This window comes from Candidatus Neomarinimicrobiota bacterium (assembly GCA_018651745.1).
Classification (GTDB): domain Bacteria; phylum Fidelibacterota; class Marinisomatia; order Marinisomatales; family TCS55; genus JAAZYX01.
Genome location: JABIDL010000019.1, coordinates 1 through 49,631, shown reverse-complemented (window position 1 = coordinate 49,631; position 49,631 = coordinate 1). Strand labels below are relative to the sequence as shown.

Below are 49,631 nucleotides of genomic sequence, written 5' to 3'. Positions count from 1 at the left end.
CAACGGCATCACTGCCATGAGATCCTGTAATACCACCAATAATGTGATTAAAAATTGTGATGTTGCAGTACACACCTGGCATATGTCTTCCCCCAATCTGGGTCATGGTCCCTACAGACTCAGACCCTGGCTTGATGTTTCCTACGATTTATTGGGTTACAACTCTATTTACGGTAACGAGGTTAATTTTCATAATCAGGGAAGTACCATCTACGCCATAGGAAATAACTGGTCTTTACAATCCTGTTCTTTTACCGGTCCGTTTGGTTTTGATGAAGCATCTGTTGAGAATGTGTTGTGGGAACCGGTTTTAGCAGAACTGGTTCCTTCCCCTGAGATTGCCAATATAGAAGAGCTGTATCACAAGGCATCTAAACTGGAAGCAGCAGGCGATTTTGAAGCTGCACTGGATCTTTATGCTCAGGTTGTAACGGCAGTCCCCAATGAAAAACCTGGCGAACTTTCCCTGTACGGATTGGCACGCTGTTACAAGGCACTGAATCAAGAAGAAGCTATGATACTGGCACTTGTATCTATTTCAGAGCAATTTGAAGGAACCGGTGTACATAAACACGCTCATTCACTCTTGTCTTCTCACAAGATTAAAGACGGGGAACTAGCAATGCTTTTAGAAGCAGAAGGTCACATTCATACTATCCGCACTGAATACCCGAATAATGAGATGGAACCCAAACTTTTGTACGAAGAATTTCTAATTGCCAAGAAACGAGGCGATGGTCCTTTAGGCAGAACCACTGCAGGCAGCCATGTACACTTAAGTACAAAAGAGGTGTACCGAAAACTAAAAGAAAACTATCCCGACTCCCCGTTTACGTTTCTGGCTGGTTTAGAGTCAGCAAACAGTAAAAAGATAAAAACCACCCCAGCAGTTCCAACATCATTTACCCTGTATCCCGCCTATCCCAATCCCTTTAATCCAACAACCACCATTCGGTTTGATATAGAAACTTCCGCCAACATAAACCTGACGGTATATGATATCTACGGCAGGGAAGTAACTCAACTGGTTCAGGAAGTAAAAACCTCCGGCAGGCACAAGGTTATCTGGGACGGCAGGGATAAAACCGGAAGAGAAGTTGCCACTGGTATGTACATCTGTAAACTGACATCCAAGTCTTTAAAGACCGGCAGAATGTTTACACAATCTAATAAAATGATTTTGTTGAAATAGTATGAATTTTATCAAACAATGCCAGTTTTGAAACCATGATTGAGTTCTCTCATCCCTGGATTCTCATATTCCTGGCGCTTATTCCAATACTGTGGATTTGGATGCTGAAGGCAGGCCAAAAACTGGAGGGCACAGTTTTGGTTTCATCCCATCGCATTTTTCCGGAAAGCATCAAGAAAAAAGGAATTCTGAAATCCCGTCTTCTTAAAATCCTTCGGCTTTCTGTTTTGTCTCTTATTATTGTCGGTCTCGCCGGTCCGCGCAGAATTGACACCCTTCAGGAAACGAATGTGGATGTGGTGGATATCGTGCTCGTCATTGATATTTCGAGCAGTATGCTGGCGACTGATTTTGAGCCGAACCGCCTCGAAGCGGTAAAAAAGACGGCCGATATGTTTATTCAGGAACGGGAAGGCGACAGAATGGGATTGCTTGTTTTTGCCGGCGAAACGTTTATTCAATGTCCGCTGACGGTAGATCAGGATGTGGTGAGGCGACTACTGGCGGATGTCCGCGTGGCAGAGCAAGCGTATGACGGAACCGCCATCGGCATGGCAATTGCCAACGCAACCAACCGGCTCAGGAACAGCAAAGCAAAAAGTAAGGTCATGATTTTACTTTCGGACGGAAGCAACAATGCCGGCGAACTTGATCCGTTGACGGCGGCCGATCTCGCAAGTCAATTTGGAATAAAAATTTATACTATCGGCGCAGGAACCGACCGATCGGTTTCCTTCGTGCCGGGGCGGGGAAATATGAGAAATGTTATTGATGAAAAAACATTGAAAAGTATTGCCGATAAAACAGGAGGCCGGTATTTCCGGGCAAAGGACAGATTCGGATTAGAAGAGGTGTATGCTGAAATCAATGCTCTCGAACGGACCGAAATCAAAGTGAAGGAATATACTCGGTACGAGGAATTATTTGCGTGGTTCCTGCTGCCGGCATTGGTGGCCGGATTGGGCACAGAATCCTTTGAGCGGCACGTATTAAGGAAGCGAACATGATAGCTTTTCGCCATCCCATATTTTTACTAATACTGATTCCAATTGCAGGCTTGATGCTTGTGTGGCTGGCTCAAAATAGGAAGCGTACGCCGTGGCTGAAGGGAAGTTCAGCCTCAGTGCAAAAAGCACTGCTTTCCGGTTTGGATGAAAACCGAAAGAAACGAAAAGGATGGTTTTTTGCGTTTAGCTTAATGCTTCTCATTTTCGCAGTATCCGGTCCGCAAATCGGAATTCGGCTTAGTCCTGTGGAACGCAAAGGTATAGACCTCGTTTTTGCCATTGATGTATCCAACAGCATGAATGCGGAAGATGTAAAACCCAGCCGTCTTGAAAAAGCAAAATATGAAATTTCTCAAGTCATTCGAAGATTGAAAGGTGACAGAGTTGCTATGATTGTATATGCTGGCGTCAGCCATTTCTATCTTCCGCTGACAACGGATTACGAAGCGGCGCAGCTCTTTTTGGAAAATATCGATACGGGAATGATTCCAACGCAAGGCACTTCACTGAGTTCTGCTCTCAATACGGCAATTTCAGGATTTCAAGAAGAGAGCCAAAAACATAAAGTGGTCATTCTTGTATCTGATGGTGAAGATCATGAAGGCGAAGCGGTTGCTATTGCTGAAAAGGCGACAAAAAATGGAATGACCATTCATACGGTAGGTGTAGGTACCCTTAAAGGATCGCTGATTCCTGTCCCTCACCAAAGGGAAAACAATATGCAATATAAACGAGACCGAAGCGGGAAATTGGTTACAACCATGTTAAATGAGGGAATCCTGAAAGATCTTGCGGAGGCGGGAAATGGTATTTATACTCGGTTTGATAATCGGCAAGGTGGATTTAACGCGTTGCTAAATGCCGTCGATGATATGGAAAAGAAAACATTTAAAACATTTGTATATTCGGAATTCGAAGATCGATACCAAATATTTACGGCCTTATCCATGCTGTTTTGGATTGCAGGATTTGTCTATCCAACTTCAAGAAAACGAAACCATGATCAAGATTAATTTCATTTTCATCATTATAGCATTGTCTTTCGCAAATGCGGAGGACGATAAAGGGCTTTCTCATTTCAAAAAGGGTGAATTTGACAAAGCCATTCAATATTACGAATCCACCTTGGGCCAAGGCGGTTCGGAGGATAAAGCGCATTTTGGCATCGGAACTTCTGCTTTAAGTCAAGGCAATGTAGAAATGGCGATGGATGCCTTTGAACGAGCGTTGAATACGGAAGACGATGCGTTGAAAGCAAAAGCGTATTACAATATGGGAAACGCGCTATTCAATGCCAAGCGGAATGAAGAAAGTCTAGCATTTTTTAGAAAAGCGCTTGAGTTGAACCCTGACGATACAGATGCCAAATATAATTATGAAATGATTCGATATCAGGCACAAGAAAATCAGGAACAACAGCAAAACCAAGATTCTAATTCAGAACAAAGCGAAGATCAGGATAAACAAGATCAGCAGAAACAGGAATCCGAAAATAAGGAAGAGGGTGATCAGAAAGAAAATCAGCAAAAGAGTGAAGATGATCAAAAGCAAGACGAAGGAGAACAGAAAGAATCAGAATCACAAAATGGCCAAAATGATCAAGATGAAAATTCCGAAGAACAGTCTCCTGCAAAACAGGACGAAACTTCTGCCGAAGAAATGGAAGATTTACGGAATGCTGAGCGTATTTTAGATGCATTAAAAGAAGATGAAAAAATACTTCAGAAACGACAGATGGCACGTGTAAAATCCCGCAAACTTGAGAAGGACTGGTGAAGAGAATCTTCAAATATTTGTTTCCTACGATAGTTGGAATAATAACGCACCTGGGAGCGGTAAGTGTATCTGCTTCCGTGGACGCTAATATCATCAGCCGGAGTGACGTATTTTCCTATAAGGTGGTAGCGAAAGATGCCGATCAAACACCGAATGTGGATATTTCCCCGCTACTTAAAAACTTCAATATCGTGAGCGGTCCGGCGCAGCAAACGAATGTTCAATGGGTGAATGGGAAAATGACAAGTTCTCGAAGTTTAACGTGGACACTCACAGCAACCAAAAATGGGAAAATTTTAATACCGTCTTTAAGTATTACGCTTGGGGGGATGCGATATAAAACAAATCCTATCAACATGGTGGTGAAATCCGATGGGAATACCGACGCAACCAACGCAGATATTTTCATCATTGCCTCTGCGGATAAAGAAACCGCTTTTGTTGGTGAACAGGTTACTGTTTCGTACAAATTGTTCACCAAAGTGAATTTGTCTTTGTCTAATGTGGAATATCCAAAAGGAACCGGATTTTGGGTTGAAGATCTTCGAAAGCCGGCATCGCCGAGGCATCGAGACACTCAGGTGAATGGTGTTCGATACCGTTCTTATACTTTGTACGAAGCTGCCTTTTTTCCGACGAAAACAGGCGATCTTTTTGTGGATCCAATGAAAGTGAACTGTGCAGTTTCTGTCAACCAAAAACGGAAAAAAGACCCATTTTTTGATTCACCATTTTTTGATTCATTTTTCACCCAAACGGTGCAAAAAGTAATTCAATCAAAGAAGGTAAAATTGAATGTTATACCATACCCAAGCGGTAAACCTTCAGATTTTACTGGAGCGGTTGGCACATTTACATTGGATTCAAAATTGGATGCCCAAAAATTGAAAGTTAATGAGGCAGTAACTTTTAAAATTAACCTAAGAGGCACAGGAAATTTTAATCTGTTTAGTCTTCCTGAAATTACTTTTCAAAGCGATATTCAAGTCCATTCGCCAACATCTGTTTTTCAAAAAGAAACGCTTAGAGATCAACTTACCGGCGAGCTAACCATTGAGTATATTTTGATTCCGAGAGAAGCAGGCCGAGTGTACATCCCAAAAGTTGAGCTTGTATATTTTAATCCTGAAACAAAATCATGGGATCGTGCCAAAACGCCCGGACATAGTTTGATTGTAGAGGAAGGGGATCAAACTGCTGTTGCGCCCGGTCTTTCAAGAAGCGAAGTGGAATTACTAAAAGAGGACATTCATTATATCAAAACAGACGTGCCTTCGTGGCATAAAAAGGGGGCGAGCCCTATTTCAATTGTTGCATGGCTGATGTATGGATTTTCTGCGTTATTATTTCTGTCGCCGTATCCATTGGAAACTGCACGCAAGAAAGCCATCGCATCTGCTCCGGAACGACGTTCGAAAGCTGCTTTAAGAAAGGCGTTGAAAACGCTATCTAAAGTATCAGAAAATCCGGATTCTGAAATTCCCGGAACGATTTATCATTATTTATCTGAAAAATGCGGACTAGATGTCCGAGCAATGGATCCCATGGGCGCTCAAGACATTTTACAAAACAAAATATCGGAAGCATTACAATTTGAAATTATCAGGATTCTATCCGCCTGCGATGCAATTCGATATGCTCCCGGCCAAGAACTTGAAGCAGCAGAATTAATTGAAGAAGCACAATCTGTTCTTACGAAAATTGATGAACAATTATCATGAAAGATTATCTAATTAAACGAGTAATTTTTTGTTTTATTTCTGGAATGCTTTCAGGTCAAGAATCTGCTGATGATTTATACAACAAAGGGAATGCATACTATTCGTCTGATCAATTTCAAGAAGCATCTCAATTGTATGAATCATTAATTCATTCTGTTGAGCATGAAGATCTTTATTATAATTTGGGCAATGCATACTTCAGGCAAGGGGAAATTGGCAATGCTATTTGGGCGTACGAAAAAGGTCTTCAGTTTAATCCGCGGGACAAGGATTTACAGCACAACAATGCGTTGGTAAGGGCGCATGTAAGAGACAGGATTGATTTCCCAAAAGGAATGATTCTCGTTGATTATTATCGGTCGCTGAAGCAAAAAGTGACTTTAGGCGATGTTTTTATTCTTGGCGGAATTTTTCTTCTGATATCGGCTGTAAGTTGGGTTGGAAAATTATTTGGTTTCATTCGTGGGCGTGCATATCGCAGGATTATTCTTCCATCGGTCATAGGTGTACTTGCAATTCACGGATTTATGTTGGATTTGTATTGGGATATTACCGGATCGCAGCAGGCAGTAGTTATTACGCCCGTAGTAGAAGCACTTTCATCACCGGCCGGTTCAGATGATAAGATTCTGTTTCGTATCCATGAAGGCACCGTTGTACAAATAACTCAAGATTATCCGGAATGGGTGGAAATTGTTTTGCTTGATGGGAAGAAAGGGTGGATTCCCGATAAAACACTGCGAGCCTTATGAATTTCGTTATCCCAATCCTGTTCATCGTGATTGCTTCCGGGCAAGATTCTCTGAAAAATGAATCATTCGATGCTTCGATATTAAAAACCCCTCAACCCAATTGGCCGGCCGTATTGGATCCGCTTATAAAAAATACAAGCGATCTTGATAAAGCGCTTGGATTGGATTCAACCCAACTTATTCTAGAAGGATTTCGGGTGCAGGTTTTTGCGTCAGATCAAAAAGAAAAAGCTGATAGTATGAAGATAGTTTTAGAAAATATTATCCAGGAACCGGTTTTTGTTACATTTGAAGTACCTCATTACAAAGTTCGTTTGGGGAACTGTATAAACAGGGTAGATGCCGAACGGCTTCAGAAGAGGTTAAATGAAATTGGCTACCGCAATGCGTGGATTATCCGAACACGAATTGAAACTCAAAAACCGTTTAAATATTAAAAATTCAGGCTTTTGCCAAATGCCGCAAAAGTTTTCTGCCTCTCGATTTCATGGCAGGGGAACCGTTTTCAGTTAAGTCTTTAATAATAGGGAATACTTCCTGAATTATTTCTTTATCATTTCCGGCTAAATCAGTCAATGCTTGCATTGTAAAGGTGACCACAATTCTGCTTTTGTCTGTTAGAAATCGTTGAAATAATTTGATCAAATCTTTCCGTTCCCTTTTACTTAGTGGTATGCGTGGAACGATTTGACATAAATGCCACCGGACTTCCTGCTGATCGGCTTGAGAAATCAATTCAATTAATCGGTTTTTATGAGGATTCAACCATTCAGGATAGTTAGTAGTTAGTTTTTCAATTGCATCTGCTGACCGCATGGCAATCAATTCGTTGTTGCTGGAAATTCCATTAATTAAAATTGAAAATAAGGAAGGATCCTTTTTAACTAATACAACAACATCTTCAACACCTTTCACCATGCGCTTGTCGCCATAGGATAGTGATTTTAAAAGTGGATGCATGTTTCAGCTAGATTTTCTCGTCGAATAATGAATCAACGCAAAGACGCAGAGGTACCGAGAAATTAGAAAGTTTTTCATGCCAAGCCCTTTTCTAGTTTAGATGCGAGTTGCCCGCATGCGGCATCAATATCTTTGCCACGGCTTCGCCGAATATTGACCTCAATTCCGCTGCGTTCCAAAATTGCTTGAAATTGACGGGTTGCTTCCGGATTTGATTTCTGATAGGGGACACCCTTCACTGGATTATATTCAATAATGTTTACTTTTACATCCATACTTGAACAAAAATCTGCGAGACTTTTGGCATCCTTCTGAGTATCATTAAACTGGTCGAACAAAATATATTCAAGTGTAACCATTTTTTCGGTGGATTTACAGAAGTAGAGTAGGGCAGTTTTTAGAGATTCTAAATTATTGCTTTCGTTGATTTCCATGATTTTTTTTCGCTTTTCGTCAATGGCGGAATGGAGTGAAAGCGCAAGATTGAATTTCACCTTATCGTTTGCCAGTTTCTGGATCATTTTTGAAATTCCGGCGGTGGATATGGTAATGCGCCGCGGTGAAATTCCGAGTCCGATTATGGATGTAATTTTTTCTATGGAATCCAAAACATTTCCGTAATTCAAAAGTGGTTCGCCCATTCCCATATACACAATATTTGTGAGAGGTCGGTCAAATCTTTTATTGGCCCAGTCTCGAATAAGTCTGACTTGATCATACATTTCAGACGCGCTGATATTTCGAAAAGTTTGCATGGATCCGGTCGCGCAAAAAGCACAGGATAAACTGCAGCCGACTTGGGAAGAAATGCAGGCAGTCATGCGGCTTGAAGTTGGAATCAAAACGCCTTCGCAAAAAAGTCCGTCTTGCAGTAGAAATGAAAATTTAGTAGTTCTGTCCTTACTTACCTGCGATTCTGCAATCGTGACTGGATTGATCATGAAATGATTTTTCAAGAGTTCGCGAATATCTTTCGAAAGATTGGTCATATCATCAAAATCTTCGGCGGAATTTTTCCACAGCCATTCATAAACCTGCTTGGCGCGGAAGGGTTTTTCGTTGCGATCTTCAAAAAATGCAGTGATTTCTGACAAGTTAAAGGAACGGATATCTTGTTTCTTCATAGAATTCATTTTTTCTTCACAGATTCGTAATGTTTGATGTATTCATTTACAGAAAAATTTCGAATGAGTTCTAGAATAGTTTTGAGGGGAATTTTTTCTAGTTTCGTAAAGCGAATACAGGATTTTCCCATGTTGGGTTTAACGCCCATATCGGAAAAGGCTTTTTTTAGTTTTTTGCGTTGAGACGGAACCATGTAGCAACCCATCATGTAAATAGCGATGTGGTTTTTTTGCGAAGCGATGGACGCAATGCCGAGCGGCTGTTTATTGTAAGTGTGCGGATAAGTCTCTAGAGGAATCTCATAACAAAGCATACCCCAATTCATAGATTCGACATATCCGTCCGGTAGATTATCCAAGATTTTTTCTCGAATTGTAGAAACGATTTCCCGTCTATCTTCGGGAAGTTCTTGTAAATACGCTTCGGCAGTTTGGGATTTACTTTGGACCATTTATTTTTGAATTTGGATTTGGATTGAGGTATTCTGATCGTTCCTTCAATTTACCATGATGGATTTCCTGAAACAAAATAATGGTAAATAAAAAATGACTATAAGAAATGAGTCATTCCGAACGCAGAGAGAAATCTTCTTCTTTTAACCTCGGTGTTTCGCAAATGAAGATTCCTCTCCGGCAACCGGCGGATCGGAATGACAATTGTGGATTATTTCAGTAGCACCATCTTCCGAGTTTGCCTGAATCCATCTGTTTCAATAGAATACAAAAACATTCCTGCAGAAATAAATCAATTAGATTATTAAACAATTTTTTGGGAAGACTAAAAATAATAGTAGTTTTCAACAGGTCAACTATAGAATTAATACTGCAAAATGTCCCTTAAATCAAAACTGAAGCAAATCCCGACCAAACCGGGAGTGTACCGATTCAAAGACGGAAAGGGCACAATTTTGTATATCGGAAAGGCAAAAAACCTTCGAAACCGTGTTCGTTCTTACTTCCAGAAATCCAAGCATCAGCTGGCGAAGAATATTTCCATGGTCAAACGCATTGCAGATCTGGACTGGATCGTGGTCGGTTCGGAAGTAGAAGCATTGCTCACAGAAGCAAATTTGATCAAAGAACATCGCCCTAAGTACAACATTGATCTCAAAGATGATAAATCGTATCCTTATGTTCAAATCACGAAAGAACCTTATCCACAAGTGCTGCTGACGCGTGAAATCGTTAAAGACGGTTCGAAATATTTTGGTCCTTTTACTGATGTGTTTCTTCTGAGAAAGTCGCTAAAGGCATTGCACAAGATTTTCCCCGTTCGGTCATGCAGTTATTTTTTGGACGAAGATTTGATTGCGCAGAAAAAAGTGAAGCTCTGTCTTGACTATCACATTAAGAAATGTGAGGGACCGTGCGAAGGATTGGTCAGTGAAAAACAGTATAATAAAATGATTACCCGCGTGATTGACTTTCTGCATGGGCGTACCAAAGAAACAGAGGAATTCATACAAAAGGAAATGGTTGGCGCATCCAAAGGAAAACGGTACGAAGATGCGGCGATGTATCGGGACCAGCTGAAAGCGATAGAAAGTTTTAAGGCACGTCAGCGTAAGGTAGCTGCGGATTTCGAAGATAGGGATGTATTTGCGGTCGCTCGTGAAGATGACTTTGGAATTGCGACTATCATCAGAATCAGAAGTGGGCGGATTTTGAGCCGGGAAAAAATATCACTTCGCAGTTTAGATGAGGATGAGGCGGTTCTTATGAATTCGCTAATTACTCGGTTTTATTTAGAGGCTGATTTTATTCCCAAAGAAATAACTGTGCCTGTCATGCCGGGCGAAATAAACATCTTGACGGAATGGCTTAAAGGAAAACGTAAGGGTGCCATAAAAATTCATCAACCACAGCGTGGAGAAAAAGCGAGGGAAGTACGGCTCGCATTTCAGAATGCAAAACTGCTTTTGGGTGAGTGGCATTTGGAAAGGAAAAAAAGAAGAGAGCTCATCCCAAAAATGATCACCACGCTTCAAGACGACTTAATTTTGAAAGCACCTCCGCGACGGATAGAAGCATTTGACATTTCGCATTTGGGCGGAACCAACCCGGTGGCTTCGATGGTTTGTTTTGTGGATGGAAAAGCAAAGAAATCTCAGTACCGGAAGTACAATGTAAAAACTGTGAAAGGGATTGATGATTTCGCCTCTATGAGGGAAATCGTTTTAAGACGGTACAAGCGAGTCAAAAAAGAGAAGGGAAGCTTGCCGGATTTGATTTTGGTTGACGGTGGAAAAGGACAACTAAGCATGGCAGTTTCTGCATTGCGAGAGCTTGGATTGGATTACCTTCCGATTGTGGGATTGGCAAAACGGCTGGAGGAAGTATTTGTGCCTGGACAGTCAGATCCGCAATCAATTCATAAACTTTCGCCGGGACTCATTTTGCTAAGACGAATTCGTGATGAAGCGCATCGGTTTGCGATTACGTTCCAAAAACAAAAAAGAACCGCCGCAATTACCGAATCGGTTTTTGATTCCATCAAAGGAATGGGGCCCAAGCGCATTCAAAATCTATTTGCACATTTTGATTCGGCTAAGGAAATCGCAAAAGAGAATCCTGAAATTATTTCGAAAACCATCAAAATTCCCATGCCAATGGCGAAGGAAATTGTGATAAAAGCGAAATCCATCACCAAAAAATAATATCCATTTGATTAAAACTGTGATTTAAATCATCTTTAAATATTAACATTTATTGTAACTTTATTAGATGAAATCCTTACAAACAGCATGGGTATTGTTTCTTTTTCCGCTTTGTTTACAGTCGGCCGAATTTGATCCTAACGTTATTCTAGTTCAGCTTCACAAAAATGTCGGGCGATCTGTATTTGCATCAACCTTAAATCCGCAGAAATATGAAATAGAGAAGGTGGTCGTAAAGCGATTGGGGATTTACCGTATCCGTCTTGCCGATCAAAATATGCAGTCTGCGCCGGATGCTGTAAATGAATTAAGGGCAAATCCATGGGTTCAGGCAGCGCAGCTGGATCATAAAGTCACTCCGCGCGAAACCATTCCGGACGATCCTGAATTTTCCGATCAATGGTCCCTCAAAAATACTGGTCAAGGCGGTGGCACGCCAGACGCAGACATTGATGCGCCGGAGGCTTGGGATATTACTACATCTGGTGTGACTCTGCTTGGCGACACCATTGTAGTTGCCGTTGTAGATGGCGGAATGATGCTTAGCCATTCTGATCTTGAAGACAATCTGTGGGTCAATCGTGGAGAAATTCCAGGGAATAATATTGACGATGATGGAAACGGATACGTAGATGATGTGAACGGTTGGGATGCGTACAGTTCTGATGGTTCAATACCGAGTGATGGGCACGGAACACATGTCGGCGGTATTGTGAGTGCCCGTGGAAATAACGGCCTGCATGTTTCCGGCGTGAATTGGGAAGTGAAATTGATGGCAATTGCAGGATCGTCGTCAAATACCTCAACTGTGTTAGAAGCATATGGTTATGCATTGGATCAACGCATTGTTTATGATTCAAGTAACGGTGGACAAGGTGCATTTGTAGTTGCGACCAATTCCAGTTTTGGCGTTGACTTTGCCGATTGCTCTTCAGGTGATTATGTTTTGTGGGACAACATGTACACTGCATTGGGTGAAGCAGGAATTTTGAGCGCTGCAGCAACAATTAATAGCAATGCGAATGTAGATACTGACGGTGATGTACCGACCGGATGTGAAAGTGAATATCTTGTGACTGTTACCAATACCACCAGAAACGATGCGAAAAATAGTGGCGCAGCTTACGGTGCGACGACCATTGATTTGGGCGCTCCGGGTTCGAATATATTATCAACCTATTCAAATGGATCAACATCCAGTCTTACGGGAACATCCATGGCAACTCCGCATGTCGCCGGTGCGATTGGGTTTTTACACGCGGCTGCCAGCAACGGGTTTGCACAATATTATAAAAATTCACCTGCCGATGCCGCATTAGATTTAAAAGAAATCCTTTTAGCGGGTGTTGACACACTTGGAAGCTTAGAAGGAATTACCGTCAGTGGAGGAAGGCTAAATCTTTATAACTCTGCCTTGCTTGTAAATGGAATGGCATCAGCAGATTCCTTGGATCCCAACCCGGTGAGCGAACTTTCTGCAGCGATTCCGATGGATAATAAAGTGGTTCTAACATGGGTGGACCCAACACATTTAGCCGGTGGATATCCGATTTCTTCATTTTTTATCAAAGTGGTTAGGGATGATCAATTTATTGTGAATGTGAATTCAGGAACGGAGACGTTTACACAAGAATCCCTGCCGGGGAATATTCAATATTCATTCTCACTTATTACGACTCTTACTTCTAATGATTCCACCAGTATTCCTGCTATCGTGAGAGTTACTCCAACGGGAGAGGGATGCATGCGAGGAGATGCAACGCTTGATGGGCGAATTAGTATCGCCGATCCTTATCGAGTACTACAATTTATATTGGGCTACCGAGAAGAAACAGATTTAGAAATATGCACATCTGATGTTGATTTTGACGGCACACTGACCATTTTTGATTTTTTACTGATAGTGGACATCATGAATAATCAACCTTAGTTATTATCGTTATTCTGTTTTTCTGAAACGAGTTCTCTAATCACCTCAATCATCCGATTGAATTCATTCTCTTCAAATAAGCGCGTCAAGAAAACAATTTTTCCATTTTGATCGATTACGATATTTCGTGTAACGCCGGCTTTTTTATTGGCAAATAATCCGAATATTCCCGCACCCGGATCAAGCGCCATCGGATAGGTAACTTTCATTTCTTTGGTAAATTTTTTAACCACGTCCAGCGGTTCATCCCGATCCACACCGATCAAAATAAAATCTTTATCTTTGAAGCGCTGCCAGACTTCCTTCTCCAAATGGGGCATTTCTTTTCGGCAGACAGAACACCAGCTGGCGGTGAATTGCAGAACTGCCACTTTTCCTTTTAGATCTGATAATGAGATGGATTCCCCATGAATTAATTCGAGGGAAAAATCGGGACATATATCGCCAATTTTCACTATATAGCCACGGTCATCCGGTTCTATCCCAAAAATGAAATGTGAAATCAAAAATAAAATGGTGAATTCTCTAGTTATCATCTTTATCCAATTTTCCATATTCCTAACCTTAATCCTAATCCATCAGCCATTAAACCCTTGTTTTTCCATCCATGAATCAGAAACAAATTTACTCAGATAGTTGCGAATACTGTCCGGAAGGATGACAAGGCATTTTTGGTTTTCTGTTAATGTTTTAGCTTCCTGTAGCGCAGCCCAAACCGCAGTGCCGCTTGATCCACCGCATAAAAGACCTTCTTCTTTGATTAGTCGGCGCGCAATGTTAAAACTATTTTCATCATTCACCTTGATGTATCGGTCAATCAAATTGTTTTCGAGCACATCGGGGAAAAAATCGTAGCCGATTCCTTCGACTAGATAAGATTCTACGACGTCACCGCCGCCAAGAATGGATCCGAAAGGATCTGCACCAATGATGGTAACATTCGGTATGGCTTCTTTAAGTCTTTTGGCAACTCCGGTGATGGTTCCGCCGGTCCCCACGCCCATCACAACCATATCAAGGTCGGTTCCGAATTCGGTCAGGATTTCTTCGGCAGTCCCATAATAATGTGCATCAGGGTTATCAGGATTTTCATATTGATCCAGGATGTGGGAATTCTGTATTTCTTTGTTCATTTTATTGGCAATGCTCAGGTGACTTTCAGGATCGTCCCAAGCGGCTTCTGTTGGCGTCCGGACAATTTCAGCGCCGAGTGCTTCTAGAACAACCTGCTTTTCCATACTCATTTTTTCGGGCATGACAATGATCATTTTGTAGCCTTTTACCGCAGCGGCAAGCGCCATCCCGATTCCCGTATTCCCGGAAGTGGGTTCAATAAGCGTATCGCCGGGTTTTATGCGTCCGGATTTTTCCGCTTCTTCAATCATGCGGACACCAATTCTGTCTTTAACCGATCCACCCGGATTAAAAAATTCACATTTCCCGAATAATTGACAATCCAGAGGGGAACCTATTTTTTCGAGTTTTACAACCGGCGTATTTCCGGTTGCCTCTAAAATGGAATTAAACGCCATCGAGAATCCTTTCAATGATTACCATGTTTATCTAATTTCATCCTTCAAATTACAACCAATAAACTATGAGCTCTGAAAAATATATTTTAAAAGAAAAGGTGGCTGTCATCACCGGTGGCGCAAAGGGAATTGGGAAAGCTGTGGCCCAACTTTTTTCTGATGAAGGTGCAATGGTTGCCATCGCAGATTTTGATGCAGATGCAGGAGAAGCTACCACAATGGAAATTGGTGATTCAGCTGCATATTTCCAGGTTGACGTGCAGGATGGAGCAAGTGTAACAGCATTATTTAAAGGCGTCCAACAACACTTTGGACGTGTGGACATCCTAATTAATAATGCGGGAATTTTAATGGATAGCACTCTAAAGAAATTAGATGAGGAAAAGTTCGACCGTGTGATCAATGTGAATTTGAAAGGTGTATATTTATGCACAAAAGCAGCAGCCGACATTATGCGAGAACAAGGGGGAGGTGTTATTGTAAATGCGTCTTCTATCGTCGGGAAATCCGGAAATTTTGGACAGACGAATTATGTGGCGTCTAAAGCAGGTGTGATTGGAATGACCAAGGTGTGGGCAAGAGAATTGGCTCGAGATGGAATTCGAGTGAACGCTATTGCGCCGGGATTTATTAAGACTGATATGACAGCGGGAATACCGGAAAATGTAATAGAGATGCTATCTGAAAATATTCCGCTCGGAAGATGGGGCGAACCCAAAGAAGTGGCACAATTATATTGCTTTCTCGCTAGCGATCTGTCTTCCTATATTAATGGCGAAACCATCAACGTGGACGGCGGTGCTCAAATAAGTTAATAGTTTTTATTTCATACATATCTTGATAATAAAAAAGGGCTCATTTTTGAGCCCTTTTTCTTTGGTCCGGCAATATGCAAATTACGAGATTTTGATTTCTCTACCCTTTAGTTGAACGACTTCAGCCTTTGGAAGTGAAACCATCAACTGGCCATTTTTAAATTTGGCGGTTATTTTATCTTCCATTACATCTTCTGGCAAGTGGAAAGATCGTTCGAATGAACCGAATTGACGTTCACGTCTGTGATAATTTTCATTAGAATTATCCGTTTCTTCCTGCCGTTCACCTGTCAGAATCAGTAGATCATCTTTAATCTGGATCTTGACTTCCTTCTTAGACAATCCGGGCAAATCCGCAGTAAGAAGATATGCGTTGTCTGTTTCCGAAACATCCAATGCAGGTGTCCACGCTGATCGATTTACATTTTGCTGCGGAAGGTTCCATCCATCACCAAAAACATCATTTAACATTCTGTCGAAATTGCCAAATGTTGATTGCTGAGGAGTCCATTTTATGAGTTTCATGTTTATTTCCTTTCGTTTATGTGTTTTTGAAACTTTTCACTTCTGAATTGGACAAAATGTGTACCAAACTAATTCTTCATTCGGTTTTGGCAGAAGGTTTGAATAATTGGCAGACGTAGATTTATTTCTTTGCCACACTTCTGCAGTTTTGGCAAATCTGATTTTCTTCAACTCATTTAAATTGATTTCGAGCCGTTGAAAATAGTTTTCTCGAAACGATTTACTTTATGCATCAATTTGCGTTAAAAAAGAGAAAATATTTAGGTGAGATTGAATTGAATTCATGTAATTTTGATAGAATTAATAAGGTGGTATATGAGTGATTTAGCATTATTCGGCGGTAACCCTATCCGCACCGAGCCGTTTCCTGATTGGCCGAGATCAACGAAAGAACTGCGTGAAAGTTTGATGAAGACTTTTGATTCTGAAGGTTGGGGTGTTGGCAGTGCAATTATTACGGAATTTGAATCCGGATTTGCAGAATTTCAGGATGCCAAATATTGTATAAGCACAAGTTCCGGCACAACAGCACTTTGGGTTTCGCTTAAAGCGGCCGGTGTTAAAGCAGGCGACGAGGTCATTATTCCGCCTTACACTTTCATTGCAACTGCGTCAGCAGTGCTCATGGCAAATGCTGTGCCTGTTTTCGCTGACATAGATCCCAAAACATTCAATATGGATCCGGATAAAGTTGAGGAAGCAATTACGGATAAAACCAAAGCGATTATGCCGGTCCATATTGCAGGAAATCCTGCTGATATGGATTCGATTCTTGCTATTGGGAAAAAACATGGAATTCCAATTATCGAAGACGCAGCACAAGCGCATGGTGCAGAATGGAATAGAAAAAAAGTAGGTGCTTTGGGTTTGGGAGGAATTTTTAGTTTTCAGACCTCAAAAAATATGACTTCCGGCGAAGGTGGCGCTATCATTTCTAATGACGATCAATTTATGGATGCGTGTTTTTCCTACCATAATTGCGGTCGGGTCAAAGGTGGTGAATGGTACGAACATTCTCATCTTGGCGGAAATTTCCGACTGAATGCAATGGCGGCAAGTATGCTTTTTCCGCAGCTTAAATCCATTCATAATGATATGGAAATCCGAGACCGAAATAAGACTAAGCTAGATGAAGCTTTGAAACAAATAGATGGCATTACTCCTGTGGAATCGTATTCTGGGACAACTCGCCAAGCGCACCATCTTTATATTACCAAATACGATACATCTGCTTTTAATAACATTTCGAGAGAGACTTTTTTCAAAGCAATGCAGGCAGAAGGCGTCTATACCTATATGGGATATTCACCGTTGTATCGAGAAAAATTATTTATTACAAATTCTGATGAATATCCTTGGCTTAAAGATAAAGATTACAAATCGTTAACGATGCCTGTTACCGAAATGATTGCAGATGAGCAAGCGGTTTGGCTAAAGCAGCATCATCTATTAGGGTCAGAAAAAGATACCCAAGATATTATAGATGCATTTGTGAAAGTGACATATGCCTTAAAGAACAACCCAAAATTATTTAATTAATGAGAAAGCGGAAAAATGACTAGAAAAGAAATTGATTTAAACCAATTATTAAACGAGGTCCAAGTTTCGGCTGATTGGATCGGACTACGTGAGGTTTACGAAAAAGTAACTCCACGAATGATCCGTGATGGCGTTCCTGTTGCAAATGGATCGTATGCAACACATGGCGTAATGGTTGAAGTTTTGATTGAGGGACAATTCGGTTATTATGGAACTTCAGATATTACCGCCGAAGGCATTTCAGACGCTGCTAAAAATGCTTACACACAAGCAAAATTGGCATCGAAATTCGGTTTGGTTTCTTTTACAGAAGAAGTTCGTCCGGCATATCAAGGAAAATATCAATCGCCGTTCGCAAAAAATAGCGATGCTATATCGCCTGGGCAACTAAATGAAATGCTTCTCAATATGAATTCAGCTTTAAAAGTATCGGATAAAATTGTTAGTGCAAGTTCGCTGGTTCAGGTGATAGAAACACATTTCAAATTTGTAAGCACAAATGGGAGTGATATTACGCAAAATTTCCTTTTGCTTGAGACCGATATGTCAGCCACAGCTTCAGAGGGAACCAATCAGCAAACACGAACTTTTGGTGGGATGCGTGGAAATTGTAAACAAATTGGGTTTGAATATTTTGATTCCCTTGATTTAGTCAGTCGGGCGGTTCAAATCGGCGAAGAAGCCATCGAATTATTGGATGCAGTAGAATGTCCAACAGGTGAGATGGATATTATTTTGGCACCCGACCAAATGATGTTACAAATTCATGAAAGTGTTGGGCACGCGCTCGAAATTGATCGAATTCTTGGAGATGAACGGAATTTCGCAGGATGGAGCTTTGTGAAGTTAGAAGATTTCGGAAACTTGCAATATGGGTCAAATCTCATGAATATAACCTTTGATCCTACCGTATCTGGCGAGTTTGCATCGTATGGGTTTGACGATGGCGGATTGAAGGCGGAACGTGAGTTTATCATTAAAGATGGAACATTATTGCGTGGGTTAGGTGGCATGGAAAGTCAAATTCGCTCGGGTATAAAAGGGGTCGCTAATTTTAGAGCCAGCAATTGGAATCGTTCCCCCATTGATCGAATGGCAAATTTGAATCTAGAACCTGGCGATGCCACTCGAGATGAAATTATCGCTTCTGTTGAAAAAGGTGTTTACATGGAAAGTAATCGATCTTGGTCTATTGATGATTATAGAAACAAATTTCAATTTGGATGTGAATATGGCAAATTGATTGAGAACGGGAAATTGACAAAAACGATTAAAAACCCAAATTACCGTGGTATCAGCAATCCTTTTTGGAATAGTTTAAAAATGGTAGGAAATAAGGACACATTTGGCATTTATGGGACGCCGAATTGTGGCAAAGGGGAGCCGAGTCAAATCATTCGGGTGGGGCATGCCTCACCTTTATGTTTATTTGAGAATATTCAAGTTTTTGGAGGTGCTTAATCATGAAGCAATTATTTAAATCGATTTCAAGTACGTTATTTGATTCCCTGAAAGAAGGCGAAATTTTGTCCGTTTCTTTGAGTGGAGAGAACAGTCAGTTCATTCGACTCAGCAAAGCAAAAATTCGCCAAACTGGTCTTGTTCATGATTTTGATTTAGGGCTGAAAATGATTCATAATGGGCGAACCGTTTCAGGAGGAATCACTTTGTCTGGCCACTCAGAATTTGACGAAGCCCAATCTTTGGAAATATTAGGTAATTTGAGGGAGGAAATCGTCCAACTGCCCGAAGATCCTTTTATCGTAATTCCGAAAGGGTCGCCTTCGAGTGATGAAATTCAAACTGCGAATGGATTGCACATCGACGATGCAGTTGGTGCTTTAATACCTGCAATGGCCGATGCTGATCTAGTTGGTATTTGGGCGAGTGGAAAAATTTATCGCGGTAATGCCAATTCGCTTGGACAATTTCATTGGTTTGAAACGGATTCATTTTCCTTAGATTATTCGTTAGTTACCCCAAATCACCAAATGGTCAAAGGAACTTTTTCAGGACAGGATTGGAACCAAGATGAGTACGAAAAAAATATAGCGAATAGTGTACGCAAACTCACATTAATGGATCGGAAACCGGTTAAAGTAACCCCCGGGGATTATAGAACCTGGTTTGAACCGGAAGCCGTTTCTGATTTTTTGGGGATGTTTTCTTGGTACGGAATCAGCGAAGGTGCAATTCAACGTCGGTCGAGCAGTTTTGGAAAAATGCGTTATGATGGTGTTAAACTTTCACCACATTTTTCATTGGACGAAGATTTTACTTCTGGACTTGTACCAAAATTCAATAATCTTGGAGAAATTGCTAACCCCAATTTGCCTCTGATTAAAAATGGGGAATTAATCAATGGGTTGGTGAGTTCACGAACGGCTTCTGAATTTGGTGTAGTATCAAATTTTGCTGAATCAGGTGAATATCTGCGAGCTCCTAAAATGAATACCGGGGATTTAAATTCAGATTCGGTGGTTGATGCCATCGGGGACGGCTTATTTTTATCAAATATCCATTATTTAAATTGGAGCGATAATGCCGGCGGACGTGTAACCGGATTGACGCGTTATGCGTGTTTTAAAGTAGAAAATGGTGAATTGGTTGCACCCATAGAGACTATGCGTTTTGACGACACAATTTATCGGTATTTTGGGACGGAATTGGAAGCAGTTGGGGATGAAGTAAAAATAATTCCAGAAATTGAAACATATAACGGAAGAGAAATTGGTGGAACCATTTGCCCAGGGATTTTAGTGAATGCTTTTTCGTTGACGCTTTAGATTCCAAAACTTTATACTTAAAACTCATATATTTTCCATGGCGTCGTCGTATTTGGGCGCCATGCTTTCCCAATCAAAAGGTTTTGCGATTTTGTGAAAATAGGTAGATCTGACCTGTTTGATATTTTGAATCGCATCTATTATTTTCTCACATAAATCATTTTCATTCTCATATAAATGTCCATGATGCAGATCAGGTGGAAGTAATTCCGGATACGTCAGTCTATTGGGTAAAATTGGCCACGTATTGCAATACATAGCCTCCATCACGCTTCCCCCAAAAAATTCTTGATTGGATGTAACGGGGATAATATCTGCCTTCCAGAGCCATTGAGCATAATCGGGAAAGGAAGCAGAATAACCCCATTGTACAATGTGTTGTTGAAACGTTTTTTCTGCTTCAGAAAAAGTTTCAGGAAATTGACTAAAATTCTCGCCTAAAACAGCCAGTTTAAAATCAATTCCGCTTTTGTTCACTTTTTTTAAAACCGAGAAAAAAGTGTCCGGGTTTTTATCATATTCCCAGCGGTGATTCCAAAGGATAATCGGAGTTTTCTCGTGATTTATTTTTTGTGCATCAAATTTTTGTAAATCCAACCCTAAGTAGAGCAATTGGCTTTTATCGCGAATAAAATCTACTGATTCCAATTCTTGATGATCAGGGAATTGGCGAAGGAAAGGTGGAAGTGCTTTGAGGAAAGAATCCATGTGGAATTCAGAATTAAAAAAAACAGTATCCGCAGCGAGTGCAGAAGTATAATTGATAAATCCATAATGGGTATCACGCTTATTTAGAATATCCCGATCTGTAGATGACCACGGATACGAAATTTGGTTTTCATGGAAATACATAGCTGTGCGAATTCCATGAGAATTATTTTTTGTGAGGGAAAGGAATGTGGTCAAATCCAACATATCTGTCGCAAGAATTATATCCGGACGCCAATTCATGTTGTTGAATTCTCGTGCTAAAGTGACAGCACCTCCGTGCATTCGCCATTTCCAAAATTGTCCTTTTAAACAAATTATCCGGACATCATGCCGACTATTTTTTGCGTATCCTTCAGCCCATTGTTTATGTGAACCGGTAAAATAGGATTCTAGTAATAGAATATTCATTTTATTAAAAAGTGCCCGAGACTGGACTCGAACCAGCATGCCTGTTAGAGCACACGGACCTGAACCGTGCGTGTCTACCAATTTCACCACCCGGGCAAATTTTACATTGCGGATTTTAGTTGTAACGCTCCACAGATTTCAAGGAATAAACTTGTACCGACCTTTAGTTTAAGGCTAATTTTTCGATCATTATTTTTGATTATGGAAACAAACATTGTTGTTACAAATAGGAAAGCACGTCACGAATATCATATTCTTGAAACATTTGATGCCGGAGTCGAATTACTTGGTACCGAAGTGAAAAGCTTGAGAGAAGGACGTGCAAACCTTCAGGAATCGTACATTCACATTCGTAGGGGTGAGGTCTTTCTTGTGGGTGCGCATTTCAGTCCGTATTCCCATCAAGGGTATGTTTCTCATGATCCTATTCGAAGTCGAAAACTTTTATTACATGCTAAGGAAATTAATAGCATTCAAAAACAATTGGATATCAAAGGCAGGACTGCCGTTCCACTGAAAATGTATTTTAATTCTCGGGGATGGGCAAAAGTGCAAATTGGGTTAGCAAAAGGAAAAAAACATTACGACAAAAAGGCAGCAAAAAAAGAATTAGATATCCGTCGTGAAACTGATAAAGAAATCAAGGAACAATACAAATGACATTTTTACCAATTAAAGAACAGTTAGCAATCATTCAACACGGAGTTGAAGACATTATTCCCGAAAAGGAATTGGTTTCTAAACTTAAAGAAAATCGTCCATTAATAATAAAACTCGGATGCGATCCAAGTCGACCGGATTTACATATTGGTCATGGAGTAGTATTACGAAAACTTAGACATTTTCAAGATCTTGGGCATGACGCAATTCTAGTAATTGGCGATTTTACCGCCATGATCGGCGATCCTTCCGGTAGGAATAAAACTCGTCCACAGCTCACATTGCAAGAAGCAAAATCCAACGCAAAATCATTTGTTGATCAAGCTAAGGTTATACTTGATATAACCAAGATTAACATTGTATATAATTCAGAATGGCTTAATGCAATGAATTTTAGTGATGTGATTGATGTTGCTAGTAAATACACTGTCGCGCGGATGCTTGAGCGTGATGATTTCACGAAACGATTTGACTCAAAAACACCCATTTCAATCCATGAATTTTTGTATCCGCTGGCGCAAGGAATGGATTCGGTTCATTTGGAAGCAGATGTAGAACTCGGTGGAACTGATCAGACATTTAACTTGTTGGTTGGGCGAGACCTCCAAGAAAGGCACGGACAAAAAGCGCAAGTTATTATTACGACTCCATTGCTCGAAGGAACAGATGGAGTAGAAAAAATGTCAAAATCTTATGGGAATCACATTGCATTAACCGATTCGGCTGAAAATATGTACGGAAAAACGATGTCAATTCCTGATAATTTAATTGAAAAATATTTCATACTTGCCGCCGATGCGTCCATCGAAGTGGTAAGTGACGTAAAAGAAAAATTAAACGATATTTCCCAAAATCCTCGAGACATAAAGCGAGATTTAGCCCGACGAATTGTAGCATTATATTACTCTGAAGAAGCTGCTGAAAAAGCTGAACAGCATTTTGACAAAGTTGTTGTCAGAAAAGTTGCACCGGACAATATTGATGAATACAAATTGAAAAAGGAAGAAAAAGTCGTTGAAATTATTTTTAATGCCGAATTGGTTACGAGCAAAGGAGAAGCGCGCCGAATGATTAATCAAAATGCAGTTAAAATAGACGGCATCCCCATTGCGGATATCCAAGACAGTTTGAAACCCGAGAAATCAGTGGTTATTAAAGTGGGGAAAAGAAGATTTTTAAGGATTATAGTATGATATTTAGAAAATGGCTTCCGATGGCGGCCATTGTTTTTACTGTAGGAGTTGCAAATCCAAATCCTCGTCTAGTGGTGTATATTGCGATTGATCAATTTCCATATCATATTTTGGAAAGGCTCAATCCATATTTTACCGGGGGATTTCGCTGGTTGCTGGATCATGGACATTTATATTCAAATACGCACCATGATCACGCATACACGGTAACAGGTACCGGCTATTTCACTCTCGGATCAGGAATGCATCCGGGAACGGGTGGAATTATCGGGAATCGCTGGTACGATCGAATTCGGGAAAAACGGGTGAACTGTGTTGAAGATCTTGAAGCAAAACCAATCGCTTATGAAGGGAAACCAAGATCTTATAGATTGGTAAACGCAACTGCACTCGGTGATTGGATGAAAGATGCCAATCCTAAAACAAAGGTATTTTCTATTGGAGGAAAGGATAGAGCTGCCATTTTTCTAGGTGGGAAAAACCCCGATTTAGCAACATGGTACAACAGCAAAGGTCAATTTATAACAACATCCTACTATGCGAATCGAATTCCAACTTGGCTTCGGAAATTTAATAGAAAACTTCATTTGGAAACGTATAAAGATTCTGTCTGGATTCGCGAATTGGAACCGTCTGTGTATTTAGATATTGCACGCCTGGATTTTTTTGAAGGGGAATTGGATTCGTATCATTCCGAGCCTTATTCTCCAGTGTTTCCAATAGGGTTTGATGATGATATTTCAACAGAAAAATTATTTATTGATATGCCGGGACGCCCCTGGTTTGGGAGAACAACTTTAGATTTAGCACTGACGATTTTTGAACATGAGGATTTAGGTCAGGATTCGGTAGTGGATTTGTTGGCTATTGGACTCTCATCTCCAGATTATATGGGTCATGATTATGGGCCTTATTCTCAAGAAATAGCAGATGTGTTTCTTAAACTTGATAAATATCTTGGCCGTTTTATATCGGTTTTAGATATGAAAGTTGGATTAGAAAATATCTTATTTGTGTTGACTTCTGACCACGGTGCTGCAACCATTCCTGAATATGCTTCTTTAAGCGGAATTGAAGCTGGACGCATCAACAGATCTACGATTCTTGCTGGTATTGACAATGCAAAGGAAGAGATTCGGAAAAAATACGGTCCATTTGATTTTTTACATATTTATGGGCAGACAGTGTATTTTTTTCAGAACGATCTGGATAATCTTGGCATAGATAGAAACATTGTTGTTGAAATCTTCAGAAACGCATTTAAGGATATTGAAGGTATCCGTGGTGTTGTTGATTTACGTGCGCTTGAATCCAGCGGACTCTCAGAATCAGAGCAAAGGATGTTTCGGAATATGATTCATCCTGAATTAAGTCCTGATTTGATGATTCTGGAAAAAGAGCACTATCTTCTCTGGAAAGAAATCGGAACAACGCACGGAACGCCGTATGAATATGATACGCACGTGCCTTTGGTATTTTCATCGCAATCTTTTCAGTCAGAAGAATATGATAAACGACAAATTTCCGTCAACATTGCGCCAACTATTGCACGAATTCTAAACATCCCATTTCCTGAAAAAGTAGATGGAAAACCTATTCGGAACGAAATTGAATGATTAAAATACAAAACATCCATAAACAATACGACAAAGTAACAGCTGTGGATCATGTCAGTTTTTCCGTTGAGACTGGCGATATTTTTGGTTTGCTTGGTCCGAACGGTGCTGGGAAGACAACCATTATCCGAATGTTAATGAGCATTATTGAGCCAGACTCAGGTACCATTCATTTAGATGGAACGCCCATGTTAGAAGTTTCCAGAAAATTATTGGGCTATCTCCCTGAGGAGCGAGGCTTGTATCCAAACCAAAAACTTTTAGAAACACTCATGTATTTAGGAAGCTTAAAAGGTGTTCCGAAAGACCAATTAAAACAAGATACCATGGCGTGGCTGAAACGGTTTGATTTAGCTCAAAATACACATCGAAAAATTCAGGAATTATCAAAAGGGAATCAGCAGAAAGTCCAATTTATAATGGCATTAATTCAGAAGCCAAAATTTGTAATTTTAGATGAACCGTTTACAGGATTGGATCCTTTAAACCAGTTACTACTTAAGGATATTATTGAAGAACAGAAACAGGAAGGTGTAACATTTATTTTTTCAACACATCAAATGGAACAGGTGGAACGGTTATGTACTAATATTTGTCTAATCAATCGAGGGAAAGTGTTAATTAATGGATCGCTCGAGGATGTACGAACAAAACATTCGAAAGATGCCGTAGAAGTTCAATTTAGAGGTGATTTGAACGGGGCTGGATTATCTGACTTTATGGATGATCCAAAAGTGATTGGTGCCTCGCTTAAAGGTGTTTTAAAAAAACCTCCACGGGAATTCTTAAAATGGCTAAATCCAAAGGTAGATATTGAATCATTTCAAATAGACAAACCTAGTTTAGAACAAATTTTCATAGAAGAAGTCAGAGCTTCCTCATGAATAAAGTTTTTCAAATAATAGCTTGGGAATACATGATAAGGGTACGGTCGAAGATCTTTATTTTAACAACGATTTTATTCCCGATTCTCATGGTAGGATCTGGGTTTTTAAGCGGCTATCTTGCAGACAAGGAAGGCACGGAATCCTATCATATCGGCATTGTCGATTATTCAGGCATCGGCGGTGATTATCTGGATCGGCTTGAAACAGAAATAAAATTGGAAGACGGATCATCCATGTTTAATCCGACTCAGTTTCAACAAGAAACGGATGCATTAGCTGCTTTGCTGGATGAAGAAATTTCTGCTTTTATAGTGATCCCTGAGGGAATTATGCTTGACGAAGTGCCGACCTTTTATGCCCGAAACCTGAGCAATATGAAAATCCAATCCGGTATTCGTGGAACCCTCAGCAGAACGGTTGTAACCCAACGGATGATTGATGAAAATATCAATCCCAGTTTAGTAAATGAATTGAGTCGGAGGGTTCATCTAGATCTTTTTGAAGTTGATGAAGATGGAGGCATAGAAAAAGGGGATAAAATAACAGGATTTCTCATACCATTCTTTTTTATGTTTTTACTCACCATGGTTATTTTTATAAATGGTCAATTATTGCTTCGTAGTGTCATTGAAGAACGCACAAGTAGAATGATGGAAATCCTATTGTCCACTGTTACACCGCGGCAATTGATGGCAGGAAAAATTTTGGGACTTTGTTTATTAGCAGTGACGCAAGTCACATTTTATATTGCAGTTGGCGCGGGGATGGGAACTTATTTTGAACTTCCAAATCTTCCGTATGATACTCTGCCAATTATTATCGCATTTTTTCTTGCGGGATTTTTCTTTTACGCCGCAATTTATGCAACGATGGGAACTTTGTTCGATTCCGAGCAGGAAGCGCAGCAGTCTATGGGATTAATATCCATTGTGGCGATGGTTCCTATGATAGGCGCAATTTATTTCATTAATAATCCCGGAGCGCCGATTACCAAGATATTATCCTTCATTCCGCCAATAACACCCTTTATGATGATTCTGAGAGTAACAACAGGCGAAGCAACAACCTTTGAAATTATATCTACCTTAAGTCTTCTGATTGTATGTATTTATCTGACGATCCGGCTTGCTGGAAAAATCTTCCATACAACCGTTTTAATGTACGGAAAAAAAATATCATTAAAAGAAATTTGGCGGTGGGCAAGAGCTTAAAATTTTGTCCATATAGACAAAATTGAATTTTGATGTTTTACAGTGTTTAGATTTCATGTAAACTCGATTCCTTATTTTTAACTCAAATTGGAGAAAGAACTATGGCAGACAATGTTGCTGAATTAAAAAAAGATAATTTTGATGTAGAAGTAGTACAATCAGAGGTTCCTGTATTGGTTGATTTCTGGGCAGAATGGTGCGGTCCTTGTAAGGCAATTGCACCGGTTGTTGAAGAAATTGCCACTGAATATGAAGGTAAAGTCAAAGTTGGAAAAGTAAACGTTGACGAAAATCAGGAATTATCACTGCAGTTCGGGGTGAGAAGTATCCCAACACTGCTCATTTTCAAAGATGGAAAAGTTGCCAACCAGGTCATTGGAGCTGTTCCAAAAACTAATATCACACAACTGTTAGATCAGTCTATCTGATTTAACATAAGCAATGAATCGGGAAGTTATTATCATTGGTTCAGGACCTGCGGGGCTTACAGCAGCTATTTATGCCGCGCGGGCAAATCTGAATCCTCTTGTATTTGAGGGAAACCAGCCGGGTGGTCAGTTAACCATCACCACTGATGTGGAAAATTATCCGGGGTTCCCGGATGGCATAATGGGGCCGGATCTTATGGATTTATTCCGTGATCAAGCCAAACGATTTGGATCTGAATGTTATTTTAAATCGGTAACTAAAGTGGACTTTTCATCCCACCCATTTAAAGTATGGGTTGGAGAAGAAGAATACGCATCCAATTCTGTTATTATTGCCACAGGAGCCTCTGCGAAATTGCTGGGACTTGAATCGGAAACAAAACTCATGGGGCATGGGGTATCTGCCTGTGCAACCTGTGATGGCTTCTTTTATAAAGATAAAAAAGTATACATGGTTGGAGGAGGAGACTCTGCTATGGAAGAAGCTATATTTTTAACCAAATTTGCGTCCGAAGTCATTATTGTTCATCGAAGGGATGAACTCCGTGCCTCGAAAATTATGCAGGAGCGGGCTCTCAATAATCCCAAGATTAAGGTTGCATGGAATTCAACCATTAAGGAAATCCATGGTACTGAAGAAACCGGTGTAACAGGTCTGACGCTTGAAGACACAAATACGAGCGACACTAGAGAAGAATCTTGTGATGGAATTTTTATGGCAATTGGGCATAATCCAAATTCCGGTGTATTCAAAGGACAGGTCGATTTAGACGATGTTGGATACATTGTGACCCAGAATGGGTCCACTGCTACATCGGTAAAAGGTGTTTTCGCTTGCGGTGACGTAACAGATCATGTTTACCGGCAGGCAATTACAGCAGCCGGATTAGGTTGTATGGCTGCCATTGACACAGAAAAGTACCTAGAAGCACAAAATTAACTTTATCCCGGTTCTGAGCTTTACAATCTGAATGGAGTAAAGTATGAACCAAAGAGCATCGCTTATTTTACAGGCAGAAGGTTTGTCTTTAGAACGCGGAGGAAGAAAAATCCTCAATATAAAAAAGCTGGAATTTCATAAAGGGATTATTTATGGACTTGCAGGACCTGCCGGTAGTGGCAAATCATCCTTCCTGAATGTAATATCCGGAATAGAGAAACCTTCAGCCGGAACCGTATTGTACGATAATAAACCGTTTCAATCCAATTGGTTGGGGAAACCGATTCAAAACCCTGATATTAAAATCGTCGGGGGGAACCGTCTGAATGGAAATGGTACCGGAGAATCTATCGTCCGAAATACATTCCCAGAAAAGGTAAATGAAATTCACAAAAAGCATTTCTTAAAAAGTAGATTTGGGCAACTTTGGACAACTAGATTGGGAAACATGACCCACGGCGAGCGGGCAGTTTTGGCCTCCATATTGGCGGTTGAAAGCGATCCAAGAGTGCTAATTATGGATGACTATGGTATTTATATGACAACGGAACAGGAATCTGATTATAGGAAAAATATCAAAAATATGGGTCAGAATTTGGGGACAACCATTATTCTTGCATCCCAATCTGATCATTTTTTACGTCAATTTGTTTCGGTTATGATTTATCTTGATAAAGGTCATGTTTCTAAAATCCGATCTGGAACAAAGAAGCAACAGCGTGGAAAACCCTACAAAAAATCAAATCGAAGATGATAAAAGTTCATGTTTTGAATATCAGCAATGAGAATTAAACTCAGGTAGTTTGAAGATAAAATCAATCAATGAATCCTATCAAAAAAATATATAGATCTCAGACAGATCGCGTGCTTGCCGGTGTGTGTGGAGGACTTGCGGAATATTTCAAAGTAGATCCTGCGTTAGTAAGGATTATTTGGATACTGGTTACATTGTTCGGCGGATCAGGAATTCTTGCTTACATCGTTGCTTTATTCATCCTTCCTCAAGAATTTGAGGTCAAAGGTGAAACGCCTCCCACCAAAAAAGATCATCAATTACAACCTATTTGGGGATTATTGCTCATCGTGTTAGGAATCGTGTTATTGATTCAGCACAGTGATATTGTTGGTCTGGCATGGAGTAAATTCTGGAGTTCAGGATTGAATATTTTTCTTGGCCTGTTTGTAATAGCATTGGGCATTTACATGATTGTAACCAAGAAAAGCGATTTATCTGGGATTTTTGATGTTAAGTCCACTTACCCACTTCATCTCTCTTTAGACAATAAGCAAATTGCAGGTGTATGCGGAGGAATAGGTGAAACATTGGTGATTGACCCAACTTTAATTCGTTTCTTGTGGGTTTTTGGTACATTATTAAGCGCAGGAATCGGCATCATTCTATATATAGTTCTTTCTTTGATTCTTCCTCAAGAAACACCCATTTCAGAAGAATAAATATAAAAATGAAACAGAAACGCTTTGTAGAAATAACCGGTCAATTTTCTAGCAAGAAAATTCTTGTGGTTGGCGATTTGATGATGGATACATACATGTGGGGAACTTCAGAAAGGATTTCTCCCGAAGCGCCGGTTCCCATTGTCCATGTAACTTCTGTAGAAAATAATCCGGGAGGGGCAGCCAATGTAGCATTGAACCTTGCTTCGTTGGGTGTTGATGTTTCGGTAGTGGGCGTTGTTGGAGAAGATTCTGAAGGGTTGGTGCTTAAAGATTTATTATCGGATACTGGAATTAATACAGATGGAATTGTCCGAGATGCTGACCGCCCTACAACTGTTAAAGCTCGGGTCATTTCTCAAGGACACCAAGTGGTTCGCACCGATAGAGAAGTGACATGGGTCCTCAGCGATGAGGTAGAAAATTCGGTTGTAGAAGCTGTCGAATCTCACTTGTCAGGTTTAGATGGAGTTATTCTTCAGGATTATAATAAGGGATTTTTTGGTCACGATTCATTGAAACGTATTCTTGAAAGTTTGGGGAAAGCTAAAATCCCAATTTATGTTGATCCCAAAAAGGACAATTTTCTCAATTTCAGACATGTGCGGTATTTCAAGCCAAATCTCAATGAGTTTGAATCTGCGTTATCCGCCGGTTATTCGCCAAACCAATTTGAGACGTATGGGCAAAATCTTCGAGAAAAATTGGACGCTGACATTGTGATGGTAACGCGTAGCGAAAAAGGTTCCACTCTCTTTACAAAAGATGGAATGCAAACCATCCCGACCCAAGCTCGCAAAGTGCATGATGTTTCGGGTGCAGGCGATACAGTTATTTCGGTTTTTACACTTGCAGACGTATCCGGTGCCACTCCGGAAGAATCTGCGAATATTGCCAATTTAGCTGCCGGAAGAGTGTGTGAGGAAATTGGGGTTGTTCCTATTACTGAAGCTATGTTGTCAGACATTTATACTCACCACAATTCTGATTAATTTTTCCCGCATCTTTATTTATACCTCAGTTTTATTCGGGGGATTTTCAAATATAACCGCTCAGCCCAATCCACGGTTTGGGACGATGGATTGGGTTCAATATCGCCAAAATGGTGATATCACATCTATTTCTGAAGGATTTACGTATGTCTATTTCGGAACAGAAAATGGTGGAATTCTTCGTTATCAAAACTATGGAAAACGATTTGAAGAACCGATTACACGCGCACAAGGGTTGGCAAGTAATACCATAACTGCCATTCATTTTGACCGAGATACCGGTATCCTTTGGGCAGCGACCAATCAGTCGTTAGAGTATAGTTTTAATCATGAAGGTGATTGGCATCGGGTTTCGCTGGTTGATATTGGATTAAACCGAAATACCCGTATTGAACAAATCGGATCATCGAAGGAATCGCTGTGGGTTCGTTCTGGATCGCTTTTCATAAAATTAGACCGTTCTTCTGGCATTATGCTTGGGATGTTTTCCTCACCTGATATTGATGATATTGATTGGAGCAGCGGACGACTTTCGGCAATGGATATTCCTACAAATATACTAGAATCATATTCTGTGTTAGATGGATGGCTTTATGTTCAAGATGGATTTCTTTCTCCCAAAGGAAAGCGTGCATTTATTCGAACGGCTCATACCGGGAAATTCAAAGATATTTGGATTGGATGTTCTGATGGAATGATTTTTCTTGGTGGTACGCAAATGAAAGCTCTTACGCCAATTCAATCCGGGCTTGCAAATTCAGATGTTATGTCTTTGTTTGGTAAAAATGGGTTGTGGATTGGCGGACGATGGAGTAAAGAGTCAAAAGGAATTACCCAATTTTTCCCAAAGCGCCATGTATTTCATCCGGTTGAATTTGACCTCACGCTAAATATGGATAATTTACCCGTATATGAAATTCTTGAAATTGATAACGAAGTTTGGTTCGGCTCAATGGATGGCGTAATGATTTACAATAAAAAGAAAGATTATTGGCGATTTTATGGTTCCGAAAGAGGATTCCCGATGGGACGAGTCCGGGCGATGGTAGCAATAGATGAAATTGTTTGGGTCGCAACTTCAAGAGGAATTTCTGGAATTTCGAAAGAAACTAAACGCCTGAAAAATACTGAACTTGGGGACAAGCTTAAAGGTGTCTTTATTTATGATCTGATTGAGGTAGAAGGCGACCTTTGGATCGCAACTGAATACCAATTAATGGTTTATTCTTCCCAAGAAAATTCTCTAACAAACTTTAGAAATGTTGGACAAATTTCAGCTATTGCAGAAAGGGAGATCGGTTTATTCCAATTCACGGCACTTGCGCATTATGGCAACACGCTTGCGGCGGCGACATCTTTCGGTATTATCGGACTTGACTTGCAAACACAAAAATGGTCGGTATTATCGGAACCGTCAAAATATGGCGGATCAATTCCCAAAAGTTTAGCAGGAACAAAACAGCATTTATTTATTGGAACTGATAATGGAATATTTCGAGTGGATACAAATAATGATTTCTTCCGAATGTACAATTACCCATTTATTGGTCAAGTAAATGATTTGTATATTGACAAGAACCTTTTATGGCTCGGAACTTCCGAAGGCTTAATAATGTTCCGATGGAAAAAAGACCTTTAATGTTACGAATTCAAATTATTCTACTCATGATTGTTGTGTGTTTTCAGGATGGAAATCTGGATGCGCAGCGTATTGATAGATCGAAAAAAGGATCGAGCGCGATTCATCAATTTCAGCTCAATGGGTTTACCGAAATGCAATCGGCGGATTCTGTTCGGGTTGTTGCTCGATTAGATGTGCCAAGTACAGCGCTTCAATTCTTAAAATCAGAAAATGGGTTTAGTGCGGCATTTGAAGCCACAATCAGTTTGGTGAATAATGATGGGATTCAAGTTGGCAAAAAATCTTGGCAAAAGAATATTCATGTAAACAACTATATCGAAACCACTTCCCGTGAAATGGTTCAATACTTAACAACCGAATTCACAGTCGGCAAAGGATCGTACACCGTAATAGGAAATGTGCTGGATAATGATACACGGAAAGCTGGCGTGAAAAAAGAATCCATTGAATTAATAAAATTAGGCGAACCTGTATTTCTTCTTTATCCGGTTTTACTGGAAGAAAAAGAGGGTGAATGGGGATTCGGAAAAAATGAATTTCCAATTTCAGGGTCTCGTTTGGATGTGGGAAAAAATACGCTTACCATTCTTTTTTCCGGGAAAGTCAACCCAGGCACATTTAAGATCAAATCGGCAATTTCTGAAACCAAAAAAGTGGATGATTGGACTTATAGCGTCGATCACATGTCTGACTCAGGAATATTTTCTGAGAGAATCATTGTGCCGCGAGACGAGTTTAGTTCCATTAAAATGTTTATTGCTGGGGAAATTACCCAAGGGAAAAAGTCCGCTAGTCAAAGAAAACCCATCATGATGAAAAGACCGGGAATTTCACGCACAATTACCAATGTGGATGAAGCCATGGAACAAATGCGTTACATCTTGGAAAGTGATGAACGCAAATTGCTAAAAGATGCCAACCGGCATGAGCGAGAACAGTTATTTTTATCTTTTTGGGCAGACCGCGATCCAACACCGGAAACTTCGAAAAATGAATTAATGGATGAGTATTATATGCGAGTTGCATACGCCAAACAAAATTTTGAATCTTTCCAGCCCGGATGGAAGACAGATATGGGAATGATTTACATTATGTTTGGTCCTCCGGATGAAGTAGAACGCTATGATCAGCCCAGTAAAGGATATGCACGGCGTACATGGCATTATTATCGTATCAACCGATCTTTTGTTTTTGTGGATGATACAGGATTTGGCGATTTTAGATTAACAACTCCGTTTATGCGTCAATATTAAAATAAATTAGAATTAAAATTTTATCCACGCAAAGAATCAAAAATTTCATCATGAAAACTAGTTTCCTTACTTATAATAGAAACTTTACGGTCTAGCATTAAATACTGACAAATGAGGTTTAAATGAACGATTTGATTAAACGATTTTCTTATAGCAGTCTTGAGTCATATAAAAAATGTCCGGCTCAATTCAAATTTCGCTACATAGACAAAATCTATAAAGATGACGAAGGGATTGAAGCTTTTATGGGGAAACGTGCCCATGAGGCTCTTGAATATCTCTACAATGAAGTTTTGGATGGGAAAATTGTATTTTTTGACAGTGTTTTAGCGAAATACAAAGAATTGTGGAAAGAGAAATGGCATGCACGTGTTGCCATTGTCCGTACAGAAAATTCACCGGAATTTTATTATCGTCTTGGCGAAAAATGTCTTGCGACTTTTTATCGTAGATACCAACCTTTTGAGGAGCCTGTGGAAGGAAATGAAGTCGAATTTATTTTTAAGCTCGATGATTCTGATAAATATATATTAAAAGGTATCGCCGACCGCATTGATCATGATGGGAATGGGAATTATGAAATCCATGATTACAAGACCGGGAAACGCGCGCTTAGCCAAAATGCCGCTGACAAAGATGGACAGCTTGCGTTGTATCAGATTGCTCTTGAAAGCCAAAAAGACTCTGTGAAATCTGTGACTCTAGTTTGGCATTTTTTGCAGCATGATAAAGAAATAAGGTCAGCACGAACACAGAAGCAACTAACATTTTTGGTAGAAAATGTAAAAAATAGGATTAATGAAATTCAATTCAACATTAAAAATGAAGATCATTTTCCGCCAAAACCAATGATCCTTTGCAATTGGTGTTATTATTGGGAAGAATGCCCCGCACAAAGTGGTACTAATCCATTTATAGGATAGTGGATAAAACGTTAAAAATTTATCGGTATGAAAAAAAATATAAATCCAAATTTATTGATGATACCCTGGCTTATTTACATCGTGATTTGGAATTACTACTGGCCGGATGCGCCGCCGTTTTATGATCTGTTAGTGGCGACTTTTCTATACATTTTTAATAAAGGTTTTTTTTAGCTTGCCTTTTTTTATAAGTTGAAAAAATCTGGATCGATTTTCCTTATCACTCAATTTATATAAAAAATATCAGTATTTTCTCGCCCACCGATGAAGCTAAATAAAGACGAAATAAACGCCATCCGCGATCTGCTGTCTGATTCAAAAGTCAGATCGTCAGATGTATTAAACAATCTATACGAAAAAATGACAGATTCAGGAATCATCAAATTATATGTAGATGGTGCAGCGGATTTGCATTCAAAAACATCAGGAATTGGCGGCGTGTTATATCGAAATGATGAAGAACTTTATTCATTTTCGGAATATTTAGATGATAAAACCAACAACGAAGCAGAATATTCCGCCTTAATTCGAGGCATAGAACTTGCCGTTGAATTAAAACTTACAACTTTAGCAATATATGCAGATAGCCAGCTTGTAATAAACCAAATTAATGGTGATTATAAGGTAAAAAATGATCGCATGAAAGTGTTGCATTCCACTGCGCACGGATTTTTGAAAAAATTGGATTCTTGGACTGCCGAACATATTCCACGAGAAAAAAATACAGTAGCTGATAAACTGAGTAAGCAAGCCATGATGAGCGGTCGGGATTAGTTTTCGTGTCATCTGTGTTGTCACTTAAAAATGTTTCTGCTTATTATCCTTCGTCTGCTACAACGTTATTTGGTACAGGCGGATGGACTCAAATTTTATTTGAAATCAATTTTGATTTAAATCCGGGTGAAATTCTATCGGTTGTGGGCGAATCAGGTTCCGGAAAATCCACTCTTGGGAAATCTATTATTGGCTTAATTCCGAAGGTTGGAGGATCTTTTGAGTTCAATTCTGAAGAATACCAACCTTCCGTGATGAATCATTTAAGGAAAAAGATTCAGATTATTTTTCAAGATCCATATAGTTCTCTCAACCCGAGAATGACCGTTTCCGAAACGCTAAACGAAGTCGTTGAGTTTTATCCCAATGAATTAAACCCAGATAAAAGATTATCATCTCTACTTGACCAAACAGAACTTCCGAAGGATTCGGTATCCAAATATCCGCATGAACTGAGTGGAGGACAACGGCAACGTGTCTGCATTGCAAGGTCGCTTGCAGTGGAGCCTGATGTGTTAATTTGTGATGAAATAGTTTCGGCATTGGATGTGTCGGTACAGGCCAAAATTCTCAACCTGATTAAGGATTTGTCGAATGAGAAGTCAATTGCGGTATTATTTACGACTCACGATTTGCATGTGGTAGAATCATTCGCGAATAATGTCCTTATTATGACGAAAGGGCGGATTGTCGAATCCGGAAATGTGAAACAAGTATTTAAGTATCCTGAACATGATTATACCCAAATGTTGATACATTCGGTTCCGAATAAAAAACGTTTAACGGCAGATGAATTCCTAATGCCATCTTCATCAAGTTGAGTTAGATTTACCCTTCGAATTTGAATCAATATGAAGACGTAACGAGACAATGTCCTTTTTAAATCACCTATCCAATACTTTTTCCTGGATTTCGGGAGACATTGCTATTGATCTTGGAACAGCGAATACGCTAATCTGGGTTAAAGGCAAAGGTGTCCTGATCAACGAGCCGTCGGTGGTTGCAAGATCTGTGAATGATGGGTCGATCATTGCAGTGGGAAATGAAGCGAAGGCAATGATTGGGAAAACACATGGGGCCATTGAAACTATTCGCCCATTACGCGACGGCGTGATTGCCAATTTCAATATGACTGACGGAATGATTCAGGGTTTTGTAAGAAAAATTAACATGAACCGCCTCGCCCGTCCTCGTATGGTTATTTGCATTCCATCCGGTGTTACCGAAGTCGAAACGAAAGCAGTCAAAGATTCCGGTGAACGAGCCAACGCGCGGGAAGTATTCCTCATCGAAGAGCCGGTGGCTGCTGCTGTCGGTATCGGGTTGGACATTAGTAAACCTGTAGGAAATATTATAGTGGACATCGGCGGTGGGACAACTGAAATTGCGGTCATTGCATTGGATGGAGTCGTGCTAAACGAAACCATCAAAGTTGCCGGAGATGAAATGGATGAGGCAATTATCAAATGGTTTAAAGATGAACATAAACTCGATATTGGGTATTCTACCGCAGAGAAGATCAAGAAACAGGTGGGATCTGCGATGCGTACGCAATCTGAAACAGTTCCGGTGAAGGGACGTGATTTTATTTCCGGAATTCCGAAAACCATTGATGTGTCTTCTGATGAAATCCGGCAAGCATTAAAAGATACGGTAAACGACATTGTAGAAGCAGTTAAGCGAGCCTTAGAAAAAACACCTCCTGAATTATCGGCAGATATTTTAGACCGTGGTATCATTATGACTGGCGGCGGAAGTATGCTAAAAGACTTAGACCAATTAATCCGAGACAGAACCAACGTTCCCGTGAACCGTGCAGAAGAGCCATTACTTTCTGTAGTTCGCGGCACCGGAATGGTTCTCGAAAATATTGAAAAATACGAGTCTGTATTGATTTAACCTGATTTTGCTGTTCTCCGAAAAATAAATACCAAGGCTCGACATAAATCAAATAGAATTACAAACCAAAATTTATAACTGCCAAAACGTGAAGATAATTATCGTTTATAACACTTTAAAAAAAATTATGTCTGAATGTTTTTGTGGGTAATGATTTAATCAGGATACTTTAAATGAGATTCATTTATCTCGCTATTCTTCGACAAAAAGACCACCTGACACTGATTCTGACGGTTTTAGTATCCATCACTCTGATTTTTACAAACGATTCTAAAGATATCCAAGTGTTACGCGCAAAAGCGAATGATGTCTTTTCTTTTTTATATACTCCAATGGCTTGGATCAGATCTGTTGGGACATTAAAAGAAGAAGCAAACCTGCTTCGGGAAAAAAACCTACAGCTTACACTTCAAATGGAGACGATGCTTCGTTTAGCTCAAGAAAACAGAAATTTAAGAGAAATGTTAAATTTTAAGAGGGAGAGTAAAATAACTCTTCAGCCGGCAAATGTGATCAATAAAGGTTTAATGTCAAATATGATTTCTTTAACGGTAGATGTGGGAAAACTTGATGGTATTTCAGAAAACAATCCTGTATTAACGCCCAAAGGAATTGTTGGGAAAACTGTATTGGTTGGTGAAGGCAGTTCGGTAGTCCAATTGTTATCGGATCATAATTTTCGTATTAGTGTGAGGATTTTCCCCAGTGGTCAAACCGGAATTTTACGATGGTTGAATGCAGGCATATGTGAGATTCGTGAAGTCCAGAAAAATGCAATTATCCGTGTAGGAGATTCTGTGGTTACTTCCGGATTTAGTGATTTCTTTCCAAAAGGAATTCCCGTTGGAGAAGTGATCGGCATACAAGACGAACGTGCAAGTTTTCATAAAATCGTGAGTGTCAAAATGCATAATGACTTGAGTTCATTATTAAATGTATTTATTATTACAAAGATTGTAAATGCGCCGGAGTGAATTAATCTATTGGGTCATTGGCATTTTCTTGCTACAATTCTTTTTTGCCGAAGTGATGTCCATTAATGCAATACGTCCGGATTTCATCATGATTCTCGTCCTGTATATTGGTGTAACGCATGGAAGGTTTGCTGGCGTAATTGCAGGCTTTATTGCAGGTTTTTTAGTCGATTTAGCAGGCGTCGGATCGTTTTTTGGGCTTACATCGCTCACTTGTTCCATTACGGGGTATTTGGCGGGGTTTTTGCATGGACGATATCGTAGCTGGATTCCCATGTATTTTCATGCAGGATGGGTTAGTATTGTGTTCATTCATTTTCTAATTTTTTCCTTTGTAAGATTTCAATACACTTTTAATACGAACCCGGGGATTTTCTTTTTGAATTGGATTTTTTCTGTCGGTTATACACTTGGGTTTTTAATTGTACTGCAATTTATGATTCCTTTTGCCAAGGTTTGTGATGCTGAAAACTGATAACCAAGTCCCAAAAAACCGATATATCATATTCAACGGAATGACAATTTTGTTAATGCTTCTATTGCTTGCGCGGTTTTTCAATATCCAGATCATGAATTATGATATTTATAGAAAACAAGCAGATGGAAACCGTATTCGAGGTGTTTCGTTAGAAGCACCAAGAGGGCTCATATTAGATAGAAATGGTTCCATATTAGTGGACAATTATCCAACCTACGTTTTGTATTGCATTCCGGGAGAGTTGGAAAATAGGAGATTGGAATTTTCGATCATAAGCAAAGATATCAATTTGGAAGAATCCATTTTGGAATCCAATTATAAAAAATATTACCGTTCTCGATTTTTACCTACGAAACTGGCAAAAGATTTATCATTTGATCAGCTTAGTAGAATTGAAGAAAATAAATTAGCCCTTCCGGGCGTTTTTTATAAACAGCATCCTGAACGGATTTATACCCAAGAAGTTCGGGCGTCTCATATTCTTGGATATATGAAAGATTTAGATAATACATCTTCTAAGATTAAAGAAAAACACAGTGATTACAAAGCAGGTGACTTGATAGGATGGATGGGACTTGAAAAACAATTTGAATCAATTTTAAGAGGAGAAAAGGGAGCTTCATTCTATCAAGTGGATGCATTTGGACGAGAAGTTGGTGTTGTATTAGAAGGGAATGAATTGCTTCCGACTCCCGGAAAAAATCTAGTTACAACTATTGATATTTCTATCCAGAAAACATTAGAACAAGAATTAAAGGATCTTCGAGGCGTAGGTATTTTATCCATCCCGGAAACAGGAGAAATTATTGCTTGCGTTAGTGTTCCTGATTACAGACCGGAATTATTTCGTGGATCGATGTCAGGAAAGGATTGGAACCAAGTTATTTATGATACCAATAAACCGTTATTAAATCGATTTGCAAATGGATTATATCCTCCCGGTTCAACCTTCAAAATGCTGACAACGATCGCATTGTTAAAAAATCAAAGGGTGAATCCTGCTGAAAAATTAGAATGTACAGGATCTTATGAGTTTGGTGATCGATTTTTCCGTTGTTGGAAAGAAACCGGTCATGGATTTGTCAATTTGGAACAAGCCATTGAACAATCGTGTAATGTTTATTTTTATCAGACTGTCCAACGCCTTTCCCTCAAAGAATTGTGGACAGTATGGAGACAGTTTGGATTTGGTCAAGAATTAGGATTTGATTTTCCGACTGAATCAAAAGGCATAATTCCTGACAGGGCATTTATGAACAAAAGATACGGAAGACGTGGATGGGCAAAAGGGAATCTCTTAAACATGGCTGTTGGGCAGGGAGAAATTTTGGTTACACCAATTCAAATGGCGACGTATATCAATCATCTCGCAACAGAAGGTAAAGCCGGGAAATTACATTTTTTAAAAGGAAACAAAGTTCTTTCTGAATCAAGCCCACATTATAGCAGTCACATTTGGAATCAAGTGAATGCTTATATGAAAAAAGTGGTGTATGGATTGAGTGGTACCGGAAAATCAGCGAACCCCAAAATAAATGGATTGATACTTGCAGGGAAAACTGGTACGGCGGAGAATCCTCATGGTTTACCGCATGCATGGTTTATTGGTTTTGGAAATAAACATGGGAAACAGGTTTCGTTGGTACTATTGATCGAAAACAGTGGGCACGGTGGAGAGGTGGCAGCCCCAAAAGCTCGGCGAATATTTGCGGCATATTTTAATCAATCTTCAACAAAAATTGCCGAAATGTCCCCATGATTCTTTCAAGAAAATTAGCCAATACCCCACAATCTCTATTTGGCCTTTCTTTATTTCTTTTCGGGCTGGGGTTGGTGACATTATACAGCATTTCGCTACATCAGGGAACTTCATTAACGCAAAATCATTTTTTCAAACAATCCATAATATTGATACCTGCATTAATTGGTTTTTTCGGAACATTTATAATTTCTCGAAAATTGATACATAAGTATATTTATGTATTGTATTTCTTGACACTTGGAATACTGTTTGTTCCATTTTTAGGAAATACGATTGCTGGCACTCACCGTTGGATTGACTTAGGGCTTCCGGTCGGTATTCAACCATCTGAATTTGCTAAAATTATTATTGTTATTGCTTTGGCACGTTACCTTTCTGACAGAAATTTGCAAATGCAACATTTTGGATCTCTTATATTTCCATCCCTAATAGTAATATTGCCATCCATTATTATATTAAAACAACCGGATCTTGGCACTGCCACTATTTTAATGATGCCTCTGATTCCCATGTTATTTTGGGTCGGAGCGAGGCCTTTTCATCTTTTTCTGTTTCTAGCTCCCATTTTTAGCATTTTAACTGCATTTCATATCATTTCATTTTTCATATGGGCAGGTATGATGGCAATTATCATTTTTGTTTCAAAACCGAAAGTGTTTCATGGCGTAGGGTTGTTTTTTGGAAATATATTTTTAGGGTTACTTACTCCGGTGGTATGGGGTCTATTAAGACCATTCCAACAAAAACGAGTTTTAACTTTATTAAACCCGGAATTGGATCCTTTGGGTGCAGGATATCAGATTATTCAAAGTAAAATGGCGATTGGATCCGGTGGATTTTTTGGAAAAGGATGGGGACAGGGGACCCAGACTCACCTTAAATTTCTTCCGGTACAGGAATCAGATTTTATCGTTTCGGTAATGGGCGAAGAATTAGGCTTTATTACCCTTTTGATTATGTTAATTGTTTTTACCTTTTTTATTTATCGAATTACACGCTCTGCTTTTGAATCCAATGATAGATTTTCTAGCCTCGTACTAATTGGATTTGCATCTATTTTTCTTGCGCATGTATTTGTGAACTGTGCGATGACTGTTGGTTTAATTCCAGTCAAGGGACTTCCGCTCCCGTTTATATCCTATGGAGGGTCATTCTTAATGGCAGCTTTTATGATGACGGGCCTAAGTATGAACCTTGCTGTTAACAGAATGGGTTAAGTATTAAAAGGATTGGAAGATCGAATTTGTCAAAGTTAAATTCCGGATTCAATAATCCGAGTATATTAACAATAATAAATAGTTTGAGTTTTCGATTGATAAAACGAATGGGAATTGTGTCTCTTTTAGTGATCCTTATGTGTTCAACGATTTCTGCACAAAGTAGTGTGACAAAACAGATTAAATCGTTGAATGCTAAGATTTCTAAACAAGATGCTAAAATAAAATCTCTTGAAACAGAAATTCAGATTTTATTGCCAGATTTGAAAAATGCGCTGCAAGCAACTTTGGCTGCAAAACAGCAAACGGATTCGGTAGCGATTATGTTGATCAACCGAATAAATACCCTTCAAAACAAAATTAGATTATTGGAAGATAAAGCCGCCTATTCTGACAGTACAAATTTCCAAATTCTTTCTCAGTTGGTTATGATTGAAAATAAAATTATCACTATGGCAAACAGTTTTACTGAAATGTATTCATTGAAAAATGAATCGGTTGAAGGGTCTCCATCAATTTCCTCGTTTACATCCACAACTTATAAGAAACAATATATCGAAGCACTGAGTCATTATCAAAACGGGGATTATACCACCGCTATAAAGGGATTTTCAGAATTGGTACTTGGGAGTCCAAATAATCCATTGGCTGATAATAGTCAATATTGGCTGGCTGAATGTTATTATACCCAAAAAAATTATAAACGCGCTATTATTGAGCTGGAAAAAGTGTTCACTTATCCCGGAACCGATAAAAACGATGATGCTCAGCTGAAGTTAGGGCATGCCTACCTGAGTATGGGTAATATTGATAAGGCGAGAGAAGAGTATAAACGACTCTTGGAATATTTCCCCGGAAGTGAATTTTACCCCAAAGCCAAAGATGCGATCCGTCAGTTGAGTGTAAATTAACGTGTCGTTGAAACTGTTTTATATCACGACGGAAATAACTCCGTTTGCTAATACATACCCGCTCGCAGAGTTTTCGGCGAAAGTACCACTTGCACTACAAACAATGGGCCATGATATTCGTACTATGTTGCCAAAATATGGTTATGTCAGCCAAAGGAAATACATTTTACGTGAAGTAATTCGCCTTCGTGAAATCCCATTTTCTTTTGATGGTCAAGACCAATTAGCATCTGCAAAGAGTGCTTTTATTCCAAAAACTCGCGTCCAAGTATATTTCTTAGAACACGAGGATTGGTTTCAACCATTAACGGATCTTATTTACAAATCAAAAAATGGAAGAGTTCTTGCTGATAATTCTGATCGTTATACTTTTTATGCGAATGCGACCTTAGCAACATTACCGCATTTATTTTGGAAACCAGATATATTGATTTGTAATGATTGGCAAGCATCAGTAATACCTGCTGTTTACAAACAATTATATGCGCAAGATAAATTCTACAAAGATATCAAAACCGTAGTTCTGGTTCACTCCTTGGATGAATATTCCAAATTTGACGTTGAATCGTATCGAAAATCTGGGCTTGATTTTGACAAGTTGTTTGGAAAAAGGAAAAAAATTAATGCTTTCGAAATTGCAGCAGAATGTGCAGATGCTGTAATTGTTCTCGATGATGATAAAAAGAAACTTTCCGGTAAAATAATGAAACTTGATGCCTTTAAGAAATCGAAGAAAAAAGTATCGTTAATCAAGGGATCGGATGTAGAAAATCCTGATTATAATAAAATTGCTGGTTCCGTAAATACTGTACTTCAGAAACTTTTTTCCTGATTTCGAGTTAGTATTCTCGAAATCCATGACCTCATCCAAAATCACTCCTAAATTAATGTCGACAAAACGACAATTAAGCCTCATCGCAATTTTATGTGTACTTGCCGGTTGCATTGAAGAATCAATTCCTTACGATTTAAGCGACACCGATTTAAAACTTGATACGCTTACAGTTCATTCATTTCAATCTACTACATTCCAATCGCCACCAGAAATGGGAACCCTCTCAACTTTGTATCTAGGTGATGGAAACGGGTTTTCCAATCAATATATTTTAATTAAACTTTCAAACGAAAATATAAGTAGAACTTTAGCTATGCATGAATTGGATGATTCTAATTATGTTGTAGATAGTACATTTTTCCAATTATGGTATGCTGCAGACTCTATAGATATTACTTCTACGTTTCAGTTGTCCTATTTCCCAAATACAGTTGATTCGATTTTTAGTGAATATGAAAGTCATTATCTTAATCCATCCTTTACGGAATTATCTGCTATATCAGTACAAATTGCACAGACAACTTTGGTGCAAGAATCAGAGGACACTGTATCTGATAATCAAGCGCCTCCTTACTTATATTTTCCCATAGATTCATCTGTAATTCTCGCTTTTGCAGATACAATGCTGGCAAATTATACTTTCATGATTACAGCTGTAGATTCATTGGATTCTCGTATCGGATTTGAAAGTAGGGAGGGTGGTACTACTTTATCTCCCAGATATCATCTAAATTATCAGTACACTTCAACAGATACATTAGGCGTTACAACAACCGATACAATTTCTACATCGTTTCTTACCGTTGCTGATTTATCTTTTACCCAAGCACCTGGAGTCGTGGATTCCGATTCTACAAATCTCACAATTGGTAGAGCGAATGGCTTTAAATCTTTGGTGAAACTTGATATAGATTCACTCGATTTTCCCACAAATACTACCTTTCGGAAAGCAGATTTTACTTTTGAAGTTGAAGAAGGTGATTCACTCGATGGATTCAAAGTAATTGGTTATCCGCTAGAAAGCAATCCACTGACTTTTTCTTATCAAGAATTGATTGAAGATTCATATCAAACGGAAACCTCATATTTTATCAGTGGTACGGTATCCGGTGGAATCATTACTCTGGATTTAAAATACTATATTCATGGGATTATGCAGGGGAAAATTCAAAATTACGGAATCAAATTGTATTCTAGCGTTACAAATGATCCATATCAAATGATACATCTGGAAACAGCGAGTCCTGACAGTATAGATCCAATATTGAAGGTACAATATGTTTACCCGTAAACTGATATTTATACTCGGATTGCTGACATCGTTAGGTGGATCTCAAAGTATGTATCATGCATACGGGTTGGGAATGCATTTTCCTGCGCAAGATGGTGCAACACTTGGTATATCCGGGACAGGCTTAGTACCAGCGTATCGATTCGGTTTATCTCTCAATAATCCATCTACATGGAACCGATTTATGTTTTCAACACTTTCCAGTGCTTATAGTGGTTTACGTGTTGATCAACTTTCGTCATCAGTAAGGAATGAAATTTCCGGTTTAGATAGATTGCAATTTATTATTCCGATAAAAGGAAAATATGGTTTTGGCCTCGGAATAAAACCCTATAGTCAGCAAAAATTTTCTTTCACTTATGAATCAGGTTCAATGATTTTGGATCAAGACACGCTAACGCTATCTAAAGAATTTTCAGGTAGGGGAGGAATATCATCATTGTACACTGGAATTAGCTTTCCAATATCTGAAAAAGACCAAGTCGGAATTAAATTTGATTTCCTTTTTGGATCATCCAGATTCACAAATAATTTATTAATAGATTCAGATCGATTCCAAACCAACTCAAGACATTTTTATTCCGGAACAGTGCTGAATGTTTATCTTTCATCAAATCGATTCAAATTATTTAATAAGGAAATTCACACATTTGCATCTGCCGGCCTAACCTTAAGTCCACTTACTGTGCATAAAACAACGAATCAACTTTATCAAGATATCAATAATAATGGTATTTACGATATTTATGATTTTCCCGATTCTGTTTCCGAAGAGATATCTACCACATTAAATGCATATTCACCACAGGAATTTGGATTTGGATTTGACATTGGTATAACGGAATCTGTTCACTTATTAAGCGAGGTTTATGTTTGGAAAAATGGTGCCAATGTTACTGCAGATTTTTCAATTTTAGATGATCACATTAAACAATGGACTCATATGAATGTGAGTTTGGTATCTTTTGCTTCACCCACTCCAAAGGTATGGTATGAAACTTTTCATTTTAGGACTGGTGCTTATACGCGAAAAGATGAATTTTTAAATAATCAGAATTCTGTGATTGAACTTGGCGCTTCATTAGGTTTTGGAATAAATTTCGGGTTCCCTGTCAACCAAATTGACATCGCATTAATGGCAGGTGAAAGACAAATGGGATCGACGAAAACTGAATCAATTCGACGACTTACAGTTAGTGTAAATTTAACAGATATTTGGTTCATAAAAAGGAGACATCGAAATTGAAAAATATTATTAAACAAACAGTTGCTCCCAATATTTTAATATTTGCTGGGTTGGTTTTAACTATGTGCGCTCCACCTGTTGATACGGATGGAATTGATGAAAGAGAAACTGCACGGTTAGATTCGTTAAGACGCGTTAAGTGTCCTAGATTAATGAGTAGCGCTGCTGAGTATTATAAAAATAGAGACTGGGAATCAACCGTTAGGGTTTATGGCGATATAGTGGATTTAGGGTGTGATCAACTAGATCCTAAAGGTGTGTACCTTTATTATGCAATCGCGTATGAATATTTAGGGAAATTTGACCAATCTGAATCAGTACTGTTGCAAGGCCTACAAATTTTACCGGATAATGTGGAACTGAGAAAACGATTAGCGTATTCTTATAAAAAGCAAAATAAACTTGAAGAGCAAATTGAAGAGTATGACAGATTAACTCTATTGGCACCTGATGATATTGCATTTAAAAAAGAATTAGCTGAATTATATGGAAGCCAAAAAAGATATTCTGACCAAATTATTATATTAAAGGAAATTTTAAATTTAGATCCTGATAATGAATCTGCTCAAGGTGATCTTGCAAATGCCTACGAACTCAGTGGAAAAGATCCAATGGATGTGTTTGAAGCAAGGTGGCTTAAAAACCAAGAAAATGTATCTTATGGTATAGATTACGCTGATCGGTTAGTGGTAGCAGATAGACCTTCTGAAGCAACGAACGTGTTAAGATCCGTATTGAACGTTGATAGAACAAGCAAAATCGCTTGGCGAAAACTTGCTGAAGCTTATTACGGTGCAAACGACCTAGAAAAATCAGCCGATTCCTATGGTGAACTATTTAAGTTGGGAAAGAGAGATCATCGGGTAGCCATCAAGATTTCATCTATTCAAGTTGAATTAGATGATTTTGAAAATGCTATTCGTTGGGTAAATAAAGCAATTTCTATATCTGCTGCCGGTGAATCTTTTGCACAAAAAGGTAATGTTTATTACAAAGCTTTTCAATTTTGCAGATCCAGGGATATCTCAATAGAAGATAAAATTGTAGCAACCTTAGCAAAACAAAACTATGAAGCTGCGGAAGCAAAAGGATTTAGACGTTATAAAAATTCACTAGATTGGCTAAAAGCAAATGAAGTATTATTTGGAAAAGCTGAATGGTTTATGATGGATAAAAATAGGAAATTACAAGGCTCTATAACCCCCAATTCGCAGTGTTACAATTGGATAAAAGAAGAACTGAAAAAAGATTCATCTTGGTAAAGATTTTTGTCGAATGCCGTTAGACTATATCAAATCCAGCGATCCTGAATTATATGAAATTATCGGTCGGGAAATATCACGGGAAGAATCAACTTTAGAGCTTATTGCATCTGAAAATTTTGTAAGTTATTCTGTTTTGGAGGCTTCCGGTGGGGTAATGACCAATAAATACGCCGAAGGTTATCCAGGGAAGCGCTATTACGGTGGATGTGAACATGTAGATGAGGCCGAAAATCTTGCGCGCGAACGGGCTAAAACGCTTTTTAATGCCGAGTATGTGAATGTTCAACCACACTCCGGATCGCAAGCCAATATGGCCGCTCTCCTTACTTTTTTAGAGACGGGTGATACTATTATGGGGCTTGATCTTGCTCACGGCGGACATTTAACGCATGGAAGCCCGGTGAATTTTTCAGGCAGATTATTTAATGTGGTTTCCTATCAGGTGAATAAAGATACCGGAAGAGTGAATTTTGATGAAGTAAGTCAATTGGCAAAGGAGCACAAACCCAAATTAATAATTTGTGGAGGAAGTGCTTACCCAAGGATGATCGAATTTGAAGATTTTAAAATAATTGCTGACCAAATTGGTGCTTTTTTAATGGCTGACATTGCTCATCCTGCGGGTCTTGTCGCAACGGGTCATCATCCATCACCAATGCCGTATTGTGATGTGGTCACGACAACTACCCATAAAACCCTTCGAGGTCCAAGAGGAGGAATGATTTTATTGGGTAAGGACCAAGAAAATACATGGGGAAAAGTTGCACCAAAATCCGGTCGAACAAAGATGATCTCGGAGCTGATTGATTCATCCGTTATGCCCGGGATTCAGGGGGGACCATTAATGCATATTATTTCTGCAAAAGCTGTTGCATTTGGCGAAGCATTAAAACCGGATTTCAAATCTTACATTCAGAAAGTAGTTGATAATGCAAAGTCCATGGAAGTTGAGTTTAAAAGCAAAGGTTACCATCTTGTGTCCGGAGGAACAGATACACATGTTTTGCTTATTGATTTGACGGATAAAAATATTCATGGTAAAGCTGCTGAGAATGCGCTTGGAAGAGCAGGCATTACAGTGAATAAAAATATGGTTCCGTTTGATTCTAGAAGTCCAATGATTACCAGTGGAATTCGTATTGGAACTCCTGCTATTACAACCCGTGGGATGAATCAAAACGAAATGAAATTGATTGTATCCATGATTGATGAGGTTATCGCCAATCCTGAAGATGAAAAAATATCAAATTCAGTTCGATCCCAAATAAATGATTTATGTTATTCATTTCCGATTTTTGAGAATTAATGAAGCCTGATTTGCTTTCTAGCCTCAATTAAATTTCTTAAACTGTTCTATGAAAAATCCACATCGGACTTTTGCATACGGAACAATTATATTTTTCTTATTCATTGCGGGATGTTCGCCTGCTTTTATTTATCACCATCATCCTGATATTGCAAAAGCCTATCTATTGCACAAATCTGATCGGGCGAAAAATGCCGCTGAGGAAGGATCTGCTACCATTGAAATATTGGTAAATGCATGTTCCTTAATGACGATGTATCAGTATGCTTTTACTATGGAATTGGCTGATCGAATGATTGAGATTGACTACGATAAAGGAACGAAATTGTATGCAGAATCTCATTTGAATTTTATCAAAGCTTACCATTTCGGTGAAAGAGCTATCGAAGAAAAACACCCCGGATTTGGTGAATGGTTGAGTGGGAAATCCCAAATTAAACCTAACTTTGATGAATATGATGTGTCTATTTTATATTGGACGGGCGCAGCATTGGGTGGCGCAATTTCATCCAGCCGTGGAAATCCAAATTGGATAATTCGTCTTCCGAAAGTTGGTACATTATTTAAGGGAGCGTTATCTATTAACCCGGATTGGAAAAAAGGTGCCCTTTATTCTGCAATGATATCATTTTCAATGAGCCAGCCTGATAATTATTCTTCGAACTTAAGAACTGCTGAAAATTATCTTTTCAAAGCCGATAGAGCTTCTGGTGGATTCCATACAGCTGCTCAACTTACATTTGCTGAAACAGTTTCGGTGAAATCTCAGGATAAGGATGAATTTTTAAAAAAAGTGAACAAAGTGCTTAATCAAGAAAATAATAATGAAATTGAAAACATGATTATACGGCAGAGAGCGGAATGGTTGTTAACTCGAACAGAAGATTTATTTTATTAAGGGTCATGACTAGAATGCATAAGACAAAAGGCTGTAAATTCTTGTATGACAATGAGAAACAAGTATGTTAAGCGTTCCCATATTTCTGAGAAGAAATTTAGACAGTTGGTTAAGCTGTTTTCTTTGGATCTGAACGCAGT

The 49,631-nt window shown here is 39.2% G+C and carries 48 protein-coding genes, 1 tRNA gene and 1 pseudogene; 42 read left to right on the top strand and 8 right to left on the bottom strand.

The features are described from left to right. Window positions 1-16 precede the first annotated feature (16 nt). The 7 genes from HOD97_03095 to HOD97_03065 are packed head-to-tail and all read left to right on the top strand — an operon-like array spanning window position 17 to window position 6,885. Entirely contained in the window at window positions 17-1,192 is a 1,176-nt protein-coding gene (locus HOD97_03095) for a T9SS type A sorting domain-containing protein (GenBank protein MBT4280599.1), read from the top strand. Between the two features lie 35 nt (window positions 1,193-1,227). Next, a complete protein-coding gene (locus HOD97_03090) occupies window positions 1,228-2,199 on the top strand; it encodes a VWA domain-containing protein (protein ID MBT4280598.1) in 972 nt (323 codons plus the stop codon). Next, on the top strand, window positions 2,196-3,212 hold the full coding sequence (locus tag HOD97_03085) for a VWA domain-containing protein (protein ID MBT4280597.1): 1,017 nt from the start codon (window positions 2,196-2,198) through the stop codon (window positions 3,210-3,212). The genes HOD97_03090 and HOD97_03085 overlap by 4 nt, the downstream gene beginning before the upstream one ends. Then, on the top strand, window positions 3,199-3,975 hold the full coding sequence (locus tag HOD97_03080; GenBank protein ID MBT4280596.1) for a tetratricopeptide repeat protein: 777 nt from the start codon (window positions 3,199-3,201) through the stop codon (window positions 3,973-3,975). Before HOD97_03085 ends, HOD97_03080 begins: the two co-directional genes overlap by 14 nt. Then, a complete protein-coding gene (locus tag HOD97_03075; protein ID MBT4280595.1) occupies window positions 3,972-5,696 on the top strand; it encodes a protein BatD in 1,725 nt (574 codons plus the stop codon). Before HOD97_03080 ends, HOD97_03075 begins: the two co-directional genes overlap by 4 nt. After that, the gene (locus tag HOD97_03070; protein ID MBT4280594.1) at window positions 5,693-6,448 is read left to right on the top strand and encodes a tetratricopeptide repeat protein; all 756 of its coding nucleotides are present in this window, start codon (window positions 5,693-5,695) and stop codon (window positions 6,446-6,448) included. The genes HOD97_03075 and HOD97_03070 overlap by 4 nt, the downstream gene beginning before the upstream one ends. After that, window positions 6,445-6,885 (top strand): SPOR domain-containing protein, encoded by a 441-nt coding sequence (locus HOD97_03065; GenBank protein MBT4280593.1) that lies wholly within the window; start codon window positions 6,445-6,447, stop codon window positions 6,883-6,885. The genes HOD97_03070 and HOD97_03065 overlap by 4 nt, the downstream gene beginning before the upstream one ends. A 4-nt stretch (window positions 6,886-6,889) precedes the next feature. Here the strand turns inward: HOD97_03065 and HOD97_03060 are convergent, their stop codons facing one another. The 3 genes from HOD97_03060 to HOD97_03050 all read right to left on the bottom strand — a co-directional run bounded on the left by HOD97_03060 (window position 6,890) and on the right by HOD97_03050 (window position 8,984). Next, a complete protein-coding gene (locus tag HOD97_03060; protein ID MBT4280592.1) occupies window positions 6,890-7,408 on the bottom strand; it encodes a hypothetical protein in 519 nt (172 codons plus the stop codon). 74 nt (window positions 7,409-7,482) lie between these two features. Further along, window positions 7,483-8,541: a 23S rRNA (adenine(2503)-C(2))-methyltransferase RlmN gene (gene rlmN / locus HOD97_03055; protein MBT4280591.1), complete on the bottom strand. Its 1,059-nt coding sequence runs from the start codon at window positions 8,539-8,541 to the stop codon at window positions 7,483-7,485. After that, window positions 8,538-8,984, bottom strand: coding sequence for a DUF1801 domain-containing protein (locus HOD97_03050; GenBank protein ID MBT4280590.1), 447 nt, complete (start codon window positions 8,982-8,984; stop codon window positions 8,538-8,540). Before HOD97_03050 ends, rlmN begins: the two co-directional genes overlap by 4 nt. 378 nt (window positions 8,985-9,362) lie before the next feature. Here HOD97_03050 and HOD97_03045 point away from each other — a divergent pair, with 378 nt between their 5' ends. After that, window positions 9,363-11,189 carry an excinuclease ABC subunit C gene (locus HOD97_03045; protein ID MBT4280589.1) on the top strand — a complete coding sequence of 609 codons (1,827 nt, stop codon included), beginning with the start codon at window positions 9,363-9,365 and terminating at the stop codon, window positions 11,187-11,189. 67 nt (window positions 11,190-11,256) lie between these two features. After that, entirely contained in the window at window positions 11,257-13,119 is a 1,863-nt protein-coding gene (locus tag HOD97_03040) for a S8 family serine peptidase (GenBank protein ID MBT4280588.1), read from the top strand. Here HOD97_03040 and HOD97_03035 read toward each other — a convergent pair. Both HOD97_03035 and HOD97_03030 read right to left on the bottom strand, forming a co-directional pair. Continuing rightward, the gene (locus tag HOD97_03035; GenBank protein ID MBT4280587.1) at window positions 13,116-13,655 is read right to left on the bottom strand and encodes a TlpA family protein disulfide reductase; all 540 of its coding nucleotides are present in this window, start codon (window positions 13,653-13,655) and stop codon (window positions 13,116-13,118) included. The two genes, HOD97_03040 and HOD97_03035, sit on opposite strands and share 4 nt — an antisense overlap. A 42-nt stretch (window positions 13,656-13,697) precedes the next feature. Further along, the gene (locus tag HOD97_03030) at window positions 13,698-14,651 is read right to left on the bottom strand and encodes a pyridoxal-phosphate dependent enzyme (GenBank protein ID MBT4280586.1); all 954 of its coding nucleotides are present in this window, start codon (window positions 14,649-14,651) and stop codon (window positions 13,698-13,700) included. A gap of 65 nt (window positions 14,652-14,716) precedes the next feature. Between HOD97_03030 and fabG the strand changes: the two genes are divergently transcribed. Then, on the top strand, window positions 14,717-15,466 hold the full coding sequence (fabG, locus tag HOD97_03025) for a 3-oxoacyl-ACP reductase FabG (GenBank protein MBT4280585.1): 750 nt from the start codon (window positions 14,717-14,719) through the stop codon (window positions 15,464-15,466). Between the two features lie 81 nt (window positions 15,467-15,547). On the opposite strand, the gene HOD97_03020 is transcribed toward fabG, so the two are convergent. Then, on the bottom strand, window positions 15,548-15,991 hold the full coding sequence (locus HOD97_03020) for an Hsp20/alpha crystallin family protein (protein ID MBT4280584.1): 444 nt from the start codon (window positions 15,989-15,991) through the stop codon (window positions 15,548-15,550). A gap of 315 nt (window positions 15,992-16,306) precedes the next feature. Between HOD97_03020 and HOD97_03015 the strand changes: the two genes are divergently transcribed. The 3 genes from HOD97_03015 to HOD97_03005 are packed head-to-tail and all read left to right on the top strand — an operon-like array spanning window position 16,307 to window position 20,316. Beyond that, a complete protein-coding gene (locus HOD97_03015) occupies window positions 16,307-17,530 on the top strand; it encodes a DegT/DnrJ/EryC1/StrS family aminotransferase (GenBank protein MBT4280583.1) in 1,224 nt (407 codons plus the stop codon). Window positions 17,531-17,545: 15 nt separating this feature from the next. Further along, a complete protein-coding gene (locus tag HOD97_03010) occupies window positions 17,546-18,991 on the top strand; it encodes a TldD/PmbA family protein (GenBank protein ID MBT4280582.1) in 1,446 nt (481 codons plus the stop codon). A 2-nt stretch (window positions 18,992-18,993) separates the two neighbouring features. Beyond that, window positions 18,994-20,316, top strand: a complete 1,323-nt coding sequence (locus HOD97_03005) for a TldD/PmbA family protein (GenBank protein MBT4280581.1) — start codon at window positions 18,994-18,996, stop codon at window positions 20,314-20,316. A 24-nt stretch (window positions 20,317-20,340) separates the two neighbouring features. On the opposite strand, the gene HOD97_03000 is transcribed toward HOD97_03005, so the two are convergent. Then, on the bottom strand, window positions 20,341-21,435 hold the full coding sequence (locus HOD97_03000; protein ID MBT4280580.1) for a DUF3524 domain-containing protein: 1,095 nt from the start codon (window positions 21,433-21,435) through the stop codon (window positions 20,341-20,343). A 12-nt stretch (window positions 21,436-21,447) separates the two neighbouring features. Next, a tRNA-Leu gene (locus HOD97_02995) sits at window positions 21,448-21,531 on the bottom strand. Between the two features lie 105 nt (window positions 21,532-21,636). Between HOD97_02995 and smpB the strand changes: the two genes are divergently transcribed. The 29 genes and pseudogenes from smpB to HOD97_02850 form a co-directional block, all read left to right on the top strand. After that, window positions 21,637-22,095 carry an SsrA-binding protein SmpB gene (gene smpB, locus HOD97_02990; GenBank protein ID MBT4280579.1) on the top strand — a complete coding sequence of 153 codons (459 nt, stop codon included), beginning with the start codon at window positions 21,637-21,639 and terminating at the stop codon, window positions 22,093-22,095. Then, window positions 22,092-23,288 carry a tyrosine--tRNA ligase gene (locus tag HOD97_02985; GenBank protein MBT4280578.1) on the top strand — a complete coding sequence of 399 codons (1,197 nt, stop codon included), beginning with the start codon at window positions 22,092-22,094 and terminating at the stop codon, window positions 23,286-23,288. Before smpB ends, HOD97_02985 begins: the two co-directional genes overlap by 4 nt. Continuing rightward, on the top strand, window positions 23,285-24,904 hold the full coding sequence (locus tag HOD97_02980; GenBank protein MBT4280577.1) for a hypothetical protein: 1,620 nt from the start codon (window positions 23,285-23,287) through the stop codon (window positions 24,902-24,904). Before HOD97_02985 ends, HOD97_02980 begins: the two co-directional genes overlap by 4 nt. Beyond that, window positions 24,901-25,788 (top strand): ATP-binding cassette domain-containing protein, encoded by an 888-nt coding sequence (locus tag HOD97_02975; protein MBT4280576.1) that lies wholly within the window; start codon window positions 24,901-24,903, stop codon window positions 25,786-25,788. Before HOD97_02980 ends, HOD97_02975 begins: the two co-directional genes overlap by 4 nt. 32 nt (window positions 25,789-25,820) lie before the next feature. Beyond that, complete coding sequence (locus HOD97_02970) at window positions 25,821-27,002, top strand: ABC transporter permease (protein ID MBT4280575.1); 1,182 nt, start codon at window positions 25,821-25,823, stop codon at window positions 27,000-27,002. Window positions 27,003-27,103: 101 nt separating this feature from the next. Continuing rightward, window positions 27,104-27,430 (top strand): thioredoxin, encoded by a 327-nt coding sequence (trxA, locus tag HOD97_02965; GenBank protein MBT4280574.1) that lies wholly within the window; start codon window positions 27,104-27,106, stop codon window positions 27,428-27,430. Window positions 27,431-27,443: 13 nt separating this feature from the next. Beyond that, on the top strand, window positions 27,444-28,370 hold the full coding sequence (gene trxB / locus HOD97_02960; protein ID MBT4280573.1) for a thioredoxin-disulfide reductase: 927 nt from the start codon (window positions 27,444-27,446) through the stop codon (window positions 28,368-28,370). Between the two features lie 43 nt (window positions 28,371-28,413). Then, window positions 28,414-29,124: an ATP-binding cassette domain-containing protein gene (locus tag HOD97_02955; protein ID MBT4280572.1), complete on the top strand. Its 711-nt coding sequence runs from the start codon at window positions 28,414-28,416 to the stop codon at window positions 29,122-29,124. Between the two features lie 68 nt (window positions 29,125-29,192). Further along, window positions 29,193-29,384: pseudogene (locus tag HOD97_02950) on the top strand (PspC domain-containing protein). Between the two features lie 189 nt (window positions 29,385-29,573). Further along, the gene (locus tag HOD97_02945) at window positions 29,574-29,825 is read left to right on the top strand and encodes a PspC domain-containing protein (protein ID MBT4280571.1); all 252 of its coding nucleotides are present in this window, start codon (window positions 29,574-29,576) and stop codon (window positions 29,823-29,825) included. 8 nt (window positions 29,826-29,833) lie between these two features. Continuing rightward, window positions 29,834-30,817: a D-glycero-beta-D-manno-heptose-7-phosphate kinase gene (locus tag HOD97_02940; GenBank protein MBT4280570.1), complete on the top strand. Its 984-nt coding sequence runs from the start codon at window positions 29,834-29,836 to the stop codon at window positions 30,815-30,817. Between the two features lie 85 nt (window positions 30,818-30,902). After that, window positions 30,903-32,456, top strand: coding sequence for a hypothetical protein (locus HOD97_02935; GenBank protein MBT4280569.1), 1,554 nt, complete (start codon window positions 30,903-30,905; stop codon window positions 32,454-32,456). Further along, window positions 32,456-33,712, top strand: coding sequence for a GWxTD domain-containing protein (locus HOD97_02930; GenBank protein ID MBT4280568.1), 1,257 nt, complete (start codon window positions 32,456-32,458; stop codon window positions 33,710-33,712). The genes HOD97_02935 and HOD97_02930 overlap by 1 nt, the downstream gene beginning before the upstream one ends. Before the next feature lie 122 nt (window positions 33,713-33,834). Further along, entirely contained in the window at window positions 33,835-34,635 is an 801-nt protein-coding gene (locus tag HOD97_02925; protein MBT4280567.1) for a PD-(D/E)XK nuclease family protein, read from the top strand. Between the two features lie 264 nt (window positions 34,636-34,899). Beyond that, on the top strand, window positions 34,900-35,409 hold the full coding sequence (locus HOD97_02920; protein MBT4280566.1) for a ribonuclease HI family protein: 510 nt from the start codon (window positions 34,900-34,902) through the stop codon (window positions 35,407-35,409). A 5-nt stretch (window positions 35,410-35,414) separates the two neighbouring features. Continuing rightward, window positions 35,415-36,230, top strand: coding sequence for an ABC transporter ATP-binding protein (locus HOD97_02915; GenBank protein MBT4280565.1), 816 nt, complete (start codon window positions 35,415-35,417; stop codon window positions 36,228-36,230). A gap of 49 nt (window positions 36,231-36,279) precedes the next feature. Continuing rightward, window positions 36,280-37,308, top strand: a complete 1,029-nt coding sequence (locus HOD97_02910; GenBank protein ID MBT4280564.1) for a rod shape-determining protein — start codon at window positions 36,280-36,282, stop codon at window positions 37,306-37,308. 173 nt (window positions 37,309-37,481) lie between these two features. After that, window positions 37,482-38,282: a rod shape-determining protein MreC gene (gene mreC, locus HOD97_02905; protein MBT4280563.1), complete on the top strand. Its 801-nt coding sequence runs from the start codon at window positions 37,482-37,484 to the stop codon at window positions 38,280-38,282. Between the two features lie 28 nt (window positions 38,283-38,310). Then, window positions 38,311-38,757: a rod shape-determining protein MreD gene (gene mreD, locus HOD97_02900; protein MBT4280562.1), complete on the top strand. Its 447-nt coding sequence runs from the start codon at window positions 38,311-38,313 to the stop codon at window positions 38,755-38,757. Further along, window positions 38,744-40,519, top strand: a complete 1,776-nt coding sequence (gene mrdA, locus HOD97_02895) for a penicillin-binding protein 2 (protein MBT4280561.1) — start codon at window positions 38,744-38,746, stop codon at window positions 40,517-40,519. Before mreD ends, mrdA begins: the two co-directional genes overlap by 14 nt. Next, window positions 40,516-41,739, top strand: coding sequence for a rod shape-determining protein RodA (gene rodA, locus HOD97_02890; protein MBT4280560.1), 1,224 nt, complete (start codon window positions 40,516-40,518; stop codon window positions 41,737-41,739). The genes mrdA and rodA overlap by 4 nt, the downstream gene beginning before the upstream one ends. A gap of 26 nt (window positions 41,740-41,765) precedes the next feature. Further along, a complete protein-coding gene (locus tag HOD97_02885) occupies window positions 41,766-42,650 on the top strand; it encodes a tetratricopeptide repeat protein (GenBank protein MBT4280559.1) in 885 nt (294 codons plus the stop codon). A 7-nt stretch (window positions 42,651-42,657) separates the two neighbouring features. Further along, window positions 42,658-43,482 carry a glycogen/starch synthase gene (locus HOD97_02880; GenBank protein ID MBT4280558.1) on the top strand — a complete coding sequence of 275 codons (825 nt, stop codon included), beginning with the start codon at window positions 42,658-42,660 and terminating at the stop codon, window positions 43,480-43,482. Window positions 43,483-43,507: 25 nt separating this feature from the next. Then, window positions 43,508-44,776 (top strand): hypothetical protein, encoded by a 1,269-nt coding sequence (locus HOD97_02875; GenBank protein MBT4280557.1) that lies wholly within the window; start codon window positions 43,508-43,510, stop codon window positions 44,774-44,776. Next, window positions 44,763-46,022, top strand: coding sequence for a hypothetical protein (locus HOD97_02870; protein MBT4280556.1), 1,260 nt, complete (start codon window positions 44,763-44,765; stop codon window positions 46,020-46,022). Before HOD97_02875 ends, HOD97_02870 begins: the two co-directional genes overlap by 14 nt. Continuing rightward, on the top strand, window positions 46,019-47,284 hold the full coding sequence (locus HOD97_02865) for a hypothetical protein (GenBank protein MBT4280555.1): 1,266 nt from the start codon (window positions 46,019-46,021) through the stop codon (window positions 47,282-47,284). Before HOD97_02870 ends, HOD97_02865 begins: the two co-directional genes overlap by 4 nt. Window positions 47,285-47,297: 13 nt before the next feature. Then, window positions 47,298-48,593, top strand: a complete 1,296-nt coding sequence (locus HOD97_02860; GenBank protein MBT4280554.1) for a serine hydroxymethyltransferase — start codon at window positions 47,298-47,300, stop codon at window positions 48,591-48,593. Window positions 48,594-48,642: 49 nt separating this feature from the next. Next, on the top strand, window positions 48,643-49,491 hold the full coding sequence (locus HOD97_02855; GenBank protein MBT4280553.1) for a hypothetical protein: 849 nt from the start codon (window positions 48,643-48,645) through the stop codon (window positions 49,489-49,491). A 45-nt stretch (window positions 49,492-49,536) separates the two neighbouring features. Then, the coding region (locus HOD97_02850) for an IS1595 family transposase (GenBank protein MBT4280552.1) at window positions 49,537-49,631 on the top strand (95 nt) is incomplete at its 3' end.

Coding starts and splice junctions, on each gene's coding strand:
- HOD97_03095 (MBT4280599.1), top strand. CDS start 17: ATGAGATCCTGTAATACCACCAATAATGTGATTAAAAATTGTGATGTT.
- HOD97_03090 (MBT4280598.1), top strand. CDS start 1,228: ATGATTGAGTTCTCTCATCCCTGGATTCTCATATTCCTGGCGCTTATT.
- HOD97_03085 (MBT4280597.1), top strand. CDS start 2,196: ATGATAGCTTTTCGCCATCCCATATTTTTACTAATACTGATTCCAATT.
- HOD97_03080 (MBT4280596.1), top strand. CDS start 3,199: ATGATCAAGATTAATTTCATTTTCATCATTATAGCATTGTCTTTCGCA.
- HOD97_03070 (MBT4280594.1), top strand. CDS start 5,693: ATGAAAGATTATCTAATTAAACGAGTAATTTTTTGTTTTATTTCTGGA.
- HOD97_03065 (MBT4280593.1), top strand. CDS start 6,445: ATGAATTTCGTTATCCCAATCCTGTTCATCGTGATTGCTTCCGGGCAA.
- HOD97_03060 (MBT4280592.1), bottom strand. CDS start 7,408: ATGCATCCACTTTTAAAATCACTATCCTATGGCGACAAGCGCATGGTG.
- rlmN (MBT4280591.1), bottom strand. CDS start 8,541: ATGAATTCTATGAAGAAACAAGATATCCGTTCCTTTAACTTGTCAGAA.
- HOD97_03050 (MBT4280590.1), bottom strand. CDS start 8,984: ATGGTCCAAAGTAAATCCCAAACTGCCGAAGCGTATTTACAAGAACTT.
- HOD97_03045 (MBT4280589.1), top strand. CDS start 9,363: ATGTCCCTTAAATCAAAACTGAAGCAAATCCCGACCAAACCGGGAGTG.
- HOD97_03040 (MBT4280588.1), top strand. CDS start 11,257: ATGAAATCCTTACAAACAGCATGGGTATTGTTTCTTTTTCCGCTTTGT.
- HOD97_03035 (MBT4280587.1), bottom strand. CDS start 13,655: ATGATAACTAGAGAATTCACCATTTTATTTTTGATTTCACATTTCATT.
- HOD97_03030 (MBT4280586.1), bottom strand. CDS start 14,651: ATGGCGTTTAATTCCATTTTAGAGGCAACCGGAAATACGCCGGTTGTA.
- fabG (MBT4280585.1), top strand. CDS start 14,717: ATGAGCTCTGAAAAATATATTTTAAAAGAAAAGGTGGCTGTCATCACC.
- HOD97_03020 (MBT4280584.1), bottom strand. CDS start 15,991: ATGAAACTCATAAAATGGACTCCTCAGCAATCAACATTTGGCAATTTC.
- HOD97_03015 (MBT4280583.1), top strand. CDS start 16,307: ATGAGTGATTTAGCATTATTCGGCGGTAACCCTATCCGCACCGAGCCG.
- HOD97_03010 (MBT4280582.1), top strand. CDS start 17,546: ATGACTAGAAAAGAAATTGATTTAAACCAATTATTAAACGAGGTCCAA.
- HOD97_03005 (MBT4280581.1), top strand. CDS start 18,994: ATGAAGCAATTATTTAAATCGATTTCAAGTACGTTATTTGATTCCCTG.
- HOD97_03000 (MBT4280580.1), bottom strand. CDS start 21,435: ATGAATATTCTATTACTAGAATCCTATTTTACCGGTTCACATAAACAA.
- smpB (MBT4280579.1), top strand. CDS start 21,637: ATGGAAACAAACATTGTTGTTACAAATAGGAAAGCACGTCACGAATAT.
- HOD97_02985 (MBT4280578.1), top strand. CDS start 22,092: ATGACATTTTTACCAATTAAAGAACAGTTAGCAATCATTCAACACGGA.
- HOD97_02980 (MBT4280577.1), top strand. CDS start 23,285: ATGATATTTAGAAAATGGCTTCCGATGGCGGCCATTGTTTTTACTGTA.
- HOD97_02975 (MBT4280576.1), top strand. CDS start 24,901: ATGATTAAAATACAAAACATCCATAAACAATACGACAAAGTAACAGCT.
- HOD97_02970 (MBT4280575.1), top strand. CDS start 25,821: ATGATAAGGGTACGGTCGAAGATCTTTATTTTAACAACGATTTTATTC.
- trxA (MBT4280574.1), top strand. CDS start 27,104: ATGGCAGACAATGTTGCTGAATTAAAAAAAGATAATTTTGATGTAGAA.
- trxB (MBT4280573.1), top strand. CDS start 27,444: ATGAATCGGGAAGTTATTATCATTGGTTCAGGACCTGCGGGGCTTACA.
- HOD97_02955 (MBT4280572.1), top strand. CDS start 28,414: ATGAACCAAAGAGCATCGCTTATTTTACAGGCAGAAGGTTTGTCTTTA.
- HOD97_02945 (MBT4280571.1), top strand. CDS start 29,574: ATGATTGTAACCAAGAAAAGCGATTTATCTGGGATTTTTGATGTTAAG.
- HOD97_02940 (MBT4280570.1), top strand. CDS start 29,834: ATGAAACAGAAACGCTTTGTAGAAATAACCGGTCAATTTTCTAGCAAG.
- HOD97_02935 (MBT4280569.1), top strand. CDS start 30,903: ATGGATTGGGTTCAATATCGCCAAAATGGTGATATCACATCTATTTCT.
- HOD97_02930 (MBT4280568.1), top strand. CDS start 32,456: ATGTTACGAATTCAAATTATTCTACTCATGATTGTTGTGTGTTTTCAG.
- HOD97_02925 (MBT4280567.1), top strand. CDS start 33,835: ATGAACGATTTGATTAAACGATTTTCTTATAGCAGTCTTGAGTCATAT.
- HOD97_02920 (MBT4280566.1), top strand. CDS start 34,900: ATGAAGCTAAATAAAGACGAAATAAACGCCATCCGCGATCTGCTGTCT.
- HOD97_02910 (MBT4280564.1), top strand. CDS start 36,280: ATGTCCTTTTTAAATCACCTATCCAATACTTTTTCCTGGATTTCGGGA.
- mreC (MBT4280563.1), top strand. CDS start 37,482: ATGAGATTCATTTATCTCGCTATTCTTCGACAAAAAGACCACCTGACA.
- mrdA (MBT4280561.1), top strand. CDS start 38,744: ATGCTGAAAACTGATAACCAAGTCCCAAAAAACCGATATATCATATTC.
- rodA (MBT4280560.1), top strand. CDS start 40,516: ATGATTCTTTCAAGAAAATTAGCCAATACCCCACAATCTCTATTTGGC.
- HOD97_02875 (MBT4280557.1), top strand. CDS start 43,508: ATGACCTCATCCAAAATCACTCCTAAATTAATGTCGACAAAACGACAA.
- HOD97_02870 (MBT4280556.1), top strand. CDS start 44,763: ATGTTTACCCGTAAACTGATATTTATACTCGGATTGCTGACATCGTTA.
- HOD97_02860 (MBT4280554.1), top strand. CDS start 47,298: ATGCCGTTAGACTATATCAAATCCAGCGATCCTGAATTATATGAAATT.
- HOD97_02855 (MBT4280553.1), top strand. CDS start 48,643: ATGAAAAATCCACATCGGACTTTTGCATACGGAACAATTATATTTTTC.